52 protein-coding genes, 1 rRNA gene and 1 riboswitch (1 of these 54 running past the window's edge) are annotated in these 57671 nt (G+C 69.9%); of the genes, 27 read left to right on the plus strand and 26 right to left on the minus strand.

Translation table 11 applies throughout. The features are described 5' to 3' along the window. Positions 1–83 (plus strand): 5S ribosomal RNA (gene rrf, locus ABGB01_RS37550); the annotation flags it as partial. A gap of 52 nt (positions 84–135) precedes the next feature. Here rrf and ABGB01_RS37555 read toward each other — a convergent pair. Beyond that, complete coding sequence (locus ABGB01_RS37555) at positions 136–618, minus strand: GNAT family N-acetyltransferase (protein ID WP_347778333.1); 483 nt, start codon at positions 616–618, stop codon at positions 136–138. A 174-nt stretch (positions 619–792) separates the two neighbouring features. Then, the gene (locus ABGB01_RS37560; RefSeq protein ID WP_347778334.1) at positions 793–1557 is read right to left on the minus strand and encodes a PhzF family phenazine biosynthesis protein; all 765 of its coding nucleotides are present in this window, start codon (positions 1555–1557) and stop codon (positions 793–795) included. Between the two features lie 168 nt (positions 1558–1725). On the opposite strand from ABGB01_RS37560, the gene ABGB01_RS37565 reads away from it, so the two are divergent. Next, a complete protein-coding gene (locus ABGB01_RS37565; RefSeq protein ID WP_347778336.1) occupies positions 1726–2109 on the plus strand; it encodes a cell division protein SepF in 384 nt (127 codons plus the stop codon). Positions 2110–2574: 465 nt separating this feature from the next. Here ABGB01_RS37565 and ABGB01_RS37570 read toward each other — a convergent pair whose 3' ends face one another. From ABGB01_RS37570 to ABGB01_RS37590, 5 genes are all read right to left on the minus strand, one after another. After that, the gene (locus ABGB01_RS37570; RefSeq protein WP_347778338.1) at positions 2575–3864 is read right to left on the minus strand and encodes a hypothetical protein; all 1290 of its coding nucleotides are present in this window, start codon (positions 3862–3864) and stop codon (positions 2575–2577) included. Positions 3865–4025: 161 nt separating this feature from the next. Then, the gene (gene argS, locus ABGB01_RS37575; RefSeq protein ID WP_347778340.1) at positions 4026–5753 is read right to left on the minus strand and encodes an arginine--tRNA ligase; all 1728 of its coding nucleotides are present in this window, start codon (positions 5751–5753) and stop codon (positions 4026–4028) included. After that, positions 5750–8062, minus strand: a complete 2313-nt coding sequence (locus ABGB01_RS37580) for an HAD-IC family P-type ATPase (protein ID WP_347778342.1) — start codon at positions 8060–8062, stop codon at positions 5750–5752. Before ABGB01_RS37580 ends, argS begins: the two co-directional genes overlap by 4 nt. Positions 8063–8103: 41 nt before the next feature. Next, positions 8104–9123, minus strand: a complete 1020-nt coding sequence (gene plsX / locus ABGB01_RS37585) for a phosphate acyltransferase PlsX (protein ID WP_347778344.1) — start codon at positions 9121–9123, stop codon at positions 8104–8106. 175 nt (positions 9124–9298) lie between these two features. Beyond that, positions 9299–9856, minus strand: coding sequence for a DUF1707 domain-containing protein (locus ABGB01_RS37590; protein ID WP_347778346.1), 558 nt, complete (start codon positions 9854–9856; stop codon positions 9299–9301). A 175-nt stretch (positions 9857–10031) separates the two neighbouring features. Here ABGB01_RS37590 and ABGB01_RS37595 point away from each other — a divergent pair, with 175 nt between their 5' ends. Both ABGB01_RS37595 and ABGB01_RS37600 read left to right on the plus strand, forming a co-directional pair. Continuing rightward, complete coding sequence (locus tag ABGB01_RS37595; protein ID WP_347778347.1) at positions 10032–11348, plus strand: lysine 2,3-aminomutase; 1317 nt, start codon at positions 10032–10034, stop codon at positions 11346–11348. Positions 11349–11809: 461 nt separating this feature from the next. Continuing rightward, the gene (locus ABGB01_RS37600) at positions 11810–12634 is read left to right on the plus strand and encodes a hypothetical protein (protein ID WP_347778348.1); all 825 of its coding nucleotides are present in this window, start codon (positions 11810–11812) and stop codon (positions 12632–12634) included. Between the two features lie 802 nt (positions 12635–13436). Here ABGB01_RS37600 and ABGB01_RS37605 read toward each other — a convergent pair. The 3 genes from ABGB01_RS37605 to ABGB01_RS37615 all read right to left on the minus strand — a co-directional run bounded on the left by ABGB01_RS37605 (position 13437) and on the right by ABGB01_RS37615 (position 15574). After that, a complete protein-coding gene (locus ABGB01_RS37605; RefSeq protein ID WP_165977444.1) occupies positions 13437–13592 on the minus strand; it encodes a hypothetical protein in 156 nt (51 codons plus the stop codon). A gap of 187 nt (positions 13593–13779) precedes the next feature. Then, positions 13780–14646 carry an ABC transporter ATP-binding protein gene (locus tag ABGB01_RS37610; RefSeq protein ID WP_347645560.1) on the minus strand — a complete coding sequence of 289 codons (867 nt, stop codon included), beginning with the start codon at positions 14644–14646 and terminating at the stop codon, positions 13780–13782. Next, positions 14639–15574 (minus strand): ABC transporter permease, encoded by a 936-nt coding sequence (locus ABGB01_RS37615; RefSeq protein WP_347778350.1) that lies wholly within the window; start codon positions 15572–15574, stop codon positions 14639–14641. Before ABGB01_RS37615 ends, ABGB01_RS37610 begins: the two co-directional genes overlap by 8 nt. Positions 15575–16045: 471 nt before the next feature. Here ABGB01_RS37615 and ABGB01_RS37620 point away from each other — a divergent pair, with 471 nt between their 5' ends. The 5 genes from ABGB01_RS37620 (at position 16046) to ABGB01_RS37640 (ending at position 21778) form a co-directional block, all read left to right on the plus strand. After that, a complete protein-coding gene (locus ABGB01_RS37620; RefSeq protein WP_347778352.1) occupies positions 16046–17686 on the plus strand; it encodes an ABC transporter substrate-binding protein in 1641 nt (546 codons plus the stop codon). 126 nt (positions 17687–17812) lie between these two features. Next, positions 17813–18757 (plus strand): ABC transporter permease, encoded by a 945-nt coding sequence (locus tag ABGB01_RS37625; RefSeq protein WP_347778353.1) that lies wholly within the window; start codon positions 17813–17815, stop codon positions 18755–18757. Beyond that, the gene (locus tag ABGB01_RS37630) at positions 18750–19718 is read left to right on the plus strand and encodes an ABC transporter permease (protein WP_347778354.1); all 969 of its coding nucleotides are present in this window, start codon (positions 18750–18752) and stop codon (positions 19716–19718) included. Before ABGB01_RS37625 ends, ABGB01_RS37630 begins: the two co-directional genes overlap by 8 nt. 13 nt (positions 19719–19731) lie before the next feature. After that, positions 19732–20778, plus strand: a complete 1047-nt coding sequence (locus ABGB01_RS37635) for an ABC transporter ATP-binding protein (protein WP_347778355.1) — start codon at positions 19732–19734, stop codon at positions 20776–20778. Then, entirely contained in the window at positions 20762–21778 is a 1017-nt protein-coding gene (locus ABGB01_RS37640) for a dipeptide ABC transporter ATP-binding protein (RefSeq protein ID WP_347778357.1), read from the plus strand. Before ABGB01_RS37635 ends, ABGB01_RS37640 begins: the two co-directional genes overlap by 17 nt. Before the next feature lie 52 nt (positions 21779–21830). On the opposite strand, the gene ABGB01_RS37645 is transcribed toward ABGB01_RS37640, so the two are convergent. From ABGB01_RS37645 to ABGB01_RS37660, 4 genes are all read right to left on the minus strand, one after another. Continuing rightward, positions 21831–23015 (minus strand): lipid-transfer protein, encoded by a 1185-nt coding sequence (locus ABGB01_RS37645; protein ID WP_347778460.1) that lies wholly within the window; start codon positions 23013–23015, stop codon positions 21831–21833. Continuing rightward, on the minus strand, positions 23012–23416 hold the full coding sequence (locus ABGB01_RS37650) for an OB-fold domain-containing protein (protein WP_347778358.1): 405 nt from the start codon (positions 23414–23416) through the stop codon (positions 23012–23014). The genes ABGB01_RS37645 and ABGB01_RS37650 overlap by 4 nt, the downstream gene beginning before the upstream one ends. Positions 23417–23441: 25 nt before the next feature. After that, positions 23442–24590, minus strand: a complete 1149-nt coding sequence (locus ABGB01_RS37655; RefSeq protein ID WP_347778359.1) for a S8 family serine peptidase — start codon at positions 24588–24590, stop codon at positions 23442–23444. A 356-nt stretch (positions 24591–24946) separates the two neighbouring features. Beyond that, positions 24947–25753, minus strand: coding sequence for an SAM-dependent chlorinase/fluorinase (locus ABGB01_RS37660; protein WP_347778361.1), 807 nt, complete (start codon positions 25751–25753; stop codon positions 24947–24949). Between the two features lie 117 nt (positions 25754–25870). Between ABGB01_RS37660 and ABGB01_RS37665 the strand changes: the two genes are divergently transcribed. After that, the gene (locus ABGB01_RS37665) at positions 25871–26173 is read left to right on the plus strand and encodes a DUF3263 domain-containing protein (RefSeq protein ID WP_347778363.1); all 303 of its coding nucleotides are present in this window, start codon (positions 25871–25873) and stop codon (positions 26171–26173) included. Between the two features lie 39 nt (positions 26174–26212). Continuing rightward, entirely contained in the window at positions 26213–26983 is a 771-nt protein-coding gene (otsB, locus tag ABGB01_RS37670) for a trehalose-phosphatase (RefSeq protein WP_347778364.1), read from the plus strand. A gap of 104 nt (positions 26984–27087) precedes the next feature. On the opposite strand, the gene ABGB01_RS37675 is transcribed toward otsB, so the two are convergent. Next, positions 27088–28512, minus strand: a complete 1425-nt coding sequence (locus tag ABGB01_RS37675; protein WP_347778365.1) for a trehalose-6-phosphate synthase — start codon at positions 28510–28512, stop codon at positions 27088–27090. A 178-nt stretch (positions 28513–28690) separates the two neighbouring features. Between ABGB01_RS37675 and ABGB01_RS37680 the strand changes: the two genes are divergently transcribed. From ABGB01_RS37680 to ABGB01_RS37705, 6 genes are all read left to right on the plus strand, one after another. Further along, positions 28691–29245: an RNA polymerase sigma factor gene (locus ABGB01_RS37680; RefSeq protein WP_132511701.1), complete on the plus strand. Its 555-nt coding sequence runs from the start codon at positions 28691–28693 to the stop codon at positions 29243–29245. A gap of 79 nt (positions 29246–29324) precedes the next feature. Further along, positions 29325–29466, plus strand: a riboswitch (SAM riboswitch). Positions 29467–29479: 13 nt separating this feature from the next. Then, positions 29480–30712: a threonine synthase gene (thrC, locus tag ABGB01_RS37685; RefSeq protein ID WP_347778368.1), complete on the plus strand. Its 1233-nt coding sequence runs from the start codon at positions 29480–29482 to the stop codon at positions 30710–30712. A gap of 24 nt (positions 30713–30736) precedes the next feature. Beyond that, positions 30737–31012, plus strand: a complete 276-nt coding sequence (locus ABGB01_RS37690; protein ID WP_347778369.1) for a MoaD/ThiS family protein — start codon at positions 30737–30739, stop codon at positions 31010–31012. Between the two features lie 241 nt (positions 31013–31253). Next, positions 31254–31454, plus strand: coding sequence for a cold-shock protein (locus tag ABGB01_RS37695; RefSeq protein WP_106250594.1), 201 nt, complete (start codon positions 31254–31256; stop codon positions 31452–31454). Between the two features lie 355 nt (positions 31455–31809). Further along, on the plus strand, positions 31810–33438 hold the full coding sequence (groL, locus tag ABGB01_RS37700) for a chaperonin GroEL (RefSeq protein WP_132511695.1): 1629 nt from the start codon (positions 31810–31812) through the stop codon (positions 33436–33438). 153 nt (positions 33439–33591) lie between these two features. Further along, a complete protein-coding gene (locus ABGB01_RS37705; RefSeq protein WP_347778372.1) occupies positions 33592–33789 on the plus strand; it encodes a hypothetical protein in 198 nt (65 codons plus the stop codon). A 52-nt stretch (positions 33790–33841) separates the two neighbouring features. Here the strand turns inward: ABGB01_RS37705 and ABGB01_RS37710 are convergent, their stop codons facing one another. Further along, the gene (locus ABGB01_RS37710) at positions 33842–34372 is read right to left on the minus strand and encodes a YbhB/YbcL family Raf kinase inhibitor-like protein (protein WP_347778373.1); all 531 of its coding nucleotides are present in this window, start codon (positions 34370–34372) and stop codon (positions 33842–33844) included. Positions 34373–34436: 64 nt separating this feature from the next. After that, on the minus strand, positions 34437–36500 hold the full coding sequence (locus ABGB01_RS37715) for an AAA family ATPase (RefSeq protein ID WP_347778375.1): 2064 nt from the start codon (positions 36498–36500) through the stop codon (positions 34437–34439). Positions 36501–36622: 122 nt separating this feature from the next. Between ABGB01_RS37715 and ABGB01_RS37720 the strand changes: the two genes are divergently transcribed. Then, positions 36623–36958 carry a hypothetical protein gene (locus tag ABGB01_RS37720; RefSeq protein WP_347778377.1) on the plus strand — a complete coding sequence of 112 codons (336 nt, stop codon included), beginning with the start codon at positions 36623–36625 and terminating at the stop codon, positions 36956–36958. Between the two features lie 222 nt (positions 36959–37180). On the opposite strand, the gene ABGB01_RS37725 is transcribed toward ABGB01_RS37720, so the two are convergent. The 3 genes from ABGB01_RS37725 to ABGB01_RS37735 form a co-directional block, all read right to left on the minus strand. Next, positions 37181–38827 carry a DNA repair helicase XPB gene (locus tag ABGB01_RS37725; protein WP_347778379.1) on the minus strand — a complete coding sequence of 549 codons (1647 nt, stop codon included), beginning with the start codon at positions 38825–38827 and terminating at the stop codon, positions 37181–37183. A gap of 147 nt (positions 38828–38974) precedes the next feature. Further along, on the minus strand, positions 38975–39331 hold the full coding sequence (locus ABGB01_RS37730; RefSeq protein WP_347778380.1) for a hypothetical protein: 357 nt from the start codon (positions 39329–39331) through the stop codon (positions 38975–38977). Positions 39332–39425: 94 nt separating this feature from the next. Continuing rightward, positions 39426–40904: an AMP-binding protein gene (locus tag ABGB01_RS37735; RefSeq protein ID WP_347778382.1), complete on the minus strand. Its 1479-nt coding sequence runs from the start codon at positions 40902–40904 to the stop codon at positions 39426–39428. A gap of 340 nt (positions 40905–41244) precedes the next feature. Between ABGB01_RS37735 and ABGB01_RS37740 the strand changes: the two genes are divergently transcribed. Continuing rightward, positions 41245–41928 carry a hypothetical protein gene (locus ABGB01_RS37740; protein WP_347778384.1) on the plus strand — a complete coding sequence of 228 codons (684 nt, stop codon included), beginning with the start codon at positions 41245–41247 and terminating at the stop codon, positions 41926–41928. Between the two features lie 27 nt (positions 41929–41955). Here the strand turns inward: ABGB01_RS37740 and ABGB01_RS37745 are convergent, their stop codons facing one another. Next, a complete protein-coding gene (locus ABGB01_RS37745; RefSeq protein ID WP_347778385.1) occupies positions 41956–44475 on the minus strand; it encodes a helicase C-terminal domain-containing protein in 2520 nt (839 codons plus the stop codon). A gap of 45 nt (positions 44476–44520) precedes the next feature. Here ABGB01_RS37745 and ABGB01_RS37750 point away from each other — a divergent pair, with 45 nt between their 5' ends. Continuing rightward, positions 44521–45447 carry a hypothetical protein gene (locus ABGB01_RS37750; RefSeq protein WP_347778386.1) on the plus strand — a complete coding sequence of 309 codons (927 nt, stop codon included), beginning with the start codon at positions 44521–44523 and terminating at the stop codon, positions 45445–45447. On the opposite strand, the gene ABGB01_RS37755 is transcribed toward ABGB01_RS37750, so the two are convergent. Further along, positions 45440–46057: a helix-turn-helix domain-containing protein gene (locus ABGB01_RS37755; RefSeq protein WP_347778388.1), complete on the minus strand. Its 618-nt coding sequence runs from the start codon at positions 46055–46057 to the stop codon at positions 45440–45442. The two genes, ABGB01_RS37750 and ABGB01_RS37755, sit on opposite strands and share 8 nt — an antisense overlap. Before the next feature lie 61 nt (positions 46058–46118). Then, entirely contained in the window at positions 46119–46514 is a 396-nt protein-coding gene (locus ABGB01_RS37760) for a hypothetical protein (protein WP_347778389.1), read from the minus strand. 101 nt (positions 46515–46615) lie between these two features. On the opposite strand from ABGB01_RS37760, the gene ABGB01_RS37765 reads away from it, so the two are divergent. Together ABGB01_RS37765 and ABGB01_RS37770 are read left to right on the plus strand one after the other, a co-directional pair. Further along, entirely contained in the window at positions 46616–47236 is a 621-nt protein-coding gene (locus ABGB01_RS37765) for an HAD hydrolase-like protein (protein ID WP_347778390.1), read from the plus strand. A 94-nt stretch (positions 47237–47330) separates the two neighbouring features. Then, positions 47331–47726, plus strand: a complete 396-nt coding sequence (locus ABGB01_RS37770) for a cold-shock protein (protein ID WP_347624328.1) — start codon at positions 47331–47333, stop codon at positions 47724–47726. 5 nt (positions 47727–47731) lie between these two features. On the opposite strand, the gene ABGB01_RS37775 is transcribed toward ABGB01_RS37770, so the two are convergent. Further along, positions 47732–49258 (minus strand): MFS transporter, encoded by a 1527-nt coding sequence (locus ABGB01_RS37775; protein WP_347778391.1) that lies wholly within the window; start codon positions 49256–49258, stop codon positions 47732–47734. A gap of 125 nt (positions 49259–49383) precedes the next feature. Here ABGB01_RS37775 and ABGB01_RS37780 point away from each other — a divergent pair, with 125 nt between their 5' ends. Both ABGB01_RS37780 and ABGB01_RS37785 read left to right on the plus strand, forming a co-directional pair. Further along, positions 49384–50184, plus strand: a complete 801-nt coding sequence (locus ABGB01_RS37780; protein ID WP_347778392.1) for a DUF3027 domain-containing protein — start codon at positions 49384–49386, stop codon at positions 50182–50184. 145 nt (positions 50185–50329) lie between these two features. After that, the gene (locus ABGB01_RS37785) at positions 50330–53362 is read left to right on the plus strand and encodes a hypothetical protein (RefSeq protein WP_347778393.1); all 3033 of its coding nucleotides are present in this window, start codon (positions 50330–50332) and stop codon (positions 53360–53362) included. 61 nt (positions 53363–53423) lie between these two features. On the opposite strand, the gene ABGB01_RS37790 is transcribed toward ABGB01_RS37785, so the two are convergent. Both ABGB01_RS37790 and ABGB01_RS37795 read right to left on the minus strand, forming a co-directional pair. Beyond that, entirely contained in the window at positions 53424–54887 is a 1464-nt protein-coding gene (locus ABGB01_RS37790) for an alpha/beta hydrolase (protein ID WP_347778394.1), read from the minus strand. Between the two features lie 116 nt (positions 54888–55003). Beyond that, positions 55004–55216, minus strand: a complete 213-nt coding sequence (locus ABGB01_RS37795) for a DUF2530 domain-containing protein (protein ID WP_347778396.1) — start codon at positions 55214–55216, stop codon at positions 55004–55006. An 82-nt stretch (positions 55217–55298) separates the two neighbouring features. Here ABGB01_RS37795 and ABGB01_RS37800 point away from each other — a divergent pair, with 82 nt between their 5' ends. The 3 genes from ABGB01_RS37800 to ABGB01_RS37810 form a co-directional block, all read left to right on the plus strand. After that, the gene (locus ABGB01_RS37800) at positions 55299–56741 is read left to right on the plus strand and encodes an NCS2 family permease (protein WP_347778397.1); all 1443 of its coding nucleotides are present in this window, start codon (positions 55299–55301) and stop codon (positions 56739–56741) included. A 111-nt stretch (positions 56742–56852) separates the two neighbouring features. Beyond that, positions 56853–57449 carry a MarR family transcriptional regulator gene (locus ABGB01_RS37805; RefSeq protein WP_347778399.1) on the plus strand — a complete coding sequence of 199 codons (597 nt, stop codon included), beginning with the start codon at positions 56853–56855 and terminating at the stop codon, positions 57447–57449. Between the two features lie 26 nt (positions 57450–57475). Further along, on the plus strand, positions 57476–57671 hold the 5' end (the start) of the coding sequence (locus tag ABGB01_RS37810; protein WP_347778400.1) for an MFS transporter. Its footprint extends 1028 nt past the window's final position; the window shows 196 of its 1224 coding nt (coding positions 1–196); its start codon is at positions 57476–57478; the stop codon falls past the right edge of the window.

Raw genomic sequence — 57671 nt, forward strand, 5'->3', positions numbered from 1 at the left:
ACATTCCGAACCCGGAAGTTAAGCTTCTCTGCGCCGATGGTACTGCACTCGGGAGGGTGTGGGAGAGTAGGTCACCGCCGGACAATCTTTGGAGGGGGTTTCGACGCCTAGCGCGTCGAAACCCCCTTTTTTGTGTCACTCGAAGGGCTTGAGGGGAATGGCGAGGCGGTAGACCTGCCGGGAGCCGCCTTCCGGCCCGGGGTCGGTGGCCTCGGCAGGGGTGAAGCCGAGCCGCTCGTAGAAGGCGCGCGCACCGCTGGCGGAAGCGCCAGGGTGGTCAGCGCCGAAGGTGACCACCTCGACGCTGCCCGGGCCACGTACGTACCTGCGCATCGCGTCCGCCATCAGCGCCCGGCCGACGCCCTGCCCCCGCGCCTGCTCTGAGACGACGAGCCAGCGGACGTGGTACGTCGGGGCATGTGATGTCCCGAACAACAGCCCGCCGAGGAGACCCGGGCCTGACGAGACTGCGACGAGCGCCGTCGACCGGCGGAGGTTCTTGCGTACGGCGTCGTGGAAGCCGGGCTCCGCGACCATGGGTCCGAACCAGTGTTCAACCTCAGACGCCAAGCTGAGGAAACCGGGGAAGTCGTGCTCGTCCGCGACTCTGATCATCATTCGTGCAGTGTGCCAGTTGTGCGGTGCACGTCGCTAAGAGGGAATCTGTTACGTGTGGGCAGGATCGTGTCGGGTGGCCCTTCAACCGCCATGCAGCGGATGAGGTTGTGAGGGTCGGCCGCGCACGTGACGTCCGCGGTTGGGGACCCGTGGCCGCGTCCCTGCATGGAGCTCTCAGACGTTCAGGGTGCCGGAGAGCACCGTTACGGCCCGGCCGGCCAGGTGGACGCGGTCGCCGTCGTGGGTCACGTGTACGAGGCCCCCTCTGTCCGACAGTTGGGCCCCCACCAAGGAAGGGCGGCCGAGGCGGGACGACCAGTACGGGGAGAGCACGCAGTGGGCCGAGCCCGTCACCGGGTCTTCTGGGATGCCGACATTGGGGGCGAAGAAGCGGGAGACGAAGTCGGTCTCCGTGCCCCTCGCGGTGACGATGACACCTCTCGCGTCGACGGCGGCCAGGGCTGAAATATCGGGGGTCAGCGACCGTACCGATTCCTCTGACTCGAGCTCGACCAGCAGGTCGAGGTGGCTTTTTCCGACGAGAACCGGGGTCGCTCCGAGCGCTTTCTCCAGGCCCGCCGGAACGGTGGAGGGGGTCACCTCCTTCGCCGGGAAATCCATGGTGATCATGCCGTCGGAGCCACGATTCACGGTAAGCGTCCCGCTGGCCGTGGTGAATTCGAGCCGGCCGCTCGCCGCCCCGGTCGAATAGAGGACGTGGGCGGTCGCGAGGGTGGCGTGACCGCAGAGCGTGACCTCGACCACGGGCGTGAACCAGCGCAGAGAATCTCCGAGCAGGTAGGCGGTCTCGGAGAGGTTCATCTCGGCGGCTACGCTCTGCATCCATCGGTCAGTAACCGGAGAGTCCAGCAGGCAGACCGCTGCGGGATTACCCTTGAAAGCTGTGTCCGTGAAGGCGTCCACAGTGAAGAGGCGCATGTGCTCGATGCTATCCAAGGGTCGGATATCCAGCTGCAACCGGGCTGCAAGCCGTACAAAATGGAATTAGTCCTGGGCGTGTCGCGTGGCGAATGCGGAATCGTCGGTTACCGTCCAATGTGTGGGGACGTGCCGATTACGGTGAGTTCCTGAGGAAAGGACAAGCCGATGGGGGCTGTGCGCAAGGTGGTGAGCTACCTTGGCCTGGGCGGAATCGACCAATACGACGAGGGCTACGACGACGACGGGCACTACGAGGACGAATACGTGCCGGCTACGGAGCGGGCCGCCAGACGGTGGCGCGCGAACGTCGACTCGTCACGCATCGTGATGGTCCAGCCGCTCAAGTACAACGACGCGCCGGTGATCGGTCAGCACTTCCGTGACGGGCAGACGGTGATCATGGACGTCACGGGCATGCCGATGCCCGAGGCGACGAGGATGGTCGACTTCGCCGCGGGGCTGGCCTTCGGGTGCGAGGGAAGGATCGAGCGCATCGCCGACCGCGTCTTCCTGCTCGCACCGGCACACGTGGAGATCGAGGTTTCGTAGGAGACCCGCTGTGATGCGGGCCGCGGGTCTCCTGACGGGACCAAAGCTCCTTGTCGCGTGCGGGCGTGACGGGACGGCGGCCGGGTCGCAACGGGAACGGGCTGCAGTGCGTTCGCACGTCCAGCCCCGCAGGCCAGGCCTGCAGGTCAGTCGCGATGGCGGGCCGGTGAAAGCCCCACGTGTGCGGGTCTCAACCCCACGTGCGGGCGGGGGAATCCCGGGGCGGGCCCTTGCAGCACGGTAGGGGCAGGGAAGCCCGGTGCGGGCCCCGAAGCACTGTACGCGCGGGGAAGCTCAGTGCGGGCCCTGAGGCTCTGTACGGCAGGCAAGCCCGCTCCGGGCCCATGGACCCACTGAGTGGCGAGGAAGCCCAGTACCGGGGCTGCGTCGCAGTCGGCTGCGCGTTCTCGAGTCCACCATCGGCAAGGAAGCCGGGTGGTCAACCTTCTAGTACGGGCGGGAAGGTCAGCCTGCGCGTGGGCCGCGGCGGATCAGCCGGGCCAGCTCCACCGCGTCGGCGGCGGCCTGCTTCGCGCGGGCGTCGGCTTCGCGGGCGTAGGCGTGCAGGGCCCACACCGCCCCCTCGGCCAGCTCTTTCAGCTCGCCCACCTGGGCCGTCACGTAGCGGGCGTCGGCTTCGACGAGCTTGCGGCGCAGCCAGAGCTGCCAGCCCGCCAGGCCGATCATGGCCACGGCGGCCGCGACGAGCAGGTGGTTGAGGAAGACCGCGCCGACAAGGCAGGCGACCCCGGCGACGATCAGCACCATGGCGGCCCATGGCCGGCCGCGGGGTACGACCCCGTCGGCGACGATGGCGTCCTCGGCGGCGGTCATCGAGAGCTCGTCGGGGCCCTCGGGCCGCAGGTGGATGCGGTGACCGAGGAGCGGCACCGTCAGCGTCTCCGGCGGCTCCAGGCGGCTGTCGGCCTCCAGCTCCTCGGCGACGCCCCGCAGGATGGGCGCCGCCACGTGGAGGGCGATCGCCGCCAGATGCGGGTCGGCGCCGGGGCGCAGGTCGTCGAGCAGGTGTGAGCTGAGCGAGGCCATCGGGCCGGCCGGTCCGCTCTGGCCGATCAGCGAGCGCAGCACGGCGAGTGGTTCGTCCTCGGCCCAGGACGTGGCAGGGCTGCCGGTGCTGTTGTCGAGCGGGGCGGAGGAGTCGTGGTCGGACTGCCGGGCCGAGGTGATCTCGGAGACGCGGCCGCGCAACCTCGCCAGGCGGGCGGCGGCCACCGCGGGCTTGGCCAGCTCGGGGATCTCGGCCATCTCGGGGAAGTCGACGAGGGACGGCGGCACGACGACCGACGGCTCGTCCGGCACCAGTGACTGCATCCACTGTTTCGGATCGGCGTGTTCCTGCACGGCGAGCACGTCGAGCTTGCGCAGCACGAAGATCTTGCCGGCGGGGCCGTAGGCGCCTCTGGCGGCGGCCAGCCAGAGCGAGCGCTGCCCGTGGGTGACCGGCCGGTCGAGGGACAGCTCGCCGAAGGCGGTGCCGAGCCATGAGGCGTGGATGCGGCTGCCCTGCCCGGACACGGCCAGGGCCAGGCAGAGGAAGAGCGCAGTCTGTTGCTGGTCGCGCCCCGCCGCCCTGCTCAGCGGCTCGAGGGGGTCGTCGCCGGCGAGGATGGCGACCAGCGCCTCGACAGCGGGAGGCACCCAGTAGCCGGGGATGTCGCGGAAGCCCGGGGCGGCGGGAGGTGCGGAGCCGTTGGCGGCGAGGTGTGCCAGCAACGCCTCCGCGTAGCGATGCACCTCCGTCGCTGCTTGGGGGCTCGCAGTCAGGTCCGTGCTCAAGGCAGAGAACTCCCCCATTTCGGCCTCAGTTCATGACCGCGTAAAGCCTAGCCGCTGGGGCGCGCCAACTCGGTGAAGGCGCGCCCACGACGGAACGGGAGCTTTGGGTCAACTGCGTGTTACATGCGCTCGGGGACGGGGACGCCCAGAAGGTCGAGCCCGGTCTCCAGCACGGCCATGGTCAGCGCGCACAACGCGAGGCGGGAGGTGCGCGTCTCCGCCGGCACTTCCGGCCGGAGCACCGGGCACTGCTCGTAGAACGTGCTTAGAAGGCTGGACGTCTCGTAGAGGAAGGCGCACAGCCGGTGGGGCTCGGACTGCTCGGCCACCTGCTCGACGAGCGAGCCGAAGCCGAGCAGGTGGAGGGCCAGGGCGCGCTCGGCGGGGTCGCCCAGCAGGATCGGGCCCTTAGCGTCGGAGGGTTCGATGCCGGCCCGGCGGAAGATGGAGCGGATCCGGGCCGTGGCGTACTGCATGTAGGGGCCGGTGTTGCCGGTGAAGGCGAGCATGCGGTCGAAGTCGAGGACGTATTCGCTGTCGTGGCTGACCGACAAGTCGGCATATTTCACTGCGCCCATGCCGACAGCACGCGCGATCTCGCTCTTCGTGGCCTCGTCGTAACCCCGGTCGGAGATCGCCGCCGTGGCCCGGTCGATGGCCTCCTGCAGCAGGTCGACCAGCTTGATGGACTCGCCGGAACGGGTCTTGAACCGGCGGCCGTCCTTGCCGAGCATCATGCCGATCTGGACGTGCTCGGCCGAGACCGTGTCGGGCAGCCAGCCCGCCACCCGCGCCGCCGCGAACACCATGCGGAAGTGCAGCGCCTGATCGGAGCCCACGACATAGAGGATGCGGTCGGCCTTGAGGTCGTGGACGCGGTAGCGGATGGCCGCCATGTCGGTGGAGGCATAGCCGTAGCCGCCGTCGCTCTTCCTGACGATGAGCGGCAGGGGCTTGTCGTCGGAGCCGGTGAAGCCGGGCGGGAACACGCAGAGCGCGCCGTCGCTGATCACCGCCGCCCCGGACGCCTCCAGGTCGTCGCACGTCTTCTGGAGCATGGGGTTGTACATGCTCTCGCCGGCGAGATCGGCGTCGGTCAGCGTGACACCGAGCAGCCGGTAGATCTTGTTGAAGTAGCGGACGGTGGCGTCCATGAACACGTGCCAGAGCCGCATCGTGTCGGGGTCGCCGGACTGCAGCGTGGTCACCCGCACCCGGGCGCGCTGCTTGAACGCCTCGTCGCTGTCGAACTTGGCCCGTGCCGCCTGATAGAACTCCGTGCCCATGCCGGCCTCGAGCTGCTCGACCGCGGCCTCCTCGCCGATGTCGAGCAGGTGCTCGACGAGCATGCCGAACGGGGTGCCCCAGTCGCCCAGGTGGTTCTGCCTGATCACGGTGTTGCCGAGGTGCTCGTGCAGGCGGGCCAGCGAGTCGCCGACGATCGTCGTGCGCAGATGGCCGACGTGCATCTCCTTGGCCGCGTTGGGCGCGGAGTAGTCGATCACCACGGTCTGGGAGGGCGTGATCGAGCCGACGCCCAGCCGCGGGTCGGCCAGCACGCGCTGGGCCTCGGACTCGATCCACGAGTCGTCGAGGGTGATGTTGAGGAAGCCGGGGCCGCTGACCTCGACCGTGCCGGGGAAGTCGGACAGCGCGCCCTTGATCGCTTCGGCGACCTCCCGCGGCGCCCGTCGCAGTCGCTTGGCCAGGCTCATCGCGACGTTCGCCTGGAAGTCGGCGAACTGGGAGGGCCGGATCAGCGGGTCTGCGTCGGCGTGCTCGGGGCCGAACGCGTGCGCCAGCGCCTGCTGGACGCGCTCGGTGAGCACAATCTGCGGGTCGGTCATGCCTTAAGGGTACCGGCGAGCCTGACCGCGATGCTGATCGCCGCGGCCGCCACGACGGAGATGCCGAGGGCCGTCAGATCCCTGGCCACGTCGCCGGGCTGGAGCGCGAAGAACTCCCTGACGAAGGGCAGCGTCAGGCAGACGGCGAACAGCACGGCCATGGTGCCCACGAGGACCGTACGCCACCAGTTGAGCGGCCGGGCGATCAGCACGAGCACCCACCACGTGGTGAGGAACAGGGCGATCACCGCGGACGTCTGGGTCTGGACGAGCGTCGTCGTGCTGTCGTGGGCGGCCCAGAACGCCAGCAGCACCGCCGCCGCGCACAACACCCCGGCGGGTACGGCGAAGCGCAGCACCCGGGGGACGAACCCCGGTCTGGCGCGTTCGAGCGTGGGCGTGAGCGCGAGGAAGAGCACGGGGATGCCGATGGTCAGGGCGTTCGTCAGCGTCGAGTGGCGCGGCGCGAAAGGGAACATCAGCCCCGCCAGCCCGACGACCACCGACAACACGATCGCGTAGAAGCTCTTGGTGAGGAACAGGTGGGAGACGCGTTCGATGTTGGCCAGCACCCGGCGGCCCTCGCCCACGAGGTGCGGCAGCGTGGCGAACTTGTCGTCCAGCAGCACCACCTGGGCGACCGCCTTGGTGGCCGGGCTGCCCGCCCCCATCGCGATGCCCAGGTCGGCGTCCTTCAGCGCGAGCACGTCGTTGACGCCGTCGCCGGTCATGGCCACGGTGTGGCCGCGGGACTGGAGGGCGGCGACGAACTCGCGTTTCTGCCGCGGGGAGACCCGGCCGAAGACCGTGTGGGAGTCCAGCAGCTCGCCGAGCCTGTCCGGATCGTCGCGCGGCAACGTCCTGGCGTCGATCGAGTGTTCGCCGCCGGGGATGCCCAGGCCGGTCGCGATCGCCGAGACCGCGTCGGGGTTGTCCCCGGAGATGACCTTGACCGTCACGCCCTGCTCGCCGAAGTAGCGCAGGGTGTCCCGCGCGTCGGGCCTGACACGCTGCGTGAAGGTGACGAGGGCGACGGGCTCGGGCTCCGCCCATGACGCGTCCGCAGACAGGACGTCCGTACGGCACAACAGCAGCACGCGGGTGCCGGCGGCGGCCAGCTCGGCGGCCCTGTCGTAACAATCGCCCCCGTCGAGCAGCACGTCGGGAGCCCCCAGCACCCAGGTGCCGCGCTCGCCGAAGTCGGCGCCGCTCCACTTGCGCGTGGAGGAGAACAGCACGGTCGCGCGGGCCACCCACCCGTCCTCGACCTCGGGGAAGCTGGCGCGGATGGCCTGGGCGGTGGCGTTGGGCCGCTGGTCGAGGTGGGCGAGGGCGGCCAGCGCCGCCTCCGCCGGCTGGCCGTCGCGCAGCGGCAACACCTGGTCGAGGTCCATCCCGCCGGCCGTGAGGGTGCCGGTCTTGTCCAGGCAGAGCACGTCGACCCTGGCCAGCCCTTCGACCGCGGGCAGCTCCTGGACGAGGCACTTGCGTCGCCCGAGGCGTACGACGCCGACGGCGAAGGCGATCGAGGTCATCAGCACCAGGCCCTCGGGGATCATGGTGACGATGCCCGCGACCGCGCCGGTGACCGCGGTGCCGAGATCGGCGGAGTTGCTGAGCTGGCTGTAGAGCAGCAGGCCGCCGACCGGGAGGAGGAGCCAGGTGACGTACTTGATGAAGCCGGCGATGCCGTCCCGCAGCTCGGAGCGGGCGAGATGGAATGTGCTGGCCTCCTCCGCGAGCCGCACGGCGTACGCGTCGGTGCCGACCTTCGTGGCCACGAACGCGCCGGAGCCCGCCACCGCGAAGCTGCCCGACAGGACCTCGTCGCCCGGCCGCTTGTGCACGGGGTCGGCCTCGCCGGTCAGCAGGGACTCGTCCACCTCCAGCCCGTCGGACTCGACGACCTCGCCGTCGACCAGCAGGCGCTCGCCTGGGCCGAGCAGGATGAGGTCGCCCAGGACGATCTGGCGGGCCTCGATCCGCTGCTCCTCGCCGTCGCGGCGGACGCGTACGGGGGCCTCGTTGACCACCGCGAGGCGGTCGAGCGTGCGCTTGGCGCGCAGTTCCTGGACGATGCCGATCAGCGCGTTGGCCACGATGATCAGCCCGAACATGACGTCCTGCCACTCGCCGAAGACGAGCACGAGGACGCTGAGCACCCCGATGACGAGGTTGAACAGCGTCAGGACGTTGGATCTGAGGATCGCGCTCAACGACCTGCTCGAACGGCGCGGGACGTCGTTGGTCTGCGCCCGCGCCACCTGTGCGGGAGTCAGGCCCCGCAGCGTTGAGGCAAGCCCGTCCACATACCCCCCTGTTGCGTGGATCGGTCTCACACCCTAAAGGGTCACCACAGCCTGTGGGAGCGATGCGTGGCGGCGATCCGCTCGCCGACCTCGGTGACGATGCCGCTCGACGACAGGTCGTCCGCGAGCCGGCAGGCCGCGCTGATCCCCTGGGCCCTGGACGAGCCGTGGGCGATGACGACGGTGCCGTTCAGCCCGAGCAGGACGGCGCCGCCGTACGCCTCTGCGTCGAGGCGGCGGCGCAGCTCACGCAGGCGCGAGCGCTGCATGGCGGCGCCGAGCCTGGCCAGCCTGCTGTCGCCGATGCTCTCCTGGAGCTCGGTGAACGCGTAACGGACCGCGCCCTCCATGGTCTTGAGCGCCACGTTGCCGGTGAAGCCGTCGGTGGTGATCACGTCGGCGTGGCCGGTCAGCAGGTCGTAGCCCTCGACGTTGCCGGTGAAGTGGATGCCGGGAGAGCCCTGCAGCAGCTCGTGTGCGCGCTTGACGAGCTTGTTGCCCTTCTCGGCCTCGGCGCCGATGGTCAGCAGGCCGACCCTGGGCTGCTCGACGCCGTGGGCCAGCTCGGCGTAGGCGGCGCCGAGATGGGCGAACTGGACCAGCATCTCCGGCTTGGCCTCGGCGTTGGCCCCGGCGTCGAGCAGCAGGGTGGGGTGCGGGAGCGTGGGCAGGGCGACGGCTATGGCCGGCCTGAGCACGCCCTGCTGGCCTTTCAGCCTGAGCCTGCCGGTGGCCACGATGGCCGCGGTGGAGCCGGCGGAGACCACCGCGCCGGCGTCGCCGCGGCGTACGAGATGGCAGGCGACGGCGAGGCTGGAGCGGGGGCGGCGCAGGCTGGCCAGCGCGCCCTCGTCCATGTCCAGGGCCTCCTCGGCCCGGACGATCGGGATCTCCCTGGTCGCGTCGTGGTCGGCGAGCGCTTCGTAGAGCACGCGGGGCGAGCCGACGAGAACGACGCGCAGACCGCGCTCGCGTACGGCGTGGACCGCTCCCGCCACGATCTCGTGCGGTGCGTGGTCGCCGCCCATGGCGTCGAGCGCGATGGGCCTGCTGTCGGACAATGATCACCTCGTACGGCATCGAGCCCGCCGTCATGGCTTGGCCGGAACGCGGGCTCGGATGTCCGCATCGTAGGCACGGCATTGCCAGGTTAACCGGCGGGTAGGCCCTCTTGGTTCCCGCATGGGGCGGTTCCAGTCGTGCCAGGCCCGGTCGCCGTCGCGAGGCGGGGCGCCGTCAGCGCAGGTTCCAGTCGGACATCCCGCGCGACACGATCACCTTGGAGAACTTCGACGCCCCCGTCACCCGGATCAGCGGACCGTCGGCCTCGGAGCCGCCGGTCACGTTGCGCTTGCCGAACATCGAGCTGCCCTCGTCGATCACGTGGGCGTTCTCGGGGACGCGCACGATCAGCTTGCTGAACCAGGCGTTCGTCTCGATCGTGATCTCGCGGCCGGGCAGGACGGCGTCGGACAGGTCGATGATCAGCGCGCCGAACCGCGCGGACAGCCTGGTGTTCCTGGAGGCGACCCAGCGGCCCTTGCGCACGACCTTGCTGAACTTCGAGTCGATGACCTGCTTTTCGACGGCGGTGGGCACGTTTGCCGCGCCCACCTGGGGCAGGTCTTCGGTGATGGGGACGAGCTCTCCGACCGTTGTCGCGGTGTAGGCGAGATCGAGGCGGTCCGCGTGCTCGACGCTGGTGAGCCTTCCTGCGGCGAGTGCCTCGGACAACACGGCGGCCACGCGGTCGCGGTCGGCGTCGGAGGCGCGAAGGTCCGGATTGTCAGTCACATGATGAGTGTAGGCCTATTCGCGATATGTCGCGAGTGGGCCAAACCTCCAGAGAAACTTGGAGCCCGGTGGAACCAGTGACGCGACTGGGAGCGTCCGGGTATTAAGAACCGTAGACGCGCGACAGGGTCGTGAGGTTTACATCAGATCGAACAAAAAAGATGGGACAGGCCTAGTGATCTTGAACCAGGCAGGCACCCGACGCTTCAAGGCGTACACGTCCAAGCATCTCGACGAGCTCCTGCAGCGTGCGGGGCTCGGCGATGAGGAGCGGCTGAAGGTTCGCGCCGTGGCCACGGTGTTGCCGTTCCGGACGAACGCCTACGTCGTGGAGGAACTCATAGATTGGTCGGCCGCGCTCGACGACCCGATATACCGGCTCGTCTTCCCTCAGGAGGACATGCTGCCCGCCGAAGACGTCGCCCGGCTGGCCGACCTGCTCAAGGCCGAGGCGCCCAACGCCGAGATCCAGGCTGAGGCCAACCGCGTCCGCGCACAGCTCAACCCGCATCCCGCGGGCCAGAAGGAGCTCAACGTCCCGAAGATCGACGATGAGCCTGTCCCCGGCATGCAACACAAATATCCCGAGACCGTGCTGTTCTTCCCCAAGCAGGGGCAGACCTGTCACGCCTACTGCACCTACTGCTTCAGGTGGGCGCAGTTCGTCGGTGACGCGGACCTGAAGTTCGCCTCTGACGACATCGGCCAGATGGTGAGCTACCTGCGCGGCCATCCCGAGGTCACCAGCGTCCTGATCACCGGCGGCGACGCCATGATCATGGGCGAGCCCGTCATCAGGCGATATATCGAGCCGCTGCTGGAGCTGGAGCAGCTCGAGTCCATCCGCATCGGCACCAAGGCGCTGGCCTACTGGCCGCAGCGCTTCGTCACCGACCCCGACGCGGACGCCACGCTCGGCCTGTTCGAGGAGGTCACGAACGCCGGCAAGAACCTCGCGTTCATGGCCCACTTCTCGCACCCGCGCGAGCTGGAGTCGCCGCTGGTGGAGTCGGCGGTCAAGCGCATCCTCGGCAGCGGCGCCACGATCCGCACCCAGGCGCCGCTGATCAGGTCCATCAACGACGATCCCGCCGTGTGGGAGCGCATGTGGCGGCGGCAGCTCAGGATGGGCATGATTCCCTACTACATGTTCGTCGAGCGCGACACCGGTCCCCAGGACTACTTCGCGGTGCCGCTGGCCCGCGCGTACGAGATCTTCCGGGACGCCTACGCGTCCGTCTCCGGGCTCTGCCGCACGGTCCGCGGTCCGTCGATGTCCGCCACGCCCGGAAAGGTGTGCGTCGACGGCGTCACGGAGATCGCCGGGGAGCGGGTCTTCATGCTCCACCTCATCCAGGCGCGCGACCCCTCACTCGTGGGGCGGCCGTTCTTCGCGCGCTACGACCCGACGGCGGTGTGGCTGAGCGACCTCCGGCCGGCCTTCGCCGATCGTTTTCCGTTCGAGCAGGAGGAAGCCCTGCTGCCCGTCTGACGGTCGCGCGCGTCCAACGCGACCGGAAAATTACGCCCCGGCCCGTGACATTTGTTTTCGCGACCCATTGTTCACGGGCCGAAGGGTGGTTATGAGGCGGCCCGTACGAAGTGCAGCCGCGCGGGCGTGCGCTATCAGAAACAAGACCCTCCTATTTCCGTTTTGTCTTCCCGCTCAACGCTCCCCCCTCACTCGGTAACCGTGCTGCAAACCCCTTCTACATGGGCATTCATGAGCCTGCGGCCGGTCACAGCGAGTGATAGAACTGCTGGCGTAGCTCAGCCGTGACGGCACGCCCGATGTGGTGCCCATAGCGCGTACGCCACGGCATTCGGGGGTTATCGATTCGCATTTCCACCGCATTCGAGAGCGATCGATCACGAGCCGGGAAGGCAATCATGTATCGAGTAGTCAAGGCGGCGGTAGCCGTCACAACATTTGGCCTGGCGGCGGCTTTGGCCGTGCCGGCCCAAGCGGACGTCCTCTCCGACAGCCGGAGCGCAGGCACCACCGCGACGAGCGCGCTCGGCGGCGGCGGCGGGATCACCGGCGAGCTGATGAGCGCGCTCTTCGGCGTCCCCGCCCAGCCACAAGGGCTGACAGAGGCCGAGAAGGACGCTCTGGCCGAGTACAGGAGGATAGCCGACAACCAGCGGCGGACCATGGGCACGCCCAACTCGGCCGAGGACGTCACCAAGGGCGGCGACCCGCTGGCCGAGCTGTCGCCGATCGTCGGCGGGATGGGGCTCAGAAACAGCCGCGGCGTGACGTCGTCGCTGCCCCTGCTGTCGGGCGCGGCCCGCATGGCGGAGGCGGCGAACCCGTCGGCCAAGACGGTCCGGCAGGGCAGGAGCGAGGTCGCCACCCAGACCGCGACCGTGCACGGCGTCGTCGCCGCCCTGGCCGGCCTGGCCGAGTCGTCCCTCGGCAACACGCTGGTCAAGCTGCCGGCCACCGAGGGCGCGCCCGTCAAGGGCGCCGCTGCGCAGAACTCCATGTCCGGTCTCGCGCAGGCCGCCAAGAACGCGCTGCCGGGCAGTGGACGGCTGTCCCCGGTGATCGGGAAGGTCGCGCCCGCCGAGGTCGCTCCGGTCGCCGAGGCGCTGCCCGGCGTGCCCAGGGCCGCCACCCTGCACGAGCTCACGCCGCTCGTCCAGGAGGCCTCGGGCGCCGTCGAGACCAGCGGCACCAAGGCCGCCGGGTCCTACGGCGACGTGATGACCGCTCTCGGATGGTCCACCAGCGCGCTGACGGGCTCGGTGCGGCAGTCCTGGGACCGCGACTAGCCACGACGGAGGCGCCGGCGAGCGTGGCTCGCCGAGGGCCGGCACGAGGGTTCGCGGGCGTCACAGGTGCCGACGCCGGGAGCCAGGTCGTGCCGGTGACCCGTAGGCCGTCTCCTCGGTAGGAGGAGCGGGACAACGCCGTCCACGGATCGGGATCTCACCGTGGCCGGGACGCCGTCGCGCTGACGTGCCAGGCCGGTGGAGCGCTCACAGGTGCCGAGCGCTCCGGGCCGGCCGGGCCTGGGTCGCGAGTCGTCGCGCGTACGGGCCGCGCACGCGGGTGGTCTCATGACGGGCGAGGGCGGACGCGTCCGCGCCCGGGGCGAGCTCGCGCACCGCGCCGCCACTGCAGGGCGGCGGCGCCGCACGAGCCGCCCGCCGCCGGCCCCACCCCGGGGTCGGCGGCCTGCTTTTTCCTCCTCTTACGGCACCGCCAAGGTCACCCCACCCCGCGCACGTGGCTGAGGGCCTCCAGGGAGACGCCATCTGACCGCCACGTGGCGGGCCGCCGACACGCGCGCATCGCCGGCCGTGCAAGGCCGGACCTGGCGCCCGGGACGCGCCCGGGAGTGTTGACGACGGGGGTGGCTCGATGAGTGGCGAGTGCATGAAGTGCGGGCCCGAGAGGGCCCTTTCCCGCGACGTGGTGGAACCATGGCGTTCGTCTCGTCAGTACGGCGTGTCGCGGCGGGGCGGGGGAGACCGGACGACGCCGTGCGCCGGGCCAGGGCAGCAACGCGATGCGGCGGGGCCGAGGGCGGCGCGACGCCGTGCGGGGGGCCGAGAACGGCGCCGTGCGGGGTCAGGGGAGGCGGACGCCGGTGCGGCGGGCTATCTGGGCCTGCAGCCTGGCCATCTGCCAGTGCAGCTCCAGGAGTTGCTCGGCGAGCTGCATCCGCGGGATCTCGGACACGTCTTCGGTGGCCAGGTGGTCAATCGCGGCCGAAAGCTCTCCCATCGCGCGCTCCCACTCCATCGCCGTTCCTCAGATCGAATTGGCGTTCGAATTCTATCGGAACGGCAGGCTCGCTGTCAGTCATTAACCCCTCACGTCGCCCGTGTTTCGTACACGAGATCGAATGCTGGGCAGGGCGAAAGGCGCCACACCGGCGGCGGGTCGGTGCGGCGGCGGGGTGGGAGCGGGGTCAGCCCTTGTTGTAGGCGGCGATGACCTCTTTCGGGTCGCCGTCCATCTTGATCTTGCCTTTGTGCAGCCAGATGACGCGGTTGCAGGTCTCCTCGATGACCTTGTGGTCGTGGGCGACGAGGAAGACCGTGCCGGCCGACTCGCGGATCTTGCGGATGCGCTCCTGGCTCTTCTTGCGGAACTCGCGGTCGCCGGTCGCCAGGGCCTCGTCGATGAGCAGGACGTCGTGGGTCTTGGCGGAGGAGATGGCGAAGCGCAGGCGGGCGCCCATGCCGGAGGAGTAGGTGGACATGGGCAGCTGGACGAACTCGTCGATGCCGGAGAAGTCGACGATCTCCTGGTATTTCTCGCGGACCTCGGCGGGTGTCATGCCCATGGCGTAGCAGCCGAGCACGATGTTGCGCTCGCCGGTCAGCTCGCGCATGAGAGCCGCGTTGACGCCGAGCAGCGACGGCTGGCCGTCGGTGTAGACGGCGCCCTTGTGCGGCGGCAGCAGGCCCGCGATGGCCCGCAGCAGCGTGGACTTGCCCGAGCCGTTGCGCCCCACGATGCCGATGGCGTCGCCGTGGTAGGCCACGAACGTGACGCCCTTGACCGCGTGGACCTCTTTCATCTGCGGGCGCCCCTGGCGCTTCAGAAGGCGCGTGAGGGCGTTGACCGCGTTGCCCTTCTCGCTCTCCGAGGCCGCGCCGTAGACGCGGTAGACGATGTGGAGGTCGTCGACGATGACGGTCGGAGTGCCCGTGGGGACGTCAAGAGGCCGCTTGCCCGAGGGCTCCGGGTTGGGATGCACCTTGACATCCTTGCCCGGGACGGCGGGCTTCTCGCCCTTCACCTGTGACAGCTCCTTGGTCAGTTCAGCCACGCCCGTACCTCTCCTCGGACCGCCAGAAGTACCAGAAGCCGAAGCCGAGTACGAACACCGCCCAGAATACGCAGGACAGCACCACCGTTGCCGGGGGGTGGTAACCGTACTGCGGGTTGTGGGACCCGATGAGGATCTCGCGCATCCACTCGATGTAGGAGGCGGCGGGGTTGAGGTACATCACGTCCGCCACCCACTGCGGCAACACCGCCTTCCCGACGACCTTGTCCTGGATCGAGAAGAACACGCCCGAGGCGTAGAGCCAGGTGCGGGAGATGAACGGCAGCAACTGGTTGAGGTCGCGCATCTGCGCGCCGAGCCGGGCGACCACCAGGCCCATCCCGACGTTGAACATCGTCTGGAGCAGCAGCACCACCGGGATCATGAGCCAGAACCAGGTCGGCCACTCGCCGGTGGCCCAGACGATGGTGAGGAGCACGCCCATGGAGATGGCGAGCTGCTGGAGCTCCTGGATCGTGTAGGCGAGCGGCAGCGAGGCCCTGGGGAAGTGCAGGGCCCGGATCATCGACAGGTTGCCGGAGATCGACTTGGCGCCGGCGCTGACCGTGCGCTGCGTGTAGGTGAAGATGAACATCCCGGTCAGCAGGAACGCCGGGTAGTTGTCGATGCCGTCTCTGCCGCCGAGGACGACGCCGAACATCACGTAGTAGATGCCCGCGTTGAGCAGGGGAGTCAGCACCTGCCACAGCTGGCCGAGCGCAGAGCTCGAATATTTCGAGACGTTGCGCGAGGTCGCGTATGTCAGGATGAAGTGGCGCCGCTGCCACAACTGGCGCAGGTAGACGGGGAACCTCGGCCGCGCGATGGCACGGCGAAGCCCATATCGCTTGGCGAGCTTGGCCAGCGGCTCCTGCCCGCTTCGGCCGCCCGCCTGGGCGTCCGCGACAGCGGATTCCGGCTGGCTCATGGCATGGACTCTATTGGATCCCGGTCGGTGAGGTGCCTGTCGCGCGGGTCGGCGACAGTCAGTTGGACGGAGTCTCGGGACGCTGGGTTCCAAGGCGTCGTCAAGACCTGCTCAACCGTAGCCCAGCCGGGCGGGGTGTGGCGGCAAGGGCGCGAGCGCCTTCGTGTAGGGGGTAATTTCCATCGACAGTTCACATCCATGCAGGACCTGCTTGGTGTGTTCTGTACCGTTCCATACTGATAGAGCTAAATGTCTGTGACGGTTGATAGGCGTACGTGTGACCGAACTGCAACGCGCCAGAGACGTCCTGGTGGCAAGTAGTGAGGGATAGTCGCGATCGACTGGCAGGGCGTCGGCTGGTTTGACCATGTCAGCCAAACCCGGGGGGACACCAGGACCCCCCGTCAGGCTGCTCACGATCACCGCAGCTCAGCGCTTACGCCCACCTGTAGAGGGAGGAATTCTTTCACCATGCGTGTTACTAAGGGCGCACAGATCGTCGCCGGTACCGCGCTGCTCGCCCTCGCGGTTGCCGCGTGTGGTGGCGGTGCCTCGGACAGCGGTGGCACCGCCGCGGGCGGCGGGGACACCACGCCGGTCCGCATGGAAGTTGGCGAGCCTCAGGAGCTGCTGAACCCGCAGAACACCACCGAGACCGAAGGCGCCGAGGTTCTCGCCGCGCTCTTCTCTCCCCTCGTCGACTACGACGAGAACAAGCAGCCAGTCGAGGAGGCCGCCGAGTCGATCACGACGGAGGACAGCAAGGTCTGGACGATCAAGCTGAAGTCCGGCTACACGTGGCACGACGGCACCGCCGTGACCGCCGCCGACTACGCGCGCGCGTGGAACTATGGCGCGCTCCAGGACAACGCCATGAGCGCGTCCTACTTCTTCGGTCGCATCGACGGATACGAGGACGTCCACCCGGGCGAGGGCAAGAAGCCGTCGGCCAAGGAGATGAAGGGCCTCAAGGTCGTCGACGACCTCACCCTCGAGGTCACGCTCGCGGCGCCGTTCTCGCAGTTCAAGACCATGCTGGGCTACACCGCCTTCTACCCGATGCCGGAGTCGGCCCTCGGCCCCGACGGCAAGGTGACCCAGGCCTACGGCGAGCAGCCGATCGGTCAGGGCCTGTTCAAGCTGGACAAGCCCTACAAGAAGGGCACCGACGCGACCATCGAGATGTCGGTGTACGACAAGTTCCCCGGCAAGAAGCCGTCGAACTGGACCAAGCTCCAGTTCAAGCTCTACACCAGCGCCGAGACCGCGTACAACGACCTCCAGGCCGAGAACCTCGACGTCGACGACTCGCTGCCTCCCTCCGCGATCGCCAGCGCCAAGGCCGCGCTCGGTGACCGCTACTTCGACGAGGCCGACGCCTCCATCGGCTACATCGGCGTCCCGCTGAAGTACAACCCCGACTTCCAGGACGTGCAGGTCCGCCGGGCCATCTCGCTGGCCATCGACAGGAAGACCATCGCCGAGACGGTCTTCTCCGGCACCCGCGCGCCCGCCGACGACTTCATCAACCCGGCCATCCCCGGCTACCGCCAGGGCGCCTGTGACGCGTGCACGTACAACCCGGCCGAGGCCAAGAAGCTGTACGACGAGGCGGGCGGCCCCAAGACCATCGAGATCGGCTACAACGCGGACGGCGGCCACAAGGAGTGGATCGAGGCGGTCGCCAACAACCTCCGCGCCAACCTGGGCATCGAGGTCACGCCGAAGCCGTTCGAGAAGTTCCAGGGCATCCTGGACGCCCTGGACTCCAAGGAGTACAAGGGCCTGTTCCGGATGGGCTGGTCGATCGACTATCCGGCGGCCGAGAACTACCTGACCCCGATCTTCGGCACCGGGGCCATCGCATCCGGGTCCAACTACGGCGGCTACTCGAACAAGGAGTTCGACGAGCTGGTCAAGAAGGGCGACCAGGCGACCGACGCCGCCGAGGGTCTGAAGTACTACCAGCAGGCCGGCGACATCCTGATCAAGGACCTCCCGTACATCCCGGTCTACTTCTACCGGAGCAACTTCGGGCACTCCACTAAGGTGAAGAACGTCAAGCTCAACCTGCTCAACCAGATTGACTGGGCAGACGTCGAGAAGGCCTGACGTCGTTCGCCGGGGTGGACGGCCGCGCCGTCCACCCGTCGGAGGGCTGAACTTGGAGGCAGCCACTCGAGCCGGGTAGATCACGGACTCCGAGGGCTGCCTCCAGGTGTGTATCGGAGGGCTTGAATGGGCCGTTATGTCATCAGGCGCTTGATCCAGGCGATCCCCGTCCTGTTCGGCGCCACGCTACTCATCTTCTGCATCGTCTTCGCGCTGCCCGGAGACCCCATCGCGGCATTGTTCGGCGACAAGCGTCCCGACCCCGCGATCGCCGAGGTCCTGCGCGAGCAATACCACCTCAACGATCCACTGCTGGTGCAGTACTGGTACTACATCAGCGGCGTGCTCTTCGCGGGTGACTTCGGCGTCAACTTCGCCGACGTCCCCGTGTCCCAGATCATGGCGGGCAAGTTCCAGGTCACCCTGAACCTCGCGCTGACCGCGCTGGTCATGGAGGCCGTCATCGGCGTCGGCCTGGGCCTGTGGGCCGCGCTGCGCCGGGGCAAGGCCACCGACACCATGATCCTCGCCTCGACGCTGCTGTTCATCTCCGTCCCCACGCTGGTGACGGGCTTCGTGCTGCAACTCCTGCTCGGCGTGAAGCTCAAACAGTGGACGGGCGCCGACATCTTCCCCGTCGCCGGCACGTTCGCGGGCTGGCGCAGCTACCTGCTGCCCGGCTTCGTGCTGGCGGGAACGTCGATCGCCTATCTGACCAGGCTCACCAGGACCAGCCTCGCGGAGACCCTGAGGGCCGACTACATCCGCACGGCCACGGCCAAGGGCCTGTCGAGACGCCGCGTCATCGGCAGGCACGGGTTGCGCAACGCGTTGATCCCGCTGATCACCTTCCTGGGCGCCGACCTCGGCAACCTGATGGGCGGCGCGGTCATCACCGAGACGATCTTCAACCTGCAAGGGATCGGGAATCAGCTCTTCCAGTCGGTTTACTTGCGAGAACAACCGGTGGTCGTGGGTATCGTCACCATCCTGGTGCTGATCTACATCCTGGCCAACCTGGTCGTCGACATGTTGTACGCCCTGCTCGACCCGAGGATCCGCTATGAGTAACCCAACCCCGCCGGTCGGGCCCGGGCTCCCGGATACGCAGACCTTGGTCACGGAGCCCACCCAGGCACCGGAACACGAGGGCAAGAAGCCCAAGGGCGGCAAACCCGCCAGCCTGTGGACCGACGCGTGGTACGACCTGCGGCGCCGGCCGATGTTCATCGTCTCGATGATCATCATCTTCGTCCTGCTGGTCATGTCGTTCTGGCCGTCGCTGTTCTCCTCGATCGACCCGTTCAACGCCAGGAGCTGCGACCTGTCGACGGCGCGTCAGGGGCCCAGCCCCGGCCACCTGTTCGGCAGGGACAACCTGGGCTGCGACCTCTACGCCAGGACCATCTACGGCGCCCGCAACTCGATCATCATCGGCGTGTTCACCACGATCGTCACCACGTTGATCGGCAGCCTGCTCGGCATCATCGCCGGCTACAAGGGCGGCGCCGTCGACGCGGTGTCCTCGCGGTTCACCGAGATCTTCTTCGCCATCCCGGCGATCCTCGGCGCGCTGCTGATCGCGGCCACCTTCCGCGGCAAGGCCAACAGCATCCTGCTGGTCATCACCGCGCTGGGGGTGCTCGGCTGGCCGATGACGTACCGCATCATGAGGGCGGCCGTGATCACCGCGAAGAGCCAGGACTTCGTGGTGGCCGCCAGGGCGCTGGGCGCGGGAGCGGGCCGGATCATGTTCCGTCACCTGCTGCCCAACTCGCTCGCGCCGGTCATCGTCGTGGCCACGATCAACCTGGGCCTCTTCATCGCCGCCGAGGCCGCGCTGTCGTTCCTGGGCGTCGGCGTGCTGTCCCCGGACATCTCGTGGGGTCTGATGATCGCCGACGCGCGCAACCGGTTCCTGGAGGCGCCGCTTCCGCTGGTGTTCCCTGCGGCGTTCCTGTGCGTCACCGTGCTCGCGTTCATCATGATGGGCGACGCGGTGCGCGACGCGCTCGACCCGAAGCTCAGGTAGAAGGGGGGATCACATGAAGAAGACGTCAGCGGACGTGCTGCCTGAGCTCTCCGAAGAAGGGGCGCTGGGCGACCATCCACTGCTCGCGGTCGACAACCTGCACGTGGAGTTCCGCACCCGCGCCGGGAACGTGCGCGCGGTCAACGGGGTGAGCTACACCGTCAACTCCGGCGAGACGCTCGCGGTGCTGGGCGAGTCGGGTTCGGGCAAGTCCGTGACCGCGCAGGCGATCATGGGCATTCTCGACATGCCGCCCGCGGCGATCCCCAAGGGGGAGATCCGCTTCAGGGGCACCAACCTGCTCCAACTGTCGGAGGAGGCCCGCACGCAGGTGCGCGGCCAGCGGATCGCGATGATCTTCCAGGACGCGCTCTCCGCGCTCAACCCGGTGTTCACCGTGGGCTGGCAGATCAGTGAGATGTTCCGGGTGCACCGGGGCATGTCCAAGGCCGACGGGCTGAAGAAGGCCGTCGAGCTGATGGACCGCGTGCGCATCCCGGCCGCCAAGCAGCGCGTCCACGACTATCCGCACCAGTTCTCCGGAGGCATGCGGCAGCGCATCATGATCGCCATGTCGATCGCGCTGGACCCCGAGGTGCTGATCGCGGACGAGCCGACCACGGCGCTCGACGTGACCGTCCAGGCGCAGATCATGGAGCTGCTGGCCGAGCTGCAGCGCGAGAGCCAGATGGGTCTCATCCTGATCACCCACGACCTGGGCGTCGTCGCCGACGTGGCCGACAAGATCGCCGTGATGTACGCGGGGCGCATCGTGGAGAACGCCCCCGTGCACGACATCTACAAGGGGCCCGCGCACCCTTACACGAAGGGCCTGCTGGAGTCGATCCCTCGGGTCGACCTCAAGGGCCACGAGCTGTACGCGATCAAGGGCCTGCCGCCCAACCTGCTCGACCTGCCGACGGGCTGCGCGTTCCACCCCCGCTGCCCCTACCGTCAGGACGACTGCGTGACCGACACGCCACCGCTCCACGAGCTCAGCGGCACGCGGAACAGCGCCTGCCACTACTGGAGGGAGGTCCTCGATGGCGAGCACCAGTGAGCGCATCCTCGAGGTGCGCGACCTGGTCAAGCACTTCCCGCTCACCCAGGGCATCGTGGTCAAGAGGCAGATCGGCGCCATCAAGGCCGTCGACGGCGTCTCGTTCGACCTGCACAAGGGCGAGACCCTGGGCATCGTGGGCGAGTCGGGCTGCGGCAAGTCCACCCTCGCCAAGGTCCTCATGGCGCTCGAACGGCCCACGTCGGGCTCGGTGACGATCAACGGCCGTGACATCGCCAAGGCCAGGGGCGGCGAGCTCAAGCGCATGCGGCGCAACATCCAGATGGTGATGCAGGACCCGTACACCTCGCTGAACCCCCGGATGACCGTCGGTGACATCATCGGCGAGCCGTACGAGATCCACACCGAGGTGGCGCCCAAGGGCGACCGCCGCACGAAGGTGCAGGAGCTGCTGGAGGTCGTGGGCCTCAACCCCGACCACATCAACCGCTACCCGCACCAGTTCTCCGGCGGCCAGCGGCAGCGCATCGGCATCGCCCGCGGGCTGGCGCTACAGCCGGAGATCATCGTCTGCGACGAGCCGGTGTCGGCCCTCGACGTGTCGATCCAGGCGCAGGTCATCAACCTGCTGGAGCGGCTGCAGAACGAGTTCGACCTGGCGTACATCTTCATCGCCCACGACCTGTCGGTGGTGCGCCACATCTCCGATCGGGTCGGGGTGATGTACCTCGGCAAGTTCGTGGAGCTCGGCAAGGACACCGAGATCTACGACCGGCCGGCGCACCCGTACACGCAGGCGCTGCTGTCGGCGGTGCCGGTGCCCGACCCCGAGGGGCGGGAGCAGCGCGAGCGCATCATCCTCCAGGGTGATCCGCCGTCGCCCGCCAACCCGCCGTCGGGCTGCCGGTTCCGCACACGGTGCTGGAAGGCGCAGGAGATCTGCGCGGAGGAGGAGCCGCTGCTGCAGATCCGGCCGGGTACGGCGCACGAAAGCGCCTGCCACTTCGCCGAGACGCACGACGTCGTCCACGTCGGCTGAACCACCTCGCAAGCGAAGGCCCTCCGAGCCCGGCTCGGAGGGCCTTCGTGCTTCAGAGGGTGGCGATGAGGGCGGAGCCGTGGCCGAAGAGGCCCTGGTTGACGGCCAGGCCGGCGCGGGGGCGGAGGACCTGGCGAGGGCCCGCGCGCTCGCGCAGCTGGGTGGTGAGCTCGCAGAGCTGGGCGATGGCCTGGGCGGGGACGGCCTCGCCGAACGAGGCCAGGCCGCCCGACGGGTTGACCGGGAGGCGGCCCCCGACGGCCGTCTCGCCGGCGCGCAGCAGCTTGTCCGCCTCTCCGGGCGGGCACAGGCCGGCGTCCTCCATCCAGTCCAGTTCCAGCGCCGTCGACAGGTCGTAGACCTCCGCCAGCGAGACATCCTCGGGCCCCACCCCGGCCTCCTCGTAGGCGGCGTGCGCGATCGCCGCCCTGAACGGCCTCTCGGGCGGCGGAACGGCGGTCCAGGAGTCGGTGGCGAAGTTCGGCAGTTCCAGGACGGCGCTGGGGAAGGTCGGGGTGACGGTGGCCACGGCGGCCAGGCGTACCAGGGGGGTCGTGCCGCGGCGGCGGGCGTACTCCTCCGAGGCGAGCACCACGGCGGCGCCCCCGTCGGAGGTGGCGCAGACGTCCATCAGTCGCAGCGGATCGGCGACCATGGGGGAGGCCAGCACCTCGTCCACGGTGACGGGCCTGCGGTAGCGGGCCATGGGGTTGAGCGAGCCGGCCCGCGCGTTCTTGACCTTGACGGCGGCGAAGTCGGCATGAGTGGAGCCGTGGACGGCCATGCGCCTGCGGGCGTAGAGGCCGAAGTACGCGGGGTTGGTGGCGCCGAGGAGCCGGAAGCGCAGCCAGTCGGGGTCGTCGGGCCGGTCGCCGCCCACTGGCGTGAAGAAGCCCTTGGGCGTGGAGTCCGCCCCCACGACCAGGGCGACCTCGCACAGGCCCGCCAGGATGCGGGTGCGCGCGATGTCGACGGCCTGGGCGCCCGAGGCGCAGGCGGCGTAGCAGGAGGCGATCCTGGCGCCCGACCAGCCGAGCGCCTGGGCGTAGGTGGCGCCGGCGACGAAGCCGGGGTAGCCGTTCCTGATCGTGTCCGCGCCGACGAGGAAGTCCACGTCGGTCCAGGCCACGCCGGCGTCGTCGAGGGCCGCGCGGGCCGCCGCCACGCCGTACTCCACGAAGGGACGGCCCCACTTGCCCCAGGGGTGCATGCCCGTGCCCAGCACCACGACGCTCATGACGGCCGCCGCCACATCCACACCTGGAGCCCGTCGGCCAGCGGGCCCGAGGTGAGCTCCAGTTCCATGCCCACCTCCAGATCGGCCACCGTCAGGTCCGTGACCTGGCCGAGCACCACGATGCCCGCCTCTTCCAGCTCGACCGCGGCCAGGGTCACCGGCTCGTACGGCTCCGCCGCCACGTACGGCGCCGGCGGCGGGTAGCAGGCGTTCGTGTACGACCAGACCCGCCCGCGTCTCGGCAGCCGGACCTCGCGCAGGTCCGTGCCGCCGCAGCGGGGGTCGGGGCAGAGGCCGTGCCGCGGCGGGAAGCAGACGGTGCCGCAGGCCGCACATCCGGTGCCGAGGAGGCGGACGCCGTCGTGGTCGATGGCGAACCAGCCGTCGATCGCAAACGTCATAGTCGGAGTATCACACAAGCGCTTGCTAGGTTACATCCCTTCGCCGCTTGCGCTGCGTCACCAGCACCCGCGCCGACATCGCCGCCACCAGCATCACCATGCCCGCGATCACCTGCGTACTGGAGGACGGCGGCGCCTCGCAGAAGTACGGTCCTGGCGCCGCGCCGCCCGACGCGGGCACGTCCAGCCGGGTGGCCGCCCGCAGGGCGAGTGCCGCGTCGACCACCCCGTGCCCGTAGGCGCGGCTGTGGCCGCCGGTCGGCCGCCTCCTGGTGCCGAGCTCGATGGCTCGCCGCACGTGGTAGGGGGACAGGCTCGGATGCGCCGACCTGATCAGGGCCGCCACGCCCGCGACCATGGCCGCGGCCGAGCTGGTGCCGTCGCCGATCACGTACGAGCGGCGACCGTCGGCCGTCACGATGTCCGTGCCCGGCGCGACCACCGAGACGTAGTCCTGCCTGTTGGAGAACCCGGCCACCGCGAGCCGCCGGTCCACGGCGCCGACGGCGATCACGCCGGGGTAGGCGGCGGGGAAGTTCTTCCTGTTGGCGGCGGCGCCGTCGTTGCCCGACGAGGCCACGAGCACGGCGCCCCTGGCGATCGCGTACTGGACGGCCTCCTCCTCCGTCGCCGAGCCCTCCCAGGAGCCGCTGCCCCCGCCGAGCGACATGCTGATCACTTCGGCGCCGTGGTCGGCCGCGTAGCGGATGCCCCTGGCCAGCGCGTTGCGCCCGCCCGCGCGCTGCTTCTTGCGCTGCGGGTCGCCGTTGTCCAGCGTGACCCTGACGGACAGCACCTTGGCCTCCGGCGCCACCCCGAGGACGCCGCCCTCGTGCTCTTCGCCGTGCCCGCGACCGGCGATCAGGCTGGCCATGGCGGTGCCGTGGCGCCCCCACCGGTGCGGGCTCCTGGCCACCCCGGTCAGGTCGGGCCCCTGGATCACGGCGCCCGCCAGGTCGGGGTGGCGGCCGTTCACACCCGTGTCGAGCACGGCCACCAGGGCGCCCGTGCCCTTGCTCGTCCGCCAGGCGTCGGGCAGCCGCATCGCGCCGAGCTGCCACTGGCCGGCCCGCGCGACCCGGCCGACGTCGTCGGAGGCGCTCGGAGCGGCGGCGCCCAGCACCGTTCCCACTGCCAGCGCTGTCACCAAGGCGGGCACGAGGATCCTGCTCATCTGGTCAGCACCCGGTGCAGTGCCGTCGCGGGCCGTCCGGTGCCGGAGGGCCCGGCGGCGGGCCGTCGACACCCAGGGCGACCCCTGTCGGCACGTACGTGACCCGCGCGCCCGGGCTGAGGCCTGGCACGGCGGAGATCGGTCGGACTAACCGGCGTTCGGGCACGGGAGGCTCCGGGGCAGGCAGGAGCGGGGACGGCATCGACAGCGGGACAACGGAAGACTGGTACACGTCGACCTCGAAGCGGAGGGGGAGGGGACGTTTGACCCGCATTCTGACACGCGACCGCTGCGTCAGCCCGACGCTTCAGTAAACAGACCGATACGTGGAGTAATTCCGATCTGTGGCTTTCGCCCTAGGAAAGAGGGGAAAGCCGGACATGTGCTCCGGGCGGGAGCCCCAGGCGCTGCGCCGCGTCACCGGAGTTCACGGCGATCGCGATCAGCCCCGCCGAGTCCGCGAACGCCACCAGTTCCCCGGGCGGCACCGCCGAGAACGTCTCCCGATACGGCAGCGAGAGCTGCCGCCTCCCCAGCCGCACCCCCAGCGTGTCGCCCACCCGCACGCCCAGCGCATGCAGGTCGCCCGCCGTGATCGACAACTGCGTGTTGCCGTAGCGGTCGACCGAGACGACCTCGCCCTCCACCGAGCCCTCACGCAACTGGGAGGTCGGCTCCGGCAGCGAGACCAGCCTGCCGACCGGGATCTCCGGCCCCAGCTCCGCCGGGCTCAGCCCGCCGCACAACCGCGCGGCGACCGGCGCGAACACGTCACGCCCGGGGAACGTGGGCGAGACCGGCCGCAGGAAGTGCCGCTCGTCGCTGATCTCGTGGGCCGCCTGCGCGCCGCCGCCGGCGTGCACGGCCCACGACAGCAGCCCGTTGTCGGGCCCGATGAACACCCGGCCGCCCGCCTCGACGGCGACCGCGCGCCTGGAGGCGCCCGCCCCCGGGTCGACCGCGGCGATGTGGACGCCCGCCGGGAGGTAGGGGATGGTCTGGGCGAGCACGGCAGCGCCGCGTCGTACGTCTCCCGCGGGGATCAGGTGGCACACGTCGATCACCCTGGCCTCAGGGGCGATCCCGGCGATCACTCCATGGCAGGCCGCCACATAGCCGTCTTCGAGCCCATAGTCCGTGAGCAGCGTGATTACAGAGGTCACATTTGGTGACTGTACGTCTGTCGAACCGCCATGAACAGCAGCGCCCCGCACATTACGATGGCCACGGGCCGCGTGCGTGCGACGTGAACGTCACACGCCCCTTTCGAGGAGGACACCATGGGAGCACCGCTCAGCGGTGACAATGCTGCCCAGGAGCCGTCCCGCCGGCGATCACTCTCACAACGCGATCACGAGCTCCTCGCCTTCGAGCGCCAGTGGTGGCGCCACGCGGGCGCGAAGGAGCAGGCCATCAAGGAGACCTTCGGGTTCTCCGCGACGCGCTACTACCAGCTGCTCGGCGAGCTGATCGACAGGCCGGAGGCGCTCGAGCAGGACCCCATGCTGGTCAAGAGGCTGCGCAGGTTACGCTCCACCCGTCAGCGTGACCGGGCCGCCAGAAGGCTTGGCATGCGCCCCTGACCGGCTGGGTACGGCAGCCGCGTGAGGAACATCCCTGGAATGGAAGCGATCCTGAGCGATCCGGCAGGCGCCGTGATCGGGCTCGACTTCGACGGCACGCTGTCGCCGATCGTGCCCGATCCCGCCGAGGCCGTGATCCACCCGAAGGCCCCCGAGGTTCTCGCCAAGCTGGGCGCCCACGTCCTCGCGGTGGTCATCGTGACCGGCAGGCCCCCGGCCACCGTGCTGAAGCTGGGGCCAGGGCTGGCCGACGTGCCGGGGCTGGTCGTGCTCGGACACTACGGGTTCGAACGCTGGGAGCACGGCCGCGTCTCCGCGCCCCCGCCCCCCGCCGGCGTGCCGCGCAGCGAGGCCGAACTGCCGCTGCTGCTCGACTCGCTGGGCGTCGAGGGCGTGACCGTCGAGGACAAGGGCCGGGCCGTGGCCGTGCACACCCGGCGCAGCCCCGACCCCGACGGCACCCTTGCCAAGCTGCGCGAGCCGCTGGCCAAGCTGGCCGAGAAACACGGCCTGGTGATCGAGCCCGGCCGCTACGTCCTGGAGCTGCGGCCGCCGGGCATGGACAAGGGCCAGGCGCTCAGCCTGTTCCTGGCCGAGCGGGCCGCGAGATCCGTCCTGTTCGCCGGCGACGACCTCGGCGACCTGGCCGCGTACGACGCGGTCGACGCCTCCAACCTGCCCGGCGTGACCGTGTGCAGCGGCTCCGCCGAGGTTACCGCGCTGGCCGAGCGGGCCGACATCGTCGTGGACGGCCCTGAGGGAGTGGTGGCGCTGCTCGGCGAGCTGGCGTCCGCGTTCAGCGGTTCGTAAGCGGTCGCCGCTACGGTCCCGCACATGTAGAAGCGCCCGGGCGCGAGTACAGCCGATTCGCCGCCCAGGCGGGTCCACAGGTCGGGGCTGTGCTCCGGCAGCCCTCAGGAGAGGGCGTCGAGCTGGGCCTCCAGCCACTTCTGCGGTGGCAGGGCGGTGGCCGCCGCGTGCAGCCTGTCGCGGCGCGTCCGCCGCTCGTCCTCCGGCATGACGAGCGCGTCGTGCAGCGCGGCGGCGGTGCCGCTGATGTCGTAGGGGTTGACCAGGAGCGCGTGGGAGCCCAGCTCGGCCGCCGCGCCCGCCTCCCGCGACAACACCAGCGCGCAGCGCGGCGACAGCACGGGGCCCTCCTTGGCCACCAGGTTCATGCCGTCGCGGATGGGGTTGACCAGCAGCACGTCGGCCATCCGGTACGCGGCGAGGGAGCGCGGATAGTCGTCGTCGACGTTGAGGATCAGCGGGTCCCAGTCTTCCGTGGCGTACTCGTCCTCGATCTGCCGGGCGCAGCGCTGCACCGACGCGGTGTATTCGCGATATTCGGGCAGGTCGTGCCGGCTCGGGTAGGCGAAGGCCAGGTGCACGACCCGGCCGTGCCACTCGGGGTGGGCGCCGAGGAACTCGCCGTAGGCCACCAGGCCGCGCACGATGTTCTTCGACAGCTCGGTGCGGTCGATGCGGACGATCAGCCTGCGGTCGCCCACCTGCTCCTTCAGCGCGGTCATGTGCGACTCGACGTCGGGCTCGCAGGCCCGCTCCCAGAGGGCGGCGCCGTCCACGCCGAGGCTGTGCACGCCGATGCGGGTCGTCCTGCCGTCGTGGGTGACGCTGCGCCCGACGCGGTCGGCCTCCGCGCCCAGCAGCGCCTCGCAGCAGTCCATGAACGCCTGCGCCCACCTGTCGGTGAGGAATCCGGCGTGATCGGCCCCCAGAATGCCTTCCAGGACCTCTCGCGCCACCTCGTCGGGCAGCAGGGAGAAGTATTCGGGCGGCGCCCACGGCGTGTGGCTGAAGTGGGCGATGCGCAGGTCCGGCCGCTCGGCGCGGAGCATCGCCGGGGTCAGGGTCAGGTGGTAGTCCTGGACCATCACCCTGGCCTCGTGGCCGGCCTCCTCGGCCAGCGCCAGCGCGAACGCGCCGTTGTAGTCGCGGTAGGACTCCCACTCGCGCCCGAACTTGGTGCCGAAGAGCGGCGCGTTGGGGATGTCGTAGAGCAGGTGGTTGACGAACCACAGCGTGGAGTTGGCCACGGCGTTGTAGGCGCGGTGGAAGGTGGCGGGCGGGATGTCGAGCATGCGCAGGGGGCCGGTGTCGTAGCCGGCCTGGTCGATGCGGCCGCCGGGGGCCAGGCGTACGGCGCTGCGGTCGCCGTCGGACAATGCCGCGCAGACCCACAGGACGCCGTCGCCCTTGGCCACGCCGGACAACCCGGACACCAGCCCGCCGCCGCCGCGCCGCAGGGTCAGCTCGCCGTCGTCGGAGACGGTGAAGGAGACGGGGCCGCGGTTGGAGGCCACCAGGACGTTGTTCACCGCGCCCGCTCCGGCCGGGCGGGCCGCGCGCAGGGCGGTGAGCTGGTGTGAGACCTCAAGGAGACTCCTTCCGACTGGCGTGTCGGCGTAGACGGAACCACACTGATCATCGTGGTGATCGGCCCATCGGAAAAGGAAGGATGCCAACAAGGCTCCCTACGACCATAGGATCCCAGCTATGGCGCTTGATGAGCTAACCGAGGAACTCGCCCGCTCCGCCGCGGCCGGAGACCACCGTGCTCTTGGCGAGCTGCTGCGGCGGATCGAGCCCGATGTGATGCGTCACTGCGCCCGCATCCTGCCCTACCACCAGGACGCCGAGGAGGCCTCCCAGGACACCCTGCTGGCCGTGGCGCGCAACATCGGGCGCTTCGAGGGGCGGGCCAGGTTCAGCACCTGGCTGCACATCGTGACGGCCAACTGCGCGCGCACGACGTACCGGTCGCTCAAACGCCGGGCGGCCGAGCAGAGCTCGGACGAGCTGCCGATGCAGAAGCCCGACGTGCGGCGCGTCAGCGTGATCGCGGGCTCGCGGCTCGACCTGCTCGACGCCATGGAGGCGCTGGAGGCCGACAAGCCGGATCTCGCGCAGGCGCTGGTTCTGCGCGACATCGTCCAGCTCGACTACAACGAGGTGGCCGACCAGCTCGGCATCCCGCTCGGCACCGCGAAGTCGCGCATCCACCAGGCGCGCAAATATGTGCAGGGCGTGCTGGGAGACGATTATCGCTGAGATCGTCCGTCTCATTATTTGAGACAGGAGGACGTTTCCGCCACGTGGGCGGGTAGAGTCCGAGTCGACAACTGAATATTGCTCATCCAGAGGGGTGGAGGGACCGGCCCTGCGAAGCCCCGGCAACCCTCCCGGCTTGTGACTCGCGACCTGGCGAGGCCGACCGGGACAAGGTGCCAATTCCGGTCTGCGGTCAAGGTGGCCGCAGGCGAAGATGAGGGAAGGCCTCGCTTCATGTCGCTCGATTTCGGTCCCGCCGTCGGTCTGTCCTGCCGCGAGTGCGGCGCGCGTTACCCGCTCGGTCCGAGCTTCGCCTGCCAGGAGTGTTTCGGGCCGCTCGAAGCGGCCTACGAGTTCGGCGAGGTGACCCGCGCGGCCATCGAGTCGGGCCCCGCCAACATCTGGCGCTACCGCTCGCTGCTGCCCGTGCCGGCCGACGTCGCCGACAAGCCCAACATGAACCCCGGGTGGACCAAGCTGGTCAGGGCCGGCAACCTCGGGCGGGCGCTCGGCATCAGATCGCTCCACGTCAAGGACGACTCGGGCAACCCCACCCACTCCTTCAAGGACCGCGTGGTCGCCATGGCCGTCGAGGCGGCCCGCAACTTCGGCTTCCACACGCTCTCCTGCTCCTCCACGGGCAACCTCGCGGGCGCGGTGACGGCCGCCGCGGCGCGGGCCGGGCTGGAGGCGTGCGTGTTCATCCCGGCCAACCTCGAACAAGCCAAGATCGCCATGGCCCGGGTGTTCGGTGGCCGGCTGGTCGGCATCGAGGGCACCTACGACGACGTCAACAGGTTCTGCTCCGAGCTGATCGGCGACCCGCTCGGTGACAAGTGGGGGTTCACCAACATCAACCTGCGCCCTTACTACGCCGAGGGCTCCAAGACGCTCGCGTACGAGATCGCCGAGCAGCTCGGGTGGCGGCTGCCCGAGCAGATCATCATCCCCATCGCCTCGGGCTCGCAGCTCACGAAGATCGACAAGGGCTTCAAGGAGCTGGTGGCGCTGGGGCTGGTCGAGGACACGCCCTACAAGATCTTCGGGGCGCAGGCAGCCGGGTGCTCGCCGGTGTCGACCGCCTACAAGGCGGGGCACGACGTCGTGCAGCCGGTCAGGCCCGACACCATCGCCAAGTCGCTGGCCATCGGAAACCCCGCTGACGGGCCGTACGTGCTGGACATCGCGCGGCGGACAGGAGGGGGCGTCGAGGACGTCACGGACGCTGAGATCGTGGCCGCCATCAAGCTCCTGGCCTCGACGGAGGGCATCTTCGCCGAGACCGCGGGCGGTGTGACCGTGGGCGTGCTGAAGAAGCTCACCGAGACCGGGCAGCTCGACCCGGAGGCCGAGACCGTGGTGCTGAACACCGGCGACGGCCTCAAGACGCTCGACGCGATCAGCGGCGACGCCAGGCCCACGGCCGTGATCAGGCCCTCCCTCGACGCGTTCCGCGCGACTGTCTGACAACCAGGAAAGGCGAGTTAAACCATGAGCGTTTCTGTGCGGATTCCCACCATTCTGCGCACCTACACCGGGGGCAACGCGGAGGTCAGTGGCGAGGGCGCGACTCTTCGTGACGTGCTGGCCAAGCTGGACTCTGACTACCCGGGTATCGGCGCGAGAATTCTGGATGAATCGGGCAAGATTCGGCGTTTTGTCAACGTTTATGTGGGGGAAGAGGACGTCCGATTCACCCAAGGGCTGGACACTCCGGCGCCGGAGGGCACCCAGATCTCCATCATCCCAGCCGTCGCCGGCGGTTGAGTGCGGCAGATCACACTTCGGCGAAGGCGCCCCTTGTGGGCGCCTTCTTCTTTTCCCAGCAATTCAACGTCGAACCGTCGATGGGAGGAAATGCGCGGTCTGCGGATTGACTCTGTTGCCAAACCCCGTGCCACAGGTATGGTCGAGGGCGATCGTCTGGCTGATTTTCCGTTAAGTCAGGCGATTACGGGTCTCGCGAAGGAATGGGCGAGGTCTGGGAGCCCAGTAAGAGGAGTCGGAAGTGGCGCAGGGCACCGTCAAGTGGTTCAACGCGGACAAGGGCTACGGCTTCATCGCGGTAGACGGTGGTAAGGATGTATTCGTCCATTACTCAGCGATCATGATGGACGGGTACCGCTCTCTCGAACAGGGACAGCGTGTCGAGTTCGAGATCACGCAGGGCCAGAAGGGACCGCAGGCGGAGTCCGTCAGGACGGTCTGATTCACCGCACTGGTATGCACCGGCGGGTTCGCGCGGCAGCGCAGTCCGGGCGAACCGTCACCTTTCTTTCGTCGATCCTGGTACGGCGAGCCGTGTGCGCGAACCGCGGCCAGCGGTGCGCCCACGGGGCGGCTCGCCGGACAGACGACTGACCTGGGGGGAAGCGCCGGCCACGGGTGAGTTCGCTTGCACTCGGCAGGGTAGAGTGCTAAACAGTTCGTTGGCACTCTGTGCAGCAGAGTGCCAACACCGGATCGAGACGATGGGGTCTGCCGAACGGAGATGCTGACCCATGCCGTCGCGGGCGTCGGCTCGGTCCACGACAAGCCACCCTGCATCTGGGAGGTCTAGCCTTATGGCAGCCAAGATGATCGCGTTTGACGAGGACGCCCGGCGCGGTCTCGAGCGCGGTATGAACCAGCTCGCCGACGCCGTCAAGGTGACCCTGGGCCCCAAGGGGCGCAACGTCGTGCTGGAGAAGAAGTGGGGCGCTCCCACGATCACCAACGACGGTGTGTCCATCGCCAAGGAGATCGAGCTCGAGGACCCGTGGGAGAAGATCGGCGCGGAGCTGGTCAAGGAAGTCGCCAAGAAGACGGACGACGTCGCCGGCGACGGCACCACGACCGCCACCGTGCTCGCCCAGGCGCTGGTGCGTGAGGGCCTGCGCAACGTGGCCGCCGGCGCCAACCCGATGGCTCTGAAGAAGGGCATCGAGGCGGCCGTCGAGCGGGTCAGCGAGGAGCTCTCCAAGCTGGCCAAGGACGTGGAGACCAAGGAGCAGATCGCTTCGACCGCCTCCATCTCCGCCGCCGACCCCGAGATCGGCGCGCTCATCGCCGAGGCGATGGACAAGGTCGGCAAGGAAGGCGTCATCACCGTCGAGGAGAGCAACACCTTCGGCCTCGAGCTCGAGCTCACCGAGGGCATGCGCTTCGACAAGGGCATGACGTCGATGTACTTCGTCACCGACTCCGACCGCATGGAGGCCGTGCTCGAAGACCCGTACATCCTGATCGTCAACGGCAAGGTCTCCGCCAACAAGGACCTGCTGCCGCTGCTCGACAAGGTCGTGCAGTCCGGCAAGCCGCTGCTGATCATCGCCGAGGACGTCGAGGGCGAGGCCCTGGCGACCCTGGTGGTCAACAAGATCCGCGGCCTGTTCCGCTCCGTGGCCGTCAAGGCCCCGGGCTTCGGCGACCGCCGCAAGGCCATGCTCAACGACATCGCGATCCTGACCGGTGGTCAGGTCATCGCCGAGGAGGTCGGCCTCAAGCTCGAGACCGCCACCCTCGACCTGCTGGGCCGCGCCCGCAAGGTGGTCGTGACCAAGGACGAGACGACGATCGTCGACGGCGCCGGTGACGCCGAGCAGATCTCCGGCCGGGTCAACGAGATCCGCGCCGAGATCGAGCGCACCGACTCCGACTACGACCGCGAGAAGCTTCAGGAGCGGCTGGCCAAGCTGGCCGGCGGCGTGGCCGTCATCAAGGCGGGCGCGGCGACCGAGGTCGAGCTCAAGGAGCGCAAGCACCGCATCGAAGACGCCGTCCGCAACGCGAAGGCGGCCGTCGAGGAGGGCATCGTCCCGGGTGGTGGCGTGGCGCTGCTGCAGGCCGGCGCCAAGGCGTTCGACAAGCTCGAGCTCAACGGCGACGAGGCCACCGGTGCGGCGATCGTGAAGAAGGCTCTGGAGGAGCCGCTGAAGCAGATCGCGGTCAACGCCGGCCTCGAGGGCGGCGTCGTGGTCGAGCGCGTGCGCAACCTCACCCCGGGTGAGGGCCTCAACGCCGCGTCGGGCGAATACGTCAACATGTTCGAGGCCGGGATTCTCGACCCGGCCAAGGTGACGCGCTCGGCGCTGCAGAACGCCGCCTCCATCGCGGCGCTCTTCCTCACCACCGAGGCCGTCATCGCCGAGAAGCCGGAGAAGACTCCGGCCGCTCCCGCCGGCATGCCCGGCGGCGGCGACATGGACTTCTAGGTCCTGTTTCGCGACGCACGTCCCAAAAGAGCGGCCCGGTTTTTCCGGGCCGCTCTTGCTTTTGTTTGACTGCCATTACGTTTCGCAATTGAATCGCTACTTCGAGTGAGAAAGGGTTGTCCCCACGCATCACCTCATCGAAGGAGCAGACAAGTGTTCTCCCGCAGTAAGCGCATGCTGGGCGTCGCCGTTCTCGGCCTCGCCTCCGTGACCCTCACGGCCGTTCCCGCGCATGCCGACAACCCTGTCGTCTTCACCCAGACAGTGACCCGGAGCGGGCCGCTGTGCACGCTGCAAGCCTGGGTGCCGCTGCTCGGCAACGTGGGGCCGGTGGCCGAGACCTGCGACTAGCCCTCACACGAAAGGCGCCCCACCAGCGTGCGGTGGGGCGCCTTTCCCGTCGTCAGACCCCGTAGTGGGGGATGAGGTGGCCGCGGGCCAGGGTGTTGGCGGTGATGTTGAAGCCCACCACCGCCGGGCTGGTGCCGCTGTCCAGGCCGAGCGAGTCGATCCCCAGCGCGTAAACCGTGAAGACGTAGCGGTGCGGTTCGCCAGGAGGCGGGGCGGCGCCGCCGTAGTCTTTGGTGCCGTAGTCGTTGCGGGCGTGCACCGCGCCCGCGGGCAGCCCTTTGAACTCCGGGGCCGTGCCCGCGCCCGTCGGCAGCTCGGTGACCGAGGCGGGGAGGTCGAAGAGCACCCAGTGCCAGAAGCCGCTGCCTGTGGGGGCATCGGGGTCGAAGCACGTGACGGCGTAGGAGCGGGTCTCGGCGGGAGCGCCGGACCAGCGCAGCTGGGGCGAGAGGTTCTGGCCGGTCATGCCCCAGTCGTTGAAGACGTGCAGGTCGTTGAGCCGCTCGCCGTCCTGGAGGTCGTCGCTCTCCACCACGAGCGCGGGGACCGACGGCAGGTGTTCATGGGGAAGGGGTGCTGGCACGGCATCCTCCTAGGTTGAGAGCTCCTTGCCCAGCCATCCTAGAAGCGGCCGTGCCGGACGCCCGTCAGCCCGCCAGCTGTGGCGGCAGCGCCTTGTCGTGCAGGACCGTCAGCGAGGTCACCGCCCGGGTCAGGACCACGTAGAGCCTGGCCAGGCCGCGGGGCTCGGCCGCGACGATGTCGGCGGGCTCCACGACGACGACGTGGTCGTACTCCAGACCCTTGGCGAGTGTCGCGGGCACGATGAGCAGGCGGTGCTCTTCGGCCGAGTCGGGGTCGAGAACGGCGTGGGGGAGGCCGGCGAGGGCCTCGGAGACCGCGTCGACCATCGCGTCGGGAACGATGACGCCGATCGAGCCCTCCCTGGCCAGGGCCTCCTCGGCGGCCTGCGCGACCGAGCCGCCCTCGCGTACGGTGAGCGACCCGGCGCCGGGCCGCAGCGACTGCGGGGCGGCGAGGCCTGGGGCGATCGAGGGGAGCAGGCGGGCCGCGTAGTCGAGGACCTCCCTCGGCACGCGGAAGCCGAGCGTCAGCTCCGTGACCTCGCCCTCCCGCTGGCCCAGGTGGCCGAGCACCGACTCCCACGAACGCGTCGACCATGGCGTGGTGCCCTGGGCGAGGTCGCCGAGCACGGTGGCCGAGCCGTTGCGGCAGCGGCGGCCGAGGGCGCGCAACTGCATCTCGGACAGGTCCTGGGCCTCGTCGACCACGAGGTGGCCCAGGGACGGAGTGCGTTCCATCAGGTCGCGGAGCTCGTCGAGGAGCGCGGCGTCGGCGGCCGACCATTTGGCGGACTTCCAGCTCCGGTACGGCTTGCGCCACAGGAGCGTTTCCTGCTCTTCAGGCGACAAATCTGATTTAGCGGCTCGCGCTAGGAATTCCGGATCTGACAGCAAGTGGTGAAGGACCTGTTCGGGCGTCAGTTTGGGCCAGACCGCTTCCACGAGTTGTTTCACCGGTTTCGACCGGGCCACCGCGTCCTGCACCCGGTCGTCGGGCGACTCGCCGCGCTGCTCCATGCGTACGAGGACCATGTGGGCCAGCCGCTGCGCCAGCGCCGCCCGGCCGGGGTTGTAGCGCGTGGTGCCGCGCAGGGAGGCCACGATCTCGCGTACTTCGTAGTCGGCCACCCGGTGCCGGTAGGCGCCCTTGGTGTAGACGAGGCCCTCCTCCGGTTTCACGATGTGCAGCCAGAGCGCGCGTTCGAGCACCGCCGCCATCCTGGCGTCGCCCTTCACCGCGGCCACCATCGGATCCTCGGGCGCGGCGTGGTCGCCGAGCAGGCCGGCCACCGTGGTCTGGTCGACCTTGACCTCGCCGAGCGCGGGCAGCACCGAGGAGATGTAGGACAGGAACGCCCGGTTGGGCCCGACGATCATCACGCCCGACCTGGCCAGCCGCTCGCGGTGGGTGAACAGCAGATAGGCGGCGCGATGCAGGCCGACGGCGGTCTTCCCGGTGCCGGGGGCGCCCTGCACGCACACCGTCTGGGCCAGGGTGGAGCGGACGATCTCGTCCTGGTCGGGCTGGATCGTGGCGACGATGTCACGCATCGGGCCGGTGCGGGGGCGTTCGATCTCGTCGGTGAGGATCCTGGACGGGCCGATCTCGACGCCTTCGCCGAGCGGCTCGTCCTCGAACGCGGTCAGCGCCCCGCCGTGGTAGCCGAAGCGGCGCCGCCGCTCGATCCCCATGGGGTCGGCGGGACTGGCCTGGTAGAACGCGCGGGACACCGGCGCGCGCCAGTCGATGACCAGCGGCCTGCTGTGGCCGTCGTGCACGTGGCGGCGCCCGACGTAGATCGTGCCGGGCAGGTCGTCGCTCTCTCCCTCGTGCTCATGGTCGCGATCGCTCGGCCCGTCGCTCTCCTGTCGCGGGCTCCTCCGCTCCGCGCGGTCGAGGCGGCCGAAGAACAGCGGGGTGTCGGGATGGTCGGCGAGCGCGGCCACCCGCTGGTCGAGCAGCGACTGGAGGATCTGCTGCGACACCCAGTCGCCGGCCGCGTCGGACGAGAGGGACTGGGCGTGGGCGCGCATGGCTTTGAGCGCGGCTCTGGACGCGGCCAGGTGTGCCTGCTCGGCGGCGAGCACGTCGGTGGGTATGTCGGGGGCCAGTTGGTGTGCGGGCATGCGGAAGCGCCTCCCAGGTTGAACGACGGAGGTGGTTACAGGCAGCGAATCGGCCAGTTTAGTCGCCACGATTGCGGGCTTCCAAAGCATTTAGCTCCGGCGGCCTGGGGTACGCATAGGGGGTGGTGCGGGTCCGGCTCCGCTTCTCGCCGATCATTCCCACGGTCGCGAGCTTCCTCCTGGCGGCGTTGTGGGGACTCTCGGTGTTCGCGGGGTGGGGGCTGCAGGCGTTCTGCGCCGGTGGCGAGTCGATGGCGAGGTGTTCGCAGCGTCTCGGCACGGTCTCCACGCTGTCGGGGGTGTTCGCGGTAATCGCCGCGTGCTGCACGGTGGCGGCCTGGCTGCTGCCGTGGTCGCGGCACGACCCGCGCACGTTCGGCCACCTGATGGGCGCCGGCGTGCTGTTCTGGATCGTCGCGGGGGCGGTGCTCTTCGTCGGCGGTCTGCTGGCCAGATAGAGGGGCAGATCCGCTCACAAGGGATCAAGCTCGGAATACCGAAATATTCGGGCATATCAGGTGGGTTTGTCGGATCATGGGGGTATGTCGCAGGCGGCGTGATAGTACGCAGGTGAGGGGGGTGGTTCGATTGTCTTCGACCCGCGGAGTCTCGTGGACGTGAAGCCACGCTGATGCCCGGCCGCTCGGGCGAGCGGCTGGGCATGACCGTCGGCACCGCCGTCACACGCCGCCGAGCACGTCGTCGGCGTCGATGATCTGGTACGCGTACCCCTGCTCGGCGAGGAACCGTTGCCGGTGCGCCGCGAACTCCTGGTCGACCGTGTCGCGGCTGACCACCGTGTAGAACCGGGCGCCCCCGCCGTCGGCCTTGGGCCGCAGCACGCGTCCGAGCCGCTGCGCCTCCTCCTGGCGCGAGCCGAACGTCCCCGACACCTGGATCGCGATGGCCGCCTCGGGCAGGTCGATGGAGAAGTTGGCCACCTTCGACACCACCAGCACCTGGATCTCCTTGTCGCGGAAGGCCTGGTAGAGGCGCTCACGCTCCTTGACCCGGGTCTCGCCCTTGATGACCGGCGCGTTGAGGTGCTCGCCGAGCTCGTCGAGCTGGTCGATGTACTGGCCGATGACCAGCACCTGCTCGCCCAGGTGGCGGCGGACCAGCGCCTCGGTCACCTGCGTCTTGGACGGCGTGGTCGCGCAGAACCGGTAGCGCTCCTCCGACTCGGCCATCGCGTACGCCAGCCGCTCGTCGTCGGTGAGCGTGACCCGCACCTCGACGCAGTCTGCCGGCGCGATCCAGCCCTGGTTCTCCATCTCCTTCCACGGCGCGTCGTAACGCTTGGGGCCGATCAGCGAGAACACGTCGCCCTCGCGGCCGTCCTCGCGCACCAGCGTCGCGGTCAGCCCGACCCGCCTGCGGGCCTGCAGGTCGGCGGTCATCCTGAAGATCGGGGCGGGCAGCAGGTGCACCTCGTCGTAGACGATCAGACCCCAGTCGCGGGCGTCGAACAGCTCCAGATGGCTGTAGACGCCCTTCCGCCTGGTGGTCATCACCTGGTAGGTGGCGATGGTGACCGGGCGGATCTCCTTCTTCGTGCCGGAGTATTCGCCGATCTCGTCCTCGGTCAGCGACGTGCGCTTGAGCAGCTCGGTCTTCCACTGGTGGGCGGAGACCGTGTTCGTCACCAGGATCAGCGTGGTGGCCTGGGCGTGCGCCATGGCGGCCGCGCCGACGAGCGTCTTGCCCGCCCCGCACGGCAGCACGACCACGCCGGAGCCGCCGTGCCAGAAGGCGTCGGCCGCCTCCTGCTGGTAGGGGCGCAGCTTCCAGTCGTCCTGCTTCAGCGTGATCGGGTGCTGCTCCCCGTCGACGTAGCCGGCCAGGTCTTCGGCGGGCCAGCCGAGCTTGAGCAGGGCCTGCTTGACGTTGCCCCGGTCGCTCGGGTGCACGATCACGGAGTCGGGGCCGAGCCGCTCGCCCAGCATCGGCTGGATCTTCCTGGAGCGCAGCACCTCCTCCAGCACCGCCCGGTCGGTGGAGGTCAGCACCAGGCCGTTGGCGGGGTCCTTGTCCAGCCGCAGGCGGCCGTAGCGCGCCATGGTCTCGGCGACGTCGACCAGCAGGGCGTGCGGCACCGGGTAGCGGCTGAAGCTGATCAGCGCGTCGATGACCTGCTCGGCGTCGTGCCCGGCCGCGCGGGCGTTCCACAGCGCCAGCGGGGTGACGCGGTAGGTGTGCACGTGTTCGGGGGCGCGCTCGAGCTCGGCGAACGGCGCGATCGCCTTGCGGCACGCGTCGGCCCGCTCGTGGTCGACCTCGAGCAGCAGCGTCTTGTCCGATTGGACGATCAGCGGTCCATCGCTCACTGGCTTGTCTCCGTGGGGTTGGGGCGGGGCCCTGCAGGACCATCGTCTCCTGATCCCGGCTCGGCCGCTCCAGTGTGCAACATTCAGGGCGTCAGGATTAGTCCTGCCGCCCTGGGACGCGGTCTCGCAGCGACCCGCTGAGCTCCGTCAGTCGTCGAGGTAGCCGTTGAGGCCCAGGAAGAGGATCGTGCCGATGCCCAGCACGAAGCCCACCCCGAACAGGACCCAGCTCCAGATCACCATCGTGCGGGCGGTGTGCGGCTCGGTGCGCGACTTGCTCAGCGCCAGTCCCGCGAGGATCGCGCCCGGCAGGCCGAGGACGTTGCAGCAGGAGACGAGCGCGAGGAGGTTGAGCACGAGCGAGACGATCGCGTTGGCGAGCGGGCCTTCGTCGCGCGGAGGCGGGGGATAGCCGTAGCCGTAGCCGTACTGCGGGGGCGGCTGCTCGCCGTAGGGCGCGCCGTACGGCTGGTACGGATAGCCCGACGGGTCTTGCTGGCTCATGGTCACCTCCAGACAGGTCAACACTTATCACGGAATTGAGGCGCGGCTGACCGAGAGAACCTACTCGGTGCGGCCGTGACGTGCTCGCGGCTCCTCAGCCGAGCAGCGCGCGCAGCGCCTTGCGGTCGAGCTTGAGCACGCTCGTGACCGGGATCGAGTCGGCGAACCTCACTTCCCGCGGATATCTCACCCGGCCGACCCGGTCGCGGGCCCACCCGATCAGCTCCTCGGCCCCGGCCTCGGCGCCCGGCCTGAGCTGCACGAACGCAACGACCTCCTCGCCGACGCGCGGGTCGGGACGGCCGACGACGCCCGACATCACCACGTCGGGGTGCTGGTTGAGCGCGTCCTCCACGTCGCGGGGGAACACGTTGAAGCCGCCGCGGATGATCAGGTCCTTCTTCCTGTCGACGATGTAGAGGTAGCCGTCGTCGTCCACACAGCCGATGTCGCCCGTACGCAGCTCGCCACCGGCCAGCGCCGTGCCCTCGGGATCGGGCTCGTGCTCGCCCCAGTAGCCGAGCATCAGCGACTCGCCGGAGACGCAGATCTCCCCGATGTCCCCGGGCTCCGTGGCCTCGCCCTCGCTGTCGCGGATGGTGATCGTGTAGCCGGGCAGCGGCAGGCCGACGCTGCCGACCCTGCGCCGGTCCGGCGGGTTGAAGGTCGTCACGGCGCTGGTCTCGGTCAGCCCGTAGCCCTCCAGGATCTGCACGCCCGGCATCCTGCGCTCGAACTCCGCCAGCGTCTCCCTGCCGAGCGGGGCCGCGCCGCACGTGAGGAAGGCGAGGTCGGGCAGCGGATGCGACTCCAGCGGTTCGGCGAGAAGCATCTGGATCATGGACGGGACGACGGTGCCGTACTGGACGCGCTGCTCGGCGGCCAGCGACAGGAACGCTTTCGGCTCGAACCAGCGCATCAGCACCGCCTGCTGCGGCTCCGTGGCGTGCATCGAGGCGACCGAGGTGATCAGCCCGTACGCGTGGGACAGCGGTACGGGCACCAGCACGCGGTTCCTGCCCTCCTGGCGGGACAGCTCGTAGGCGGCCCTGGCCACCTGCCAGAGGCCCTGGTGGCTCAGCATGACGCCCTTGGCCTTGCCCGTGGTGCCGCCGGTGTACATGAGCGCGGCCAGGTCGCCGGGGTCCCTGTGCACGAGCCCGTGTTCGGAGGCCCGCTCCAGCTCGGCCGTGTCCACGAAGATCGGGATGTCGACGGCGGCGGCGCGTACGGTCTCCTCCAGCTCGGGCGAGGTGACGATCGCGCGGGCGCCGCTGTCGAGCAGGATGTGCCGCAGCTCCGCGGGCCCCACCAGGAACACCACCGGCGTCACCACCGCGCCCGCCGCCCACAACGCCTGGTAGAGCAGCGGCACCTCGGGCGAGGTCGCCATCATGACGGCCACCCGGTCGCCGGGCCGGATGCCGGCTTCGACGAATCCGCCGCACATGCGGCGCGCGCGTTCGGCGAGCGCGTGGCTGCGGAGCCACACCCCGTCGTAGAACATCGCGTCGTGGTCGTCGAAGCGGCTCCATGACTCCTCGGCCAGCCTGCCCAGCGTCTGCGCGGTCACATGCCCAACCTGATGCGAATGACGTTGCGCCGTCAACCCTTGATGTCGTGCCCGGGCACCCTTGACGGGCCCATGCGGACGATACTCGCCGGGGTCGGTTAATCGATATAAAGCTCCGGCCGTGGCCATTTGTGCTTTCTGCTCGACCTCGATCGCCGCATGGTGGAAGATCTAGGCGAAGGGAGTGGTCGACGTGTCCCCATAAACCCGTGAGTCGCGCATAAGGCCTGTTCGGAGCGCTGTTGTGACGCTCTGTATTGCCTTCGTGGAAAAAGAAGAAAGTTTTTGATCTTCCGTCTTTCCTGTAGACAAATTTCCAGTCAACCACCGAGGTGGCTTCGTGACCGACACGCCTGAACCAGGCGAGATCGACCTCGACACCATAACGCTCAGTACGAGCGTCATCGCCGTCAACGACCGGCCGCGCGCCACGACCGACCAGGTCACGCACGACCTCAGCCGGCGGGAGGCCGACATCCTGCTCCGCTCCTACCGGGAGCCGGGCTGCTTCCCCGAGGCGGTGCGCCGCCTGGCCATGCGGCACCTGCTGGTCCTCGTGGGCGCGGAGGAGAGCGGCAAACGATTAGGGGCCATCGCCCTGCTCTCACGCATGTCGCTGGCCGAGAGCACGATCACGGTGCTGTCCCCGGCCGCCACCGCTCTGGAGTTGCTCTCCGCGACCGACTACGGGCCCGGGCAGGCGTACGTGCTGCACGACTGGATCGCGGCCGGCGCCGAGCGGATCGAGCTGGTCAACCTCGCACGCAAGCTGGCCGAGCTGGGCTCATACCTCGTCATCACCAGGAACGGCGGGCCCTCCCAGGCGGTCGAGGTGGAGCAGCCGTGGTGCGCCCCCGACCCCGGCGAGCTGTTCGACCTGTGCCTGAGCACCTACGGGCCGCGCGCGGGCACCGGCGCCGAGCAGCTGGCCGACGCCAGGAACCAGGCGCTCACTCTGCCGACGCCCGCCGCGGTGGTCCAACTGGCCACGCGGCTGGTCCGCGACGGAGAGCCGGCGCGCTGACCGTGGCCTTCACCGGCCGGGCCCGCGTCAGAGGCCGGTCACGCCCGTGATGCGGTGGAGGGCGAAGCGGTGCACGGCGGCTCTGGTCTCGTCGTAGGCGGTCAGGTAGCCGCCCTCCATCCGGGCCGGCTCCAGGATGCGTGACGTCGCGTTGCCCTGGGAGTCGAGATAGCCGATCCACACGCGCACGCCCTGCTTGATCGCCTCCTGCAGGGCCGAGATCGTCGCGGTGGCGGGCCCGCGCGGCACCTGGCCGTTGGGCGCGTCGACGGGCTCGCGCCGCGCCAGGTGCGCCGCGTCGCCGGCCCGCAGCGCGCGTACGGCCGCCGCCGCCACCTCCGGGTCGAGGCCGTTCGCCGACGCGATGGTGCGCACCGGCGCCGTGCCCTCGGTGCGGCGGCTTTCGAGCTGGGAGACGATCACGTCGCCCTCGATCGACTCCGCGACCGGGGCGTACCCCATGGCGCGCAGCGAGTCGACGAGCGCCGCCCGCGAGGAGCGGGAGGCGATGACGGTGGGAGCGAGCCGGCGCAGCCGCAGCGCGGCGGAGCGGCGGTCGGCGGTGATCTGGTCGAGCAGCGCCGGATCGTCGCACCGGATGTACGCGCTCGCGGTGCCCACGCGGATGCGGCCGTGCCGCCTGGCCACGTCGGTCACCAGGTAGGACAGCGCCTGCGGCACCGGCGTGGCCGAGTGGCGGCCGAGCACCGACAGCAGCTCTTCCGCTCCGTGCCCCGCGTCGAGCGCCCGGCGTACGGAGCCCTCGCTGAACCGGTAGACCGTGGCCCCGCCCTTCGACTCGACGTCGGCGGTGAGCGCCATCCAGCGGTTGAGCTCGCTGGTCAGCGGGCCCGGTGCGACGGCGGTGAGGTCGGCCTGGAGCAGCACGTGGTCGACGGGCTCCGGCAGCAGCGGCGCGAGCACCCCGGCCGGGTCGTCGCCCTCGATCAGCGCCCGCCCGTGCCGGGCCAGCGCGCCCAGCCCGGTCATGCCCACCTGCTCGGCCTCCCGCAGCGCGAACTCGATGAGCTGCTCGCGCAGCGGCCCCCGGCGGCGCGGCTGCTCCCACGCCAGCCGTTCGAGCACGGAGTCCCGCTCGGGCGCGAGGCCGGGGGCGGAGGCCAGCACCCGCAGCGTGGCCTCCCTGACCGCCGCGGCGGACGAGCGGCGCAGGTCGGCGTGGAGGGCGTTGAGCGGCCTGTCGCGCTCGTCGCCGCGTTTGCCACTGCTGTGCTTGATGGTCGCGCCCGCTTCGCCGCTCGTTGGCATCGCTGTGCCCGCTCTCTCCCGGCGAGCTCCTGCGCTGCTGTGTTTGATGGTCGCGCCCGCTTCGCCGCTCGTTGGCATCGCTGTGCCCGCTCTCTCCCGGCGAGCTCCTGCGCTCCGGTCGCCGACCAGCCCGGGTACCCGGTCCATGCGCAGCCAGGTGGCCGCCAGCGTGATCCACCGGTCGGCGGCCGGCCTGATCCGCCACAGGTCGTAGCCGGAGGTCGGCAGCCACTCGCCGTCGACGCCGCCACCCGCCGCGATCAGGCCGGCCGCGTGCGCCACCTCGACGACCAGCGCCGTCACCCGTTCGGGCAGGTCGAGCTCGCCCGCCGTACGTTTCAGGTCGCGTACGCCCAGCCCGCCGGTGCGCAGCACGCCCGGCGGATCGGCGCCCCATCGCTCGCACAGCTCCTCGACGGACCTGACGAACGAGAACGCCTGCCCGGCCGCCGTGCGGTCGGCCAGCTCCGGGTCGCGCGCGGTCCCTTCGAGCGGTGGCGGCGTGGCCCGCAGACCGCGGTGCACCCGCCCGCCGCGCAGGTAGAGGCCCACCTCGCGGGGCAACGTCACGCTCTCCTCGCCGGTGGCCGCCAGCAGGCCACGCGCGAGCAGTTCCTCGATGGGCGAACGGGCGCAGGCCACGCGCACCTCTCGCCTGGCGTTGGGCACCCGCCCGGTCGGCGGGCCCCAGGCGAGCTGGTCGAGCGCGCCCCTGGCTTCGGCCGAGACGGCGCCGACGAGCGCGGCGGGCTCGGCCAGCGCCGCCGCCAGCCGCTCCTTGCCCGGCCCCTCAGTGCCCGGCGCGACGTCGTCGGCCATCTCCTCCAGGTGCTCGGGCGCGTGGTGCCGGAACGCGTCGACGGCACTCGGGCCGAGCCCTGCCGGGTCTTCGAGCACCTTGCGCACGCCGGGGCCCAGGTCGAGGGCGTCGTCGGGACCGTAGACCAGGGCGAGGTCGGACAGCCTGCCGAGCGCCACCGACAGCTCGGGCTCGGGGTCGGCCCGCCCCGTCTCCTGGTCGCCGTCCAGGGCCGCGCCGATGAGGTCGCGCAACTGTTTCCTGGATGTCGGCCCTGGCTGGACGGCGAGCGTCTCGACGACCGCCAGCGTGAACCGGTCGAGCCGGTCGAGCACCCTGCCGATCGCCGAAGGGCTGGCCGCGCGCGACGCCAGGCCCTCCAGATGCGCGGGCACCGGAGTGATCAGCTCGGGACGCGCGGACACGAGCACCCGCAGCTGTCCGTCGGTGCGTCCCCTGATCCACTCCGTGAACTCCATCGTTGCCATGGTATGTGCACCCCGATTGGGGCAGCATTGCTTGACGTGATTGAGCGAGCCGACCAGCAGGTGCTGAACTACGTCTCCAAGGCGGCCGACGCCGCGCACGGCGTGCTCAGAGCCGACCAGCGGCTCGACTTCGCCAAGCGGCTGCGGGCCAGGATCGAGACCGAGCTGGGCGGCGGCAGGAGACCGCGCGATGTGTCGAAGGTGCTGGCCAGGTTCGGTGATCCGGCCGCGCTGGTCGAGCGCGAGGCCGGCCGGCTGGCCGCGGCCGGGATCGCGACGCTGCGCTCCAGACCGCCGGCGGCCCCCACCACCACGCCCGTCACGACCCCCACCGCCGCCTCTACCACCGCGCCCGGCACGACCCCCGCGTCAGGCACCGCGCCGGCTTCCGGCACCCCGCTGGAGGAGGCCGGCGCCACGCTGCGTTTCGCCGCCGTCGCCGACGACCGCGACCTGCCGCCGGGCGTGCGCGAGCACCGCGGGATCGCTCAGGAGCGTCTGACCCGGCGGCCCGGCATGGACCTGCCGTTCGCGGGGTTGCGCAAGGTCGCCATGTTCAGCGCCAACCCGCTGGCCACCGACGGCAGGGACGCCAGGACCATCGTCAAGGAGCACCCGCGCGACACCGCCGCGATGGTGATCCTGGTGGTGGCGGCGCTGCTGGTGCCGTTCGACCTGCCGCCCGTGGCGATCTTCCAGGTGCCGGTCATGGTGTGGGCGCTCGGCGCCGCGCTCGTGTTGTTCAGCGACACCTGGACGATCCGCGACAAGGTCCTCGGCATCGGCGCGCCGATGCTCGGCTACTCGGTGGGCGGAGTGCTGATCGGCGGCCTGCGGGTCGGCACGGAGGCCGGGCTGTCGGCGTTCTTGACGCAGTTCTTCGACGTCAGCGGGACCATGTTCATGATCGGTACGGGTCTGGGCGTGGTGTGGCTGGCCTACCGGCTGCTCGACGTCACCTGACGGGCGCCGGGCTGGGGAGCAGGCCGACGGCCAGGCGTACCCACGCGGTGACGAACTGGTCCTTCTCCGCGTGCCCGGGGAGCTCGCCCACGGTCTCCTGGAACAGCCGGTAGTGCACGACCGAGCCGCCGAGCACGGCCGCGATGCCCGCCCAGTCGAGATCCACGTCGCGGTACTCGGGCTGCGCCATGAACCAGGTGACGATCGCGTCGAACATGGGCTGCAGCAGCCCCTGCCTGACCACGGCGACCAGCTCGGGGAACTGGCTCAGGTCGCGGAAGAACACCCGGGTCAGCTCCGACTCCTCGCGCACCTTGGCCAGCCCCGCGCGGCACATGTGGGCCAGGCGCTCCTCCAGGTCCGCCGACGCCTCCATGGCGCTCAGCTCGGCCAGGCTATCCGCCACCTGGCTCCTGGTGCGCGCGGCGTGCTGGTTGATCGCCGCGGCGAGCACTTCGTACTTGGACTTGAAATGCCGGTAGAGCCCTCCGGCGCCGGGGGACAGCCCTGAGGCGGCCTCGATCTCGGCCACGGACGTGGCGGCGTAGCCCCGCTCGGCGAACAGTCGCAGAGCCTCGTCGACGATCCGCTCACGGGTCGATCTGGTCATGTCTATCCTGATACCTCCGGTAAGGAGCGTAGCCGTTACCCGGAACGGCCCACCGTCGCCCTCACGGAGCGGCGCGCCGGATCAGGCCCGCCAGCGCGGAGCCGATGATCAGCCACACGATCGCGGCGAGGCCGTAGTTGACGAGCGCCGTCCAGCGCGGATCGGCGAGCTGGAACAGGCCGGCCAGGCCCAGGGACAACCATGCGGCGAGCGATTCGACGAACTGGTACCAGATGTTGGCCGGGTTGGCCTTGAACACGGTGAACACCGCGTAGAGCAACACGGAGAGCGCGGCCACCCTGCAGGCCACCTTCACCAGGTAGGCCGCCGCCGACACCGTACGCCGCCACGGCGTCGCGATCCGGCCGCCGGGCCTGGCGGGCCGGTGCGGGCGGGACGGGGCGGAGGAGGCGACGAGCCGGTCTCCGGCCTGCGGCGGTCTGGGGGTGTTGGTCACGGCCGCTCCTCTCCGATAAGTAATTCCTTTCTTCCCATTACTAGGGTTCAAGAACAAGGGCCCGTTACGGGGAGTAGGGCACTGTTTGGCATCCTTCTCATGTGGTGACTTCGGTGGGGTTCGACCTTGACATGACTTTGGCGGACACGCGGGCGGGGATCGCGGCCACGTACGACGAGCTGGCCGTCCGCCTTGGTGTGCGCTTCGACAGTGCGGCGATCGTGGAGAGGCTGGGCCCTCCGCTGGAGAGGGAACTGGCCAACTGGCTGCCGCCCGAGGAGGTGCCCGCGGCAGCCGAACTTTACCGCCAGATATATCCGGAACTCGGGGTTCCTGTGCATACGGCGATGGCGGGTGCGTACGACGCGATCGAGGCCGTACACGCGGCCGGCGGGCGGGTCATCGTGGTCACCGCCAAGAACCTCAGGGACGCGATCGGCACGGTCGAGCTGCTGGGGTTGCCCGTGGACGAGGTGGTCGGCTCGGCGTTCGGCACCGAGAAGGGATCGGCACTCGCGCGGTTCGGCGCGGCGGCCTATGTTGGTGACCATGTCGCGGACATCGAAGCGGCACGTGCGGGCGGCGCGGTGAGCGTGACCGTCGCGACGGGCCCGTACACGGCTGGAGAGCTGCGAGATCACGGAGCGGACGTGGCGCTGACCGACCTGACCGATTTCGCCGCCTGGTTCGCCGGCTGGCGCACCCAAGCGGAACTTGGGTAATTCGCCGCCATTTACCCGGTCGCCCTGGCGCTCTTCGGGGCATAACCTACATCCATCCATCCTTCGTTTTCGACTGTTTGAACGAGGTCCTCCTGTGCCGAGTGGCAAGGTCAAGTGGTACGACGCCGACAAGGGATTCGGCTTCCTCACCCGCGACGACGGCGGTGAGGTCTTCGTGCATTCATCCGCGCTGCCCACCGGCGCAGGCCCGCTCAAGCCAGGCCAGAAGGTCGAGTTCGGCGTGGCCGAGGGCCGCCGGGGCCAGCAGGCGCTCTCGGTCCGGATCCTCGAGCAGCCGCCGACGCTGGCCAAGGCCAAGCCCAAGGGCAAGCGGAAGAAGCCGGACGAGATGGTGGTCATCGTCGAAGACCTGATCAAGTTGCTCGACGGCGTGTCGACCTCCTACCAGCGGGGCAAGCACCCCGACGCGGCGCACACCAAGAAGATCGCGCAGGTGCTGCGGGCGGTCGCCGACGACCTCGACGCGTAACGCGTTCAGCCGTTGGGATTGGTCAGCGGCTTGGTCGGGTCGAGGGTGTCCTGGCGCTGCTGAGGCTGGTCGGCGGCGGCCTCGGCGCGCCGCCGGTGCAGCTTGGCGTCGGCGGCGCGCGTGTGCCTGATCCTGGAGACCAGCAGCCACGCGAGCGCGGCGGTCAGCGCGACCGCCAGCGTGACCAGCCCGGCCGTGCTGCTCTCCGACAGCGAGAGCACCAGCCCGGCCAGGCCGCCGAACACCCAGGCGAGCTGGAGCACGGCCTCGACCACGCCGAACGTCGACGAGCGCACCTCCTCGCCGATCTCCCGCTGCACGATCGCGTCGAGCGCCAGCTTGCCCAGCTCCTGCGCGAACGCCGTGACCAGCGAGATCGCCAGCGCGGCCCACAGGCCGAAGAAGATCGCGGTCAGGATGGTGGTCACGCTGGTCACGGCCAGCGTGGCCAGCACGATGAGCTGCGGCGCGTGGTTGCGGGTCCAGTTGGCGACGGCGGCGCCCGCCAGGCCGCCCAGCCCGGCCGCGGCCGCGAGCAGCGCGATCGTCTTGGGGATGTCGAAGAACGGATCGGCCGCCGCCTGCGACTGCGTCGCCGCCAGCCACGGCACCGCGCGGTCCTGCACCAGGAACAGCAGGAAGAACAGCAGGAACCCGGAGAAGACCCGGACGGCCACGTTGGCCCAGACGGCCTCGGCGACCGTGGGGCCCACCTTGAGCAGCGTGCGCCAGCGTGGCGCGGCGCCCTCCTCCTCCAGGTCGGGCGAGTCGATGTGCCGCGGCAGGCGTACGGCGGCGACCCCGAGCAGCAGGAAGCCCACCATCGCGATGCGCAGCACCGCCGCGCTGCCCAGCCACGCGGTCAGCCCGGCCCCGACCGGCACCGCCACACCCGCGGCGACCAGCGTGAACAGCGCCACCCTCGCGTTCGCCGACACCAGCGTGATGTCGGCGGGCAGCACGCTCGGCATGATCGCCGCCCTGGACACGTTGTGCGCCTTCGACAACACCAGCACGCCCAGCGCCCCGATGAACAACGTCGGCAGGTCGCCGGGCCCCACCGCGGCGGCCATCGCGAAGCACAGCAGGCCCCGCCCGAACAGCGTGCCCGCTATCACGTAGCGCCGCCCCGACCTGAACCTGTCGAGGATCGGCCCCACGAACGGCGCCAGCAGTGCGAACGGCAACATCGTGATGACGAGGTAGAGAGCGACGGAGCCGCGCGCCTCACCCACGGGCACCCCGAAGAACACCGTGCTCGCCAGCGCCACCGTGACCAGCGCGTCGCTCGCGCTGTTGCCCGCCGACAACTCGATCAGGCGGCCGAGCCCGGTGCGGTCGGCGCCGTCGGCGTGGGTGAGGCGGCGCGTGGCCCGGCCGACCTTCTGCGCGCCCTTCGCGGTGACCTTGCCCGCCCGCGCCGTGCCGCTGGCCGTGGCCCTGCTCGCGCGCAGAGTGGCACGACCCGCGTCGGCGACGCCGTGCGCCATCCGCCGCGAGACCTCGCGCGCCCGCTCCCAGCCTCCCTGCACGCCTACCAGTCTTACCCGATTCGCCCGCGATCTCGGAGCGGGATCCCCCGTTGTGGGACTCTTAGGTCCCGCCATGGGTGAGAATGAAGTGTGAGCGAACAGCACCTTTCGGCGGAGGCGGTCCGATGAGCCGCACCAGGGCCCGCGTCTCCGCTCCCGACCAGGCCTGTGCCGCTGCGGTCGATCTGGCGCGCGCCGCGGCCGAGGAGCTGGCGCGTCCGGGCGAGCCAGGCGAGCACCTCGGCTACGAAGGCGAGGGCGACCGGATCGTCACCCACTATTTCGCCTGTCTCGACCGCGCCTATCGCGGCTGGCGCTGGGCTGTCACCGTCACGCGTGCCTCCCGCGCGAAGAAGGTCACGGTCAGCGAGGCGGTCCTCCTGCCCGGCTCGGGGGCGCTGCTGGCGCCCGAGTGGCTGCCGTGGAGCGAGCGGCTGCGGCCGGGCGACCTCGGCGTGGGTGATCTGCTGCCGACCGCGGAAGACGACGACAGGCTGGTGCCGGGTTTCACCGAAACCGACGATGACACCGACCGCCAGATGGTTTTCGAATACGGCCTGGGCCGAGCCCGTGTGCTCTCGGCCATCGGCAGAGACCGGGCTGCCAGACGCTGGCACGCGGGCGAGCACGGGCCGCACACTCCGATCGCACACGCCGCTCCCGCGCAGTGCTCCACCTGCGGCTTCTACTGGTTGCTCGCGGGTGAGCTCCGGCTGTCGTTCGGCGTCTGCGCCAACGAATACGCGCCGGACGACGGCAAGGTGGTGGCCGCCGACCACGGTTGCGGCGCCCACTCGGAGGCCGCCGTGCTGCCGGCCCCCATGGAGCAGGCCATCCCCATCCTCGACGACCTGGGCTACGACCTGATGGAGGAGGAGACGGGCTCGGTCGACGCGTCCGCCTCCGAGGAGCTCGGCCACTCCTGAGCCGCCCGCGCGGCAGGAGGGGTCGGCCACTCCTCAGGGCGCATGCGCGGCGCCGTGAGGGTAGGTGGGCGCGGATGCGCCTCACCTGTCGGTGAAGGCCGCTAACCTACGGTGGCCCCCTACCCTCACACCAGGATCGTGATAGATGAGCGACACCTACGGCACCGACCGGATGCGAGCGGCCGTGCTCTCCGCCTGGACGGCCTCGCCTGCCCGGTTCCGCGAAGACGCCAACGCGGAGGAGGACTTCGCGCTCGGCGGCTACCGCGACCGGCTGATCGTCGAGCTGGCGCAGAACGCCGCCGACGCGGCGTTGCAGGCGGGCGTGCCAGGGGTGCTGCGGCTGACCCTCCAGGGCAGCGTGCTGACGGCCGCCAACACCGGCGCGCCGCTCGACGCCACGGGCGTCGAGGGCCTGTCGACGCTGCGTGTCTCCGGCAAGCGCGACGACGCCGGCGCGGCGGGGCGCTTCGGCGTCGGGTTCGCGGCGGTGGTCTCGGTCTGCGACGAGCCGGTCATCGGCTCGCGCGGGCACGGCTCCGTGCGCTGGTCGCGCGCCGACACCTCCGCCGCGGTGGCGGAGATCCCCGAGCTCGCTCCCGAGCTGGCCGACCGCTCGGGGCACGTCCCGCTGCTGCGGCTGCCGTACGACGCGCCGCCGCTCGACGTACCCGACGGTTTCGACACGCTCGTCCGCCTTCCGCTGCGCGACCAGGCCGCCGTCGACGCGGTCCGGCGGATGCTCACCGAGACCAGCCCCGCGCTGCTGCTCGGCATGCCCGCGCTGGAGTCCATCGAGATCGACGTCGACGGGTCGGACCGCACGGTCGTCGCCGACGGCTGGCACGTCGTGTCGGAGTCGGGCGAGTTCACGCCCGGCGAGGTGAGCAGGCTCTTCGCCGACAGGCCCACCGAGGAGCGTGCCCGCCCCTACTGGTCACTGCGCTGGGCGGTCCCGGTGACCGGCACCGGCGAGCCGGGCTCGCCGCCCGGCACGGTGCCGGCCGTCGTGCACGCGCCCACACCCAGCGACGAGCCGCTCGACCTGCCCGCGCTGCTGATCGCGTCGTTCCCGATGGCCACCGACCGCCGCCACGTCGCCAAGGGCTTGCTCACCGACTTCCTGGTCGAGCGGGTGGCCGACGCCTACGTCCGGCTGCTCCAGGAGCTGCCGCGCACGTCCAAGTTGCTCGACCTGGTCCCGTCCCTCATGGGTAAGGGCGAGCTCGACGCCCGCATCCGCAGGGCCGTGCTGGCCCGGCTGCCCGAGACGCCGCTGCTGCCTGCGCTGTCGGCGCCCGCGCCGGCCGTCCAGACACCCTCGTTCGCCGAGGCCGAGGTCTACGAGCCCGACGCCGAGTGGCGGGTCGAGCACCCGGCGGCCGAGCCGGGCGACGACGGATGGGTGGTCGCGGGCCGCGAGGCCGCCGTCGTGGCGGGCGCCTCCGCCGAGCTGCTCGAGACGGTCGCCGGCTTCGTTCCCGGGCTGCTGCCCGCCGGATGGCCGGCCAGGCATCCGGCGATGACGTCGCTGGGCGTGCGCAGGGTCGAGCTGGCCGACGTCGTCGACCTGCTGTCGGGCGAGGCCGTGGAGGCGCGCGAGCCGGCGTGGTGGCGCTCGCTCTACGACGTGCTGCCCGTCGACGATCCCGAGTCGCTGGGCGCGCTGCCGGTGCCGCTCACCGACGGCCGGCTCGTGCGAGGGCCGCGCGGCACGCTCATCCTGACCGACGGCGGCGCCGACCTCGACCTGACGCCGCTCGGGCTGCGCATCGTGCACCAGGAGGCCGCCCATCCCGCGCTCCTGCGGCTCGGCGCCGCCGAGGCCACCCCCCGCACGATTCTCGACGACCCGCTGACCAAGGCCGCCGTCGCGCAGTCGCTCGACAGCCCCGACCCCGAGCCGGTGGCGCGGGCCGTGTTGTCCCTGGTGGAGGCGTCCGGGCTGGCGCCCGGCGAGGCGCCGTGGCTGGCCGAGCTGGCCCTGCGCGGCGCCGACGGCGAGCTCTATCCGGCGGGCGAGCTCATGCTGGCCGACGGGGCGCTGGCCGGGCTGATCGAGCCCGACACCCACCTCGGCGTGGCCGCCTCGGAGCTGGCGGAGACCTACGGCTCGCGCGTGCTCGCGGCCGCCGGGGTGCTCGACGGGTTCGCGCTCGTGCACGAGTCCGACGTGCTGCTCGACCAGGACGAGTGCGACCACGACCTCGACGGCGAGGACGACTGGCTCGACCACGTGCTCGACCTGCTGCCCGAGCTCGACGTGCCGCCGCTGGTGCCCGAGTTCGTGGCGGTGCGCGACCTGGAGCTCGTGGCCGACTGGCCGGCCGCGCTCGAGCTGCTGACCAGGCCGCCGCTGCGTGCCGCCCTCCACCCGTTGCGCGTCGAGGGCGTGGAGGTGCCCTCCTACACGGCGTGGTGGCTGGCCCGCCATCCCGTGCTCGGCGGGCGCAAGCCGCTGGAGCTTCGGCTCCCCGGCGCCGACCCCCTGTTGCAGGGCCTCTACACCGACGCGCCCGCGGGCCTCGACGAGGGCGCCCTGTCCATGCTCGGCGTACGCACCACGTTGCCGGCGCTGCTCGACTCCCACGGCGGTCCCGAAGAGCTGCTCGACCTCATGGCCGACGAGTCGATCGAGGTCGACCGGGCGCAACTGCGCGCCCTGTGGGTCGCCCTGGCCGCCGTCGACCCTTCCAGGGTCGCGCCGCCCTCCCGCGTGCGCACGGTGCAGAAGGGCTCCATCGTGGTGGCCCCGGCCGACGATGTCGTGGTGGTCGAAGCCCCCGACCTGCTGCAGCTCGTCACCGACCGGCCGCTGGTGCTGGCCCCCTACGATCTGGCCGAGGCGCTGTCGGAGCTGCTCGACCTGCCCCTGGCGGGAGAGCTCACCTCCGGCGAGGTCACCTCCCAGGGTGAGGTCCTGCAGGTGCCCCGCGAGGTGCGTTCCCTGCTGCCCACGGCGCCCGAGACGTACGTCCAGCACGAGAAACTGCTCGTCGACGGGGTCGAGTGCTCGTGGCGGTTCTTCGAGGGGGCGGTGCACTGCACGGGGGTCGACGGGCTGGCCAGAGGGCTGGCGTGGGCCACGGGGCAGTGGAACGACCGGCTCGCGGTGGCCGCCCTGCTGCGTGATCCCCAGGCGGTTCCTCTCCTGCTCGCCGAGGCCGACCTCTCCTGACCCCGGACGGGCACCCCCGCGCGTCCGGTGGCGCGTGGGGGTGCGGCGATCGCGGAGGCGGTCAGGCGGCGCAGGTGGTGCCCTCGCCCGGCACCCTGCCCTCCAGCAGGTACGCGTCCACCGTCTTCATGACGCACCCGTTGCCGGTCAGGTAGGCGCCGTGGCCCTCACCCTCGTAGGTGACCAGGACACCGGTCTTGAGCTGCTCGGTGAGCGCGGGGGCCCACCGGTAGGGGGTGGCCGGGTCGCCCTTGGTGCCGACCACGACGATGGGGGCGGAGCCCGTGGCGTCGACGCGCTTGGCGTCGTCGTTCCCGGGCACCGGCCAGTGGGCGCACGCCTCGCTCGAGCCCTCGACCGACAGAATGGGGAAGATCTTCTTGATCTTGGCGTTGGTCTTGGCCGTCTCGCCGGCCGTGGGCCGGTCCGCGTTGTCGGCGCAGTTGATGGCCTGCAGGCTCGTCATCGCCGTCGAGTACGTCCCGTCGGCCTTGCGGCCGGTGTAGGAGTCGGCCAGGGCGAGCAGCGCTGTGCCGTTCCCCTTGACCGCCGCGGCGGCGGCCTGTTCCAGCATCGGCCAGCTCGCCTTGGCGTACAGCGGGGTGATGACGGCTAGCTGGGCCATGCTGTAGGTGAGCTCGCGGTCACCGACCTTGAGCGGCTCGGCCTTGAGCTTGTCGAGCAGGCTTTCGACGCTCTTCTCGACGGCCGCGGGGTCGGTGCCGAGCTCGCAGCTCTGTGCCACGCAGTCCTTGGCGAAGGCCGCGAAGGCCTGGTCGAAGCCGGTGGCCTGGATGACGGCGCGCTCATCGAAGGTCACCGTCGGGTCGAAGGCGCCGTCGAGGACGAAACGGCCGACGTTCTTGGGGAAGTGGGTGGCGTAGACGGCGCCGAGGTGGGTGCCGTAGGAGAAGCCGAAATAGTTGAGCTGCTTGTCGCCGACCGCGGCTCTGATGAGGTCGAGGTCTTTCGCGGCGTTCACGGTGCCGACGTGCGGCAGGATCTTGCCGGAGTCCTTCTGGCAGGCCTGCGCGAACTCCTTGGCCAGCCGGTCCGCGTTGGCCTCCGCCTCGGCGGACAGAAGCTTGTCGACCTGCCCCCCGCACTTGACGCCGGCGCTGCGCTCGACGCCGCGCGGGTCGAAGCTGACCAGGTCGTAGCGCTCGTTCAGGCCGGCGAAGGCCCGGCCGGCCAGCGCCAGCGTGTCCACTCCCGACGCGCCGGGGCCGCCGAAGTTGAACACGAGCGAGCCGAGCCGGTCGCCGGTGGCCTTCATCCGGATCAGGGCGAGGTCGATCTTCTCGCCGCCGGGGTCGGCGTGGTCGAGGGGGGCCTCGATCGTGCCGCACTCGGTGCCGGCGGGCGAGGGGATCGGCTTGCCGTCGGGGCCCACCAGATCCGTGCACTGGGCCCAGGCCACGCTTCCCGTGTCCGTGTCCTTGGCGGCCGGGGCGGGCTCGCCGGTGGTGCCGCAGGCCGTGAGAACCGCCGCGCCCAGGAGGAATGTCGCTATGGGCTTCTTCATGCCTATAAGCATGGTTCACCGGAGATGTGCTGACGTAGTGGGCGGAAACACCACTTGGGGGTGACTTCGAGGAGCGGCGGGAGATGACGAATGTCAGCCGGAACGGACTACTTCGGTCACTCCCGGCCGGGCCTGCGAACGAACCAGATGCCGAACAGGCCGAAGGCGATCCCGGTCACGCAGGTCCAGATCCACCACGTGTTCTCCGGGGCGGGATTGAAGACCAGCAAAGCGACCAGGGCGACGGCCCACACGGCGGTGCCGACGGCCACGGCGGCGGTGTCGTTGGTCTTGATCGGCTCAGGGTCGGGGTGCCACTGCTGCTTCACGTGTCCACCCTAGCTTGCAATCGGGTCTCGAAATCATTACTGGCTCTTTCCGCAGCTCACCCCGCCTGCCACTGTTCGCGTCGTGAGCGACACTCGTAGCAAAATAGATCATTTCTTCGCAATCTCCGCACGCGGTTCCACCGTCTCCCGTGAGGTACGGGGTGGCCTGGCCACGTTCTTCACCATGGCCTACATCGTGGTGCTGAACCCGATCATCATTGCCACGGGCACGGACGTGGACAAGCAGGTCATCGGTGACGGCACGACGCCGAACGTGGCGCTGGTCGCGGCCGGGACCGCCTTCGTGGCGGGGGTGCTGACGATCCTCATGGGCGTCATCGGCCGGGTGCCCTTCGCGATGGCGGCCGGGCTCGGCCTGAACGCCTTCGTCACGTTCAACCTGGCCAGCGTGATGACGTGGGAGGAGGCTATGGGCCTGGTCTTCCTCGAGGGCGTCATCATCGCCATCCTGGTGCTGACCGGGCTCAGGGTGGCGGTGTTCCATGCCATTCCCGCCCAGCTCAAGACCGCCATCAGCGTCGGCATCGGCCTGTTCATCGCGCTGATCGGTTTCGTGGACGCGGGATTCGTACGGCGGGTGCCGGCCGGGCCGCCGCTGGAGATGGGCATCGGGGGCAACCTCACCTCGTGGCCGATCTTCGTGTTCGTGGTCGGACTGCTGGCCACGGCGGCGATGGTGGCGCGGAAGGTCAAGGGCGCCATCCTCCTCGGCATCGCGGGCACTACCGTGCTGGCGATCATCGTGGAGTTGCTCACCAAGTCGGGCGCGTTCTCGGCCGAGAACCCCGGCGGCTGGCAGCTGAACGTGCCCACGATGCCCGAGCAGATCCTCGGCTTCCACAACCCGCTGGTGTTGTTCACGGAGTTCGATCCCTTCGGGGCGTTCAGCCGGATCTCGGTGCTGCTGGCCGTGTTGTTCGTCTTCACCCTGCTCATCACCGACTTCTTCGACACCATGGGCACCATGGTGGGCGTCGGCCGCCAGGCGAACCTGATCCAGGAGGACGGGACGCTGCCGCGTACGAAGCAGATCCTGCTCGTCGACTCGATCGGCGCGGCGGCCGGCGGCGCGGGCTCCGTCTCCTCCAACACCACCTACATCGAGTCGGCCGCCGGCGTCGGCGAGGGCGCGCGCACGGGGCTGGCGAGCGTGGTCACCGGCCTGCTGTTCCTGGTGGCGATCTTCTTCGCACCGCTCGTCACGGTCGTGCCGTACGAGGCCGCGGCCCCCGCGCTGGTCGTCGTCGGCTTCCTGATGATGACCTCGATCCGCGACATCGACTGGAACGACTACGAGATCGCGATCCCGGCGTTCCTCACCGTCGTGGTCATGCCCTTCACCTACTCGGTCTCGAACGGCATCGGCGCCGGCTTCGTCAGCTACGTGCTGATCAAGGCGGTGCGGGGCAAGGCGAGGGAGATCCATCCGCTGTTGTGGGCGGTCACGATCCTCTTCGTGCTCTACTTCGCGATCGGACCGATCCGCGCGCTCTTCGGCGTCTGAGCAGGTGGGAGCCGTCTCGCGCGTGCGGGGCGGCTTCCTGGTATCCAGGAGGGCAAAAACCGGTTAGGGAAATATCCTGCCTTCGCCTATAGTTAGCAAAGGTAATGACTCATGCTAACCAAACCCCAGCACAAGACGGACCTGCGCAGCGACGCAGGCCTGGCTTCGGCCTTGCGCGTTTCTCTGGCAAGGCTGACCAGGCGCCTACGACGACAGGCAGCGGCGCACTCGCTGACGCCCACCCAGTTCGCGACGCTCGCCGCCATCGAGCGCAGGAGCTCGCCAGGAGTGAGCGAGGAACAAGCCAACGAGAGGCGAAGCGGGCGCGACAATCAGAGCGAGCGCAGGAGCTCGCCAGGAGTGAGCGAGGAACAAGCCAACGAGGAGCAAAGCGGGCGCGACAGCCAGACGGAACAGCATTTCGGGATAACCCCCGGCGAATTGGCCGAGCTCGAGAAGGTGCAGCCGCCCTCGATGACGCGTGTGATCGCCAAGCTCGAGGAACGCGGCCTGGTCGCGCGCCATCCGCACCCGACCGACCGGCGCCAGGTGACCGTGACCGTGACCGTGGCCGCCGAGAAGCTGCTGAAGGAGGAGCGGCGCCGCAAGGAGGCGTGGCTGACGCAGCGGCTGAAAGACCTGTCCCCCGAGGAGAGGGCGATTCTCCGGCAGGCGGCGCCCATCCTGGAGAAGCTCAGCCGGATCTAGAGGAGCCGGAAGAACCCAGGACCGGAATGTTCCGGTCGCTCAGGGTTCGTAACTACCGCATGTTCGCGGCCGGGGGCGCCGTCTCCAACGTCGGCACCTGGCTGCAGCGCACCGCCCAGGACTGGCTGGTGCTCGACCTGACCAACGGCAGCGCGGCGGCGCTCGGCACGGCCACCGCGCTGCAGTTCCTGCCCATGCTGCTGTTCGGCATGTTCGGCGGCG

Origin of the sequence: Nonomuraea sp. B5E05 (genome assembly GCF_039880665.1) — a bacterium.
Taxonomy (GTDB): domain Bacteria; phylum Actinomycetota; class Actinomycetes; order Streptosporangiales; family Streptosporangiaceae; genus Nonomuraea.

Coding starts and splice junctions, on each gene's coding strand:
- ABGB01_RS37555 (WP_347778333.1), bottom strand. CDS start 618: ATGATGATCAGAGTCGCGGACGAGCACGACTTCCCCGGTTTCCTCAGC.
- ABGB01_RS37560 (WP_347778334.1), bottom strand. CDS start 1,557: ATGCGCCTCTTCACTGTGGACGCCTTCACGGACACAGCTTTCAAGGGT.
- ABGB01_RS37565 (WP_347778336.1), top strand. CDS start 1,726: ATGGGGGCTGTGCGCAAGGTGGTGAGCTACCTTGGCCTGGGCGGAATC.
- argS (WP_347778340.1), bottom strand. CDS start 5,753: ATGACCGACCCGCAGATTGTGCTCACCGAGCGCGTCCAGCAGGCGCTG.
- ABGB01_RS37605 (WP_165977444.1), bottom strand. CDS start 13,592: ATGGGAGAGCTTTCGGCCGCGATTGACCACCTGGCCACCGAAGACGTG.
- ABGB01_RS37615 (WP_347778350.1), bottom strand. CDS start 15,574: ATGAGCCAGCCGGAATCCGCTGTCGCGGACGCCCAGGCGGGCGGCCGA.
- ABGB01_RS37620 (WP_347778352.1), top strand. CDS start 16,046: ATGCGTGTTACTAAGGGCGCACAGATCGTCGCCGGTACCGCGCTGCTC.
- ABGB01_RS37625 (WP_347778353.1), top strand. CDS start 17,813: ATGGGCCGTTATGTCATCAGGCGCTTGATCCAGGCGATCCCCGTCCTG.
- ABGB01_RS37630 (WP_347778354.1), top strand. CDS start 18,750: ATGAGTAACCCAACCCCGCCGGTCGGGCCCGGGCTCCCGGATACGCAG.
- ABGB01_RS37635 (WP_347778355.1), top strand. CDS start 19,732: ATGAAGAAGACGTCAGCGGACGTGCTGCCTGAGCTCTCCGAAGAAGGG.
- ABGB01_RS37640 (WP_347778357.1), top strand. CDS start 20,762: ATGGCGAGCACCAGTGAGCGCATCCTCGAGGTGCGCGACCTGGTCAAG.
- ABGB01_RS37645 (WP_347778460.1), bottom strand. CDS start 23,015: ATGAGCGTCGTGGTGCTGGGCACGGGCATGCACCCCTGGGGCAAGTGG.
- ABGB01_RS37650 (WP_347778358.1), bottom strand. CDS start 23,416: ATGACGTTTGCGATCGACGGCTGGTTCGCCATCGACCACGACGGCGTC.
- ABGB01_RS37655 (WP_347778359.1), bottom strand. CDS start 24,590: ATGAGCAGGATCCTCGTGCCCGCCTTGGTGACAGCGCTGGCAGTGGGA.
- ABGB01_RS37665 (WP_347778363.1), top strand. CDS start 25,871: ATGGGAGCACCGCTCAGCGGTGACAATGCTGCCCAGGAGCCGTCCCGC.
- otsB (WP_347778364.1), top strand. CDS start 26,213: ATGGAAGCGATCCTGAGCGATCCGGCAGGCGCCGTGATCGGGCTCGAC.
- ABGB01_RS37680 (WP_132511701.1), top strand. CDS start 28,691: ATGGCGCTTGATGAGCTAACCGAGGAACTCGCCCGCTCCGCCGCGGCC.
- thrC (WP_347778368.1), top strand. CDS start 29,480: ATGTCGCTCGATTTCGGTCCCGCCGTCGGTCTGTCCTGCCGCGAGTGC.
- ABGB01_RS37690 (WP_347778369.1), top strand. CDS start 30,737: ATGAGCGTTTCTGTGCGGATTCCCACCATTCTGCGCACCTACACCGGG.
- groL (WP_132511695.1), top strand. CDS start 31,810: ATGGCAGCCAAGATGATCGCGTTTGACGAGGACGCCCGGCGCGGTCTC.
- ABGB01_RS37715 (WP_347778375.1), bottom strand. CDS start 36,500: ATGCCCGCACACCAACTGGCCCCCGACATACCCACCGACGTGCTCGCC.
- ABGB01_RS37730 (WP_347778380.1), bottom strand. CDS start 39,331: ATGAGCCAGCAAGACCCGTCGGGCTATCCGTACCAGCCGTACGGCGCG.
- ABGB01_RS37745 (WP_347778385.1), bottom strand. CDS start 44,475: ATGGAGTTCACGGAGTGGATCAGGGGACGCACCGACGGACAGCTGCGG.
- ABGB01_RS37755 (WP_347778388.1), bottom strand. CDS start 46,057: ATGACCAGATCGACCCGTGAGCGGATCGTCGACGAGGCTCTGCGACTG.
- ABGB01_RS37780 (WP_347778392.1), top strand. CDS start 49,384: ATGAGCCGCACCAGGGCCCGCGTCTCCGCTCCCGACCAGGCCTGTGCC.
- ABGB01_RS37785 (WP_347778393.1), top strand. CDS start 50,330: ATGAGCGACACCTACGGCACCGACCGGATGCGAGCGGCCGTGCTCTCC.
- ABGB01_RS37790 (WP_347778394.1), bottom strand. CDS start 54,887: ATGAAGAAGCCCATAGCGACATTCCTCCTGGGCGCGGCGGTTCTCACG.
- ABGB01_RS37805 (WP_347778399.1), top strand. CDS start 56,853: ATGCTAACCAAACCCCAGCACAAGACGGACCTGCGCAGCGACGCAGGC.